The organism is Parasedimentitalea nitratireducens (assembly GCF_057444295.1).
This window is the reverse complement of record NZ_JBYAXC010000006.1, coordinates 55969-111984: the sequence shown is the minus strand read 5'-3', so window position 1 is coordinate 111984 and position 56016 is coordinate 55969. Positions and strand designations below refer to the sequence as shown.

Genomic DNA, 56016 nt, shown 5'->3' with positions numbered 1-56016 from the left:
GCGCAAACTGGGCGCACCTGCTGATGATGACGGCGCACGCGAAATTGCCCGCCGCGCACGGGGCACCCCCCGAATTGCCGGGCGTCTGTTGCGCCGGGTGGTGGACTTTGCCGTGGTCGAAGGCGACGGGACTATCACCCGGGAACTGGCCGACAGTTCATTGACCCGGCTGGGGGTGGATCATCTTGGGCTGGACGGCGCCGACCGACGCTACTTGAAACTGATCGCTGAAAACTACGGCGGCGGCCCTGTGGGGATCGAAACCCTGTCGGCAGCGCTGTCGGAAAGTCGCGACTCGCTAGAGGATGTGATCGAGCCTTACTTGCTGCAGCAGGGATTGATCCAACGAACGCCACGCGGGCGGATGTTGGCGCAAAAGGCCTGGACCCATTTGGGCCTGGATGCGCCCAGAACATCGGACGATCTGTTCTCCTGAGATTGCAGCTGCTTTTGGCAGAGGGATTTAGGCAAGAAGAAGTCGGGGGCTTGTTTGTGTTCTATGGGCACGGCATAGAGCGCAAAGCCTGATATAAGGATGCCGAGATGACGCCGGAACAGATCGAACAGCTATTCACCCGTACCGACGGATCTTATGCCTTTGCCCGTTGGGGTAGGCCGATTGTGCCGGTTGTGTTTGGGGTCGAAGACGAGACGTTGAAGGTGGTCAAAGGCGCGGTCGAGGCGGTGGCGACACTGGCGGGCGCTCAGATGGACGAGCTTGATCCTGAGCTGGGTGCCAATCTGATGTTCTTTTTCTTCCGGGACTGGGATGAATTGCTGGATGTGCCGGATCTGGGGCGTCTGATCCCGGATCTTGAGCCACTGGTTGGTCGGCTAAGGGCGGCGGATGCCAGCCAGTACCGCGCGTTCCGTTTTGATGATCAGGGTGCCATTCAGGCGGCCTTTGTGTTTTTGCGGATGACCGGCGACATGGCGGATGTCCCGGCCGAGACACTGGCTCTGACCCAGTCGGTACAGGTGATGTTGATGTGGGGCGATCGCGCCTTTGCCGAGACCTCGCCACTGGCAGTGCTGCCGGATACCGGAGCCACCATCCTGCGGCCCGAGATTGCCGGGGTGATTGCAGCGGCCTATGACAGGATGATGCCCCCCTCGGCGGATGATACATCCCATGCCTTGCGCCTGTTTGCACGGTTGCAGGGGTAAGCGGTTTTGAACGTTCTTTTTGTCTGCAGCCGCAACCAATGGCGCAGCCCAACCGGGGAACGGATCTGGCGCAAGCATGCCGAGGTGCATACCCGCTCAGCCGGAACCAGCAGCAGCGCGCGTCGTCGTTTGTCCAGGGCCGACCTGAACTGGGCGGATCTTGTCCTGGTTATGGAAGATAAGCATTCGGAGCGTATCCGTTCAGAATTCAGGGCTGAAGCGAGGCACAAGGATATTCGGGTTCTGGATATTCCTGATGAGTATCAGTTTATGGATGGCGAGCTGGTAGAGCTTTTGCAGGCTGGTGCCGGAGCCGCAATTGCCGACAAACTTGTGACCTTTGGGGCCTAGCTGCATTTTTCGCAGCGTTCTGCTTGTCATCTGGCTATGCATGGCGTGAATAGACCTGAGAGAGGAATTTACCGATGACGCATAGATTTCCAATCCGGGTGTATTACGAAGACACCGACATGGGCGGGGTGGTGTATTACGCCAACTACTTGCGGTTCATCGAGCGGGCACGCAGCGATTGGGTGCGCAAGCTGGGCAATGACCAGAACGCCATGCGCGACGGTGGGTTGATCTGGGTGGTGCAGCGGGTTGAGGCGGATTACCGCGTTCCGGCGCGGTTTGATGATGAGCTGTTGATCGAAACCGAAGTGGTCAAAGTCAGCCCGGCGCGGCTGGTGATGGCGCAGCGGGTGATGCGCGGCGAGACAGAAATTTTCCGCGCTAAGGTCACTGTGGCCTGTGTTACGGCAGAGGGCAAACCGCAGCGACTTCCGGCAGAGATCCGCGCATTGTCGTAAGAAATTGGCGCGTAACGCCTGTTTGAATAGATTTTGTCCCTTATCTAAGATAGCTTGCGGCCAGATAAGGTCGGAAAACCGGCTATGAAATGAGCGAGCAGGCTAATGGAAGCAGAAACTCTGGCGATGGCGCAGGAGATTGATTTCTCCATGTGGGGACTCTTTGCGAGGGCCACACTTACCGTGAAATTGGTAATGGTGATGCTGATCGGGGCCTCGATCTGGTCCTGGGCGATTATCATTCAAAAGCACATTGCCTATAAACTGGCACGTGGTGGCGCGGATGAGTTTGATCAGGCGTTCTGGTCAGGTGAACCGCTGGATGGCCTGTTTGAACAAATCGGCCCGCAGCCCGAAGCCGCAGCGCAAAAGATTTTTGCCGCAGGTATGACCGAGTGGCGTCGCAGCCATCGCACTGATGGCGGGTTGATCGCAGGCGCTCAGGCGCGGATTGACCGGTCGATGGATGTGGCGATTGCCAAGGAGACCGAGAGCCTGCAAAAGGGCTTGCCGGTGCTGGCGACAGTCGGATCAACAGCGCCCTTTATTGGCCTGTTCGGGACTGTTTGGGGCATCATGACCGCCTTTATCGAAATTGCCGAACAGCAAAACAGCAACCTGGCCGTGGTTGCACCAGGCATTGCCGAGGCGCTGATGGCGACAGGATTGGGCCTGTTGGCTGCGATCCCGGCGGTGGTGTTCTATAACAAGCTGAGTGCGGACAGTGATCGCATTATCGGTGGCTACGAGGCCTTTGCCGACGAGTTTGCCACCATCCTTAGCCGCCAGTTGGATTCCTGAGCGATGGGTGCCGCGGTACAACAATCCTCGGACGGTGGACGCCGCCGGGGACGTCGTCGGGGCCGCTCGCGCCCTATGGCCGAAATCAATGTGACGCCCTTTGTCGATGTCATGCTGGTATTGTTGATCATCTTTATGGTGGCGGCACCGCTGATGACGGTTGGGGTTCCGGTGGAACTGCCCAAGACGGCCGCAGGTGCATTGCCCGGTGATCAGGAAGAGCCGCTGTCAGTGACGCTAACAATAGATGGCGACGTTCAGATTATGACCACATCGGTCAGCCGTGAAGAACTGGTGCCCAAGCTGCGGGCGATTGCAGCTGAACGAAGCTCGGACCGGGTATTCCTGCGCGCAGATGGCGGGCTGCCTTATGAGCAGGTGATGAAAGTCATGGGCGCGCTGAATGCTGGTGGGTTTTCAAACGTGGGGCTTGTCACCGATATCGGCGGTCCCGAGCTGGAAGATCCGGCCTCGGCCGGACAATAGCGGAGCGGCGTTTTGCAGGTCGGAACCAAAATATCTCTGGCGGCCCATGCCGGGCTGATGGGCTGGGTGGTGTTTGGTGCTTGGTTCCCGTCTGAACCGTTGCCGTTTCAGGTGCAGGAAGTCACCATGATCAGCCCGGCTGAGTTTGCCATGCTGAACCAGCAACATACCGCCCCCCAGATCGCGGAAGAGCCCGCTTCTTTGCCGGTTCCAGATGAGGAACCACAGGCACCCGAGGTGGAGCCGCAAGTGGATGCAGAGCCCGAAATAGTAGAGCCGGAACCGATTGAGCCACCTGCGCCCGACCCCGAGGTCGCGGAGCTGCCTGAATCAGAGCCTGCGCCGCTGCCGGTTCCCCCGGCCCCCGAAGCGCCAGTGCTTCCTGACCTTGCCCCGGAATTTCCACAGACAGTTGAGCCTCAGGTGGCCCAGCCTGCGGATCGGGTGGCGCCTGTGCCAATTGCTCCCCCTGCGCCGGATATCGCCATAGACGAGGTGGTCCAGCCAGAGATCGCTCCGGACGAGGGCGCTGAGACAGAACAAGAAGTGCAAGAGGCAACCGCGCCCGAAGCCGCCAGTGATCGTATCGTGACCGAGGCGGAAGAGCAGGACGATCCGGTGACGGCGGCGCCGACACAATCGTTGCGCCCCAAGACGCGGCCCAGACGACCGACACCAGCAGAGACCCCAGCTGAGACGGTCGAAACCGAGCAGCCTGCTGAAGATATTCCCGACGCTGTTGAAGATGCGTTGAGAACAGCTCTGGAGGGGGGCGCTGACGTGATCACCCCCGAACCTTCGGGGCCGCCGCTGACAGATGTTGAGCTGGCTGCGTTTCGTATCGCGGTGTCGAATTGCTGGAATGTTGGTTCCCTGTCGACTGAAGCACTACGTACAACCGTAGTTGTTGGTTTTTCATTGAGTGAACAAGGTATTCCTGACATTGCATCGGTTCGGATGCTCTCCAGCACGGGCGGGTCAGGAACTGCGGCTAAACAAGCTTATGAAGCGGCGCGGCGGGCAATCATCCGTTGCGGGGCAAAGGGGTTCCAACTTCCCCCTGAAAAATATGGCCAATGGCGCGATATTGAGATGACATTCAATCCAGAAAGGATGCGGATCAAATGAGGACTTTTTTGACAGGCGTTCTGTTGGCGGCAGCAGTGATGGCCCCCGTGAGTGCTGCGGTGGCGCAAAACGGTCCGCTGCGGATTGAGATTACCGATGGTGTGATCGAGCCGCTGCCCTATGCTGTGCCCAGCTTTGTGCCCGAAAACGCCGCAGCCAGCGAAATGGCATCACAGATCGCGCGGGTCATTGCGTCGGATCTGAATGGCACCGGCTTGTTCCGCGAGGTCCCGGCCTCGGCGCATATTTCACAGATCACAGATTTTGGTGCGCCGGTGCAATATGCCGACTGGAAGGCGGTCAATGCTCAAGCCTTGATCACTGGCGAAGTGGGCGTATCCGGCAATCAGCTGACAGTACGGTTTCGTGGCTATGATGTCTTTGCAGACAAAGAGCTGGATGGGGGCGGGCTGCAGTTTTCCGGCACCACCGATGGCTGGCGCCGGATGGCGCATAAGGTATCGGATGCAATTTACAGCCGGATCACCGGCGAAAGCGGTTACTTCGACAGCCGCGTTGTCTATGTCTCGGAAAACGGGCCTAAGAATGACCGGCGCAAGCGGTTGGCAATCATGGATTATGATGGCGCCAATGTGCAGTATTTGACCGATAGCGCGTCGATCGTACTGGCACCTCGGTTCTCACCCACAGGTGATCGGGTATTGTACACCAGCTACGAAAGCGGATTCCCGCAAATCCATGTGATGGACGTGGGCAGGGTGCAGAGAAAGGTTCTGTCTTCGGACGACGGGATCATGAGCTTTGCGCCAAGATTCTCACCCGATGGACGCACAGTGGTCTATTCACAGTCACAGGGCGGAAACACGGATCTGTTCATCATGGACATCGCCACTGGCACACGGACGCGCCTGACCACAGCTCCGTCGATTGAAACAGCACCGTCGTTTTCGCCGGATGGGAGCCAGATCGTTTTTGAAAGTGACCGTTCTGGCAGTCAGCAGCTGTATGTGATGCCCGCGTCAGGAGGCGAGGCCCGTAGGATCAGCCATGGCAAAGGCCGTTATGGTACGCCGGTCTGGTCTCCGCGTGGGGATCTGATGGCCTTTACCAAGCAACACAAGGGGCGGTTCCACATCGGTGTGATGCGCACCGACGGCAGCGAAGAGCGTCTGCTGACCGCCTCGTTCCTGGACGAAGGTCCAACCTGGTCGCCCAACGGCCGGGTGATCATGTTCACCCGCGAAACCCAAGGGGCCACGGGGCGTGCGTTGCTGTATTCAGTGGACATCTCGGGGCGGAACCTGAAACCAGTGAGAACCCCGGATGGCGCGTCGGATCCGGCCTGGTCGCCATTGCAAAAATAAGAAGCTAATCACGCCCGTAGCAAGGCAATTTTGCCTGTGATAGGGTTATCAGAACACAAGGTAACAGCATGAGGCTGACATCATGAGCGGTTTGACAAAAGTAATTCTAGTTGTTTCGGCACTGGGCCTTGCGGCCTGTGACAACCTCACCAGTGGCAGCGGAGGAAATTCGGTTGATCTGAACGCTGGAGGTGTTGGCAGTATCGCCGATCAAACCAGCCCGACTTATTTCCAGCAGGAAATTGGCGACCGGGTGTTGTTTGTCGTGGATCAGTCAACATTGACCACAGAAGCCCAGGGCATCTTGCTTGCGCAGGCCAACTGGCTGCTGGCCAATACGGATTACATCGTGACCATCGAAGGCCATGCGGATGAGCAGGGCACACGGGCATATAACCTTGCACTCGGCGCGCGACGGGCCAATGCCGCGCGAGAATATTTGGTGTCGCGCGGTGTAGCTGGAAACCGAATTAAGGTTGTCAGCTATGGCAAGGAGCGCCCGTTGGAAATCTGCTCAGCTGAAAGCTGCTATTCGCAAAATCGACGGGCTGTGACCGTCCTCGCTGGTGGACTGACAGGATAAATGATGCGCCTTACTGTTCTTGCCGCCATTACCGCTCTTGCCGCCGCTGTTGTTTTTGCCCCTGCAGGTCTGCGGGCGCAGGATCAGCAAACCCTGGCTGATATCCGTCAGGAACTGACTGTTCTGCACGTGGAAATCCAGCGTTTGAAGCGAGAGCTTTCGACCACTGGTGCGCCAGGGACCAATCTGGGCGGCAACACCGTACTGGACCGGGTTGGCGCCATTGAAAATGCGCTTCAGGGGCTAACGGCAAAGACCGAAGGTCTGGAGCATCGGATCAACGGGATTGTGACCGATGGCACCAACCGGATTGGTGATCTTGAGTTCCGTCTGGTTGAGCTCGAAGGTGGCGATATCAGCGTCCTTGGTGAAACTACCACTTTGGGCGGTGAAGCCGAAACAGCTGCCGTGATTGGGCCCGCTCCGGTGGACACTTCGGATGAATTGGCCGTGGGCGAGTTGGCGGACTTTGATGCCGCCAAACGGGACCTTGGCGATGGTAACTATCAGGACGCAGCCGCCAAGTTTGCCAATTTTGATGTCGCTTATCCCGGCAGCCCACTGGCGGCCGAAGCCCATTACAATCGTGGCAAAGCACTGGATGGCTTGGGCGATACCCGCGAGGCAGCACGCGCCTATTTGGCGTCGTTCACTGGAAACTCAACCGGGGTTATAGCGCCAGATGCACTGTTTGAACTGGGGGCCGCACTTGGCCGTCTGGGTCAAACAGATCAGGCTTGTGTGACCCTGTCCGAGGTGAAAGTGCGCTTCCCCGATGCCGCTGCGGTGCAGGTTGCCGAACAGGAAATGGCCACGCTGAGCTGTTCTTGATCGATAGGTCAATGGAAATACTATCAGAGGTCCGTTCGCATTTTGAGACAACGATCCCTGCACGCGTGGGGGTCGCTGTATCGGGCGGCGGTGATTCGATGGCCCTGCTTCACATCCTGACACGGTGTTTTCAGGGGCAGGACGTCGAAATTTTCGCGGCAACAGTTGATCACGGCTTGCGCATAGATTCGGCAGGTGAAGCCCGCGAGGTTGCCTGTTTGGCGGCTCAACTGGGCGTCCCTCACGAAATTTTGCAGTGGCAGGATTGGTCTGGCCAAGGCAATTTGCAGGATCAGGCGCGGCAGGCCAGATATGGGCTGCTGACCGATTGGGCCAAGTGTAATCAAATCCAAACCCTGGCCCTGGGTCACACCGCTGACGATCAGGCAGAAACCGTGTTGATGCGGCTGGTACGTGCCTCAGGTGTTGATGGTTTGGCAGGGATGTCAGTGCGGCGTGAGCGCGATGGTGTAACTCTGCTGCGCCCAATGCTGGCACTGACACGCGAACAGTTGCGGGACTATTTGACGCAGAATCAGCTGAATTGGATTGAGGATCCTTCAAACGAGGATCAGCGGTTCGAGCGGGTGCGCATGCGTCAGGCGCTAGACGTTTTGGAGCCCTTAGGGCTGACTGTGTCGGCTCTATCAGCTGTTGCTCAGAATATGGGGCGGGCCCGCGAAGCGCTTGATCAGCAAGCGTTTAAGGCAGCCAAGGATCTGGCAATTCCAATACTGGGCGCAGTAACGCTAGATCAAGTGCAACTGTTGAAACAACCTGATGAGATCATCCATCGGCTCCTGACACGTGCGCTGCAATGGGTGTCAGGGGCAGTCTATCCACTGCGTCGCCGAGTCATGGCTGAAGCGTTGGAAACCGTGCGGAACAACAGCAGTTTGACGCTTGGCGGCTGCCGTTTGTTATGCCGAAAGGGGCAGGTTTGGATCTGCCGAGAGTATAATGCAGTGCGCGACGAGGTGACAGATCCGGACGGTTTGTGGGACAATCGCTGGCGTTTGACGGGTGGTGCAACCACCGGGAAACAGGTGCGCGCGCTTGGAAAAGAAGGGCTGAAACTATGCCCCGATTGGCGAGAAACAGGGGCTCCAGCAGCTGTGCTGGAAGCCACGCCGGCGCTGTGGAACGCAGGCGAACTGGTGGCCGCACCAACAGCTGGGTTGGCCAATGGCTGGGCGGCTGATATGGCAATTTTAGGTGAAGAGTTCTTTGCAAGCATTTTATCGCATTGAACCTGACCAAATGATCCTTATTTTAGGGTCAAAGCAGGCGTGCCTATCGGCTCGCTTCGAAAACTAGGAGAGCTGCCTTGGGCAACGCACGTAATATCGCTTTCTGGGTTATTCTGTTTGTACTGGTCTTGGCGCTGTTCAATATGTTCAGCGGCTCGGGCAGCAACTTGCAGAGCCAGGAAAGAACCTTTTCCGACTTTGTCACAGCTGTTGAAGGCGGTGGTGTGAGCAACGTCATCCTGGACGGCGAACAGATTCGGTTCTCTGGGTCTGATGGCAATACCTATGTCACCATCAAGCCGGAAGATGCCCAGGTCACAAAGCTGCTGATCGAGAACAACATTCCAGTGCGGGCTGAAAAGCAGGCGCAATCCGGGTTCCAGGCCTTCCTGTTGACCCTGTTGCCCTTTCTGCTGCTGATTGGTGTCTGGGTTTACTTCATGAACCGGATGCAGGGTGGCGGCAAAGGTGGCGCCATGGGCTTTGGCAAATCCAAGGCCAAGATGCTTACCGAGAAGCATGGCCGTGTGACCTTTGACGACGTTGCCGGTATCGACGAAGCCAAAGAAGAGCTGGAAGAGATCGTAGAATTCCTGCGCAACCCGCAAAAATTCAGCCGTCTGGGCGGCAAGATCCCCAAGGGTGCGCTGCTGGTGGGCCCTCCGGGTACCGGTAAAACACTGCTGGCGCGGGCGATTGCCGGCGAAGCAGGCGTGCCGTTCTTCACCATCTCGGGATCCGACTTTGTTGAAATGTTCGTCGGTGTGGGTGCGTCCCGTGTGCGTGACATGTTCGAGCAGGCGAAAAAGAATGCACCTTGTATCGTCTTTATCGATGAAATCGACGCAGTCGGCCGCCACCGTGGTGCCGGTTATGGCGGTGGTAACGACGAGCGTGAGCAGACATTGAACCAGCTGTTGGTTGAGATGGACGGGTTTGAAGCCAATGAGGGTGTGATCATCCTGGCTGCGACCAACCGTAAAGACGTGCTGGACCCAGCGCTGCTGCGTCCGGGCCGTTTTGACCGTAACGTCACCGTCAGCAATCCAGACATCAAAGGCCGCGAGAAAATCCTGGGCGTGCATGCCCGTAAAACACCACTGGGCCCTGATGTGGATCTTCGCATCATTGCACGTGGTACACCTGGCTTCTCGGGTGCGGATCTGGCTAACCTGGTCAACGAATCTGCCCTGATGGCTGCACGTGTTGGCCGTCGCTTTGTCACCATGGAAGATTTTGAATCCGCCAAAGACAAGGTGATGATGGGAGCCGAGCGTCGCTCGATGGTGCTGACCCAGGACCAAAAAGAGAAGACAGCCTATCACGAAGCTGGCCATGCTCTGGTTGGGATCAAGCTGCCCAAATGTGATCCGGTGTATAAGGCAACGATCATTCCACGCGGTGGCGCGTTGGGTATGGTCATGAGCTTGCCGGAAATGGACAAGTTGCAACTGTTCAAGGACGAGGCCCATCAACGGATTGCCATGACCATGGCAGGCAAGGCGGCTGAGATCCTGAAATATGGTGCCGAAAGCGTGTCCTCGGGACCGGTTGGCGACATTCAGCAGGCCAGCCAGATGGCGCGGTCTATGGTGATGCGCTACGGCATGTCCGATAAAGTTGGCAACATCGACTATGCCGAGGCCCACGAAGGCTATTCGGGAAACACCGCTGGGTTTTCGGTGTCTGCCAATACCAAAGAAGATATCGAATCCGAAGTTAAGCGGTTTATCGATGAAGGCTATGATCTTGCCCATAAGATCATCAGCGAAAACAACGATGAATTCGAACGCCTGGCGCAAGGATTGCTTGAGTATGAAACCCTTACCGGCGATGAAATCAAGCGCGTGATGCGGGGCGAGCCTCCGCATGAGAACGATGATGATGACAATTCAGATGAGGGCAATGCCTCGGTCACGGCAATCCCCAAGGCCAAGCCAAAGAAATCCTCGCCCGATGAGGGCATGGAACCAGAACCCACGACCTGATTGATAGGTTGCTAGAATTGGCCCGGATACCTTGATAGGTTCCGGGCCTTTTTGTTTGGCGCTGCCTGTGGTGGGCGCGAGATTTGAGTATTTGGGGCAAAAAGAAGCTGTGGGTTTGTCTTTGTCACAAAGGCTCTTCGGATTTTGGCTGAACCAGAAGTTCGTAGAAACGAGTGATCAGGCCAAGCAGGACAAGGGAACTCAAACCTGCCCAGACACTGTCGGCAAACCCGATTGTAAGTGAAACTGGCAAACTACAGTCATCGCTATAATAGCAGACAGCAGAAATATTGCGTGCAACAAATACAGAAACAGCAATAGCTGGGAAAAGTGCCAGGAAAAGCGTGCCGACGCTTCGTAATCCCTTGCCAGTTGAATGAAGCCAGCGGTCTTTTTGTCCTAGGGCGATGGCTGGAAGGCCCAAGCCAAAAAATGTCCAGAAAAGCGACAGCAACACGTACATTCCATGTTCCTCGAAGATAACGCCAAACCGGTACAAATGCGGATTTTCCAACATCATTTGGAAGGAGAAACTGTGTTCCCCAAAAAAGTGCACGGTTGGAGCATAGAGTGCCCAAACCACTAACATACCGATCACAAACAGAGGCACCGCCCGCGCCAGATAGCGCCATCGCGGTTGATGGGACATTGCAGCCCAAATTGTTGGAAAACGATTGGGCATCAAAACAGTTCGGTGCCACCCAATAGCGGTTGAAGTCAGTAAAAAGACCACCAAAATCGCAGTTGCTGCCAACAGGATTTGAGTTAGAGGAAAACCGAGAGAGTAGCCGTAAGGCGGGGTGAGCAAATGAGCAGAATATATAATAGCGGTAATCGCCAGATGCACCGGCACCACCACAAAAATCAGGAACCTGGGATTGCGATAAATATCGGTGATGACCTGTATCAGAATTTTTAGTGCGGTCATGGCTAGGCCTTTGTGTAAGAATGGCATTTCTGAAATAAAACGCCTGATTGGGCGGTGACGACATAGCATGAAAATGGAGCACATCTGTCAATGCCGACAATGATCGAGACAGAATACAGTGGTGAAATTACCTGGCTGGGGCATGTGCCTGCCTCTGATGGGCTGAGGGCCAATTCGGTAGAGCAGCTGGAACTTGGTTTTGACGGTGACGCGGGCGCGCGTCATGCGGGCCTGAACCGGGAGTCCTGTGTGCGGGTCAAAAATCTCTACCCAACAGGCTCGGAAATTCGCAATGTGCGACAGCTGACTATCTTGTCCGAGGAAGAGTTAGCGTTGATCGCTGCCGACATGGGGATGGAATGGGTCTACCCAGAGCATCTGGGCGTGTCGATTGTTGTGCGCGGCATTCCGGATTTCACTTTTGTACCGCCGTCATCCCGCCTGCAGGGGCCGACCGGCACCACCGTGGTTGTGGACACTGAAAACCGCCCCTGTATTTTCCCAGGCAAGGAGATCGAGAAGGATCACGCAGGCTTTGGTCCCAAGTTCAAACCTGCCGCCAAGAACCGTCGGGGAATCACCGCATGGGTGGAACGGCCCGGAAAATTGACTGTTGGCCAGTCACTGCGACTTTTTATTCCAGATCAGCGTCCTTGGGCGCCATAAATGGAATAGGTGTTTTTGATCGGCATCTAAACTGAAACCTGTCACTGGGCTGACGCCGCATCGCGTCCTGAAAATGTCGGAAATCACGTGCTGGAATGTCGCAGAGCGAGATATGGCTAGAATAGCAACGGCTATTCTGCCGCGACAATTTGCAACACCTAAGATCAAGGGCCAGGGTCATGAGCTACAAAAGCGACATCGAAATCGCGCGCGCTGCGCAGAAGCGTCCAATTCAGGAAATCGGCGAAAAGCTGGGTATCTCGAATAAGGATCTGGTTCCTTATGGCCATGACAAGGCGAAGATCAGCCAGTCGTTCATCAACTCCGTTCAGGACCGCGAAGATGGCCGCCTGATCCTGGTGACAGCGATCAACCCAACCCCTGCGGGCGAAGGTAAGACCACCACAACAGTTGGCTTGGGCGATGGCCTGAACCGCATTGGCAAAAACGCCATGGTCTGTATCCGCGAAGCGTCGCTGGGTCCAAACTTTGGCATGAAGGGTGGCGCTGCTGGTGGCGGCTATGCGCAGGTTGTTCCGATGGAGGACATGAACCTGCACTTCACCGGTGACTTCCACGCCATCACATCTGCCCACTCGCTGCTGTCGGCAATGATCGACAACCACATCTATTGGGGCAACGCGCTGGAAATCGACACGCGCCGTGTGGCTTGGCGTCGTGTAGTCGACATGAACGACCGCGCTCTGCGTCAGATCACCGCCTCTTTGGGTGGCGTATCTAACGGCTTCCCACGCGAAACCGGTTTTGACATCACAGTGGCCTCCGAAGTGATGGCGATCCTGTGCTTGGCGAACAACCTGGAAGACCTGCAGAAACGTCTGGGCGACATCATCGTTGCCTATCGTCGTGACCGCTCCCCAGTATACTGCCGCGACATCGAAGCAGATGGCGCCATGACAGTGTTGCTGAAAGACGCGATGCAGCCAAACCTGGTGCAGACCTTGGAAAACAACCCAGCGTTTGTCCACGGTGGCCCATTCGCCAACATCGCCCATGGCTGTAACTCGGTCATCGCAACCAAGACCGCGCTTAAGGTGTCGGACTATGTTGTCACCGAAGCAGGCTTTGGTGCTGATCTGGGTGCCGAGAAGTTCATGAACATCAAGTGCCGCAAGGCCGGACTGGCCCCATCGGTGGTGGTTCTGGTTGCCACTGTGCGCGCGATGAAGATGAACGGTGGTGTTGCCAAGGCCGATCTGGGCACTGAGAACGTCGGGGCTGTAGAGTCAGGCTGTGCCAACCTGGGCCGTCACATCGAGAACCTCAAATCGTTTGGCGTTCCTGTTGTTGTGGCGATCAACCACTTTGTCACTGATACCGATGCCGAAGTGCAGGCGATCAAAGACTTTGTTGTTGCGCAAGGCTCCGAAGCGATTGTGTCGCGTCACTGGGAGCTGGGTTCGGAAGGGTCCGAAGCGCTGGCAACCCGCGTGGCCGAGATTGCCGATGCGGATGCCTCCAACTTTGCGCCGATCTACCCAGACGACATGCCACTGTTTGAAAAGATCGAAACCATTGCCAAGCGTATCTATCGCGCTGACGAAGTTTTGGCTGATCAGAAAATCCGCAACCAGTTGAAAGACTGGGAAGAGCAGGGCTACGGCAATCTGCCGGTCTGTATGGCCAAGACGCAGTATTCGTTCTCGACCGATCCTACCCTGCGCGGTGCGCCGGTTGGTCACTCAGTTCCGGTGCGCGAAGTGCGCCTGTCGGCCGGTGCTGGCTTCATCGTTGTGGTTTGCGGTGACATCATGACTATGCCGGGCCTGCCACGTAATCCGGCAGCCAAAAGCATCTGCCTGAATGACGCAGGCGAGATCGAAGGCTTGTTCTAAGACGCAAAATACGCTTTCTGCGGCCTAGGGAATCCCTGGGCCGCAGGAGTATTGAGATGACCAAACTGAGACCTCCGCCTGATTGCCAGGATATGGCGATGCTTCGTCAACAAATTGACGCTTTGGATGGGCAGCTTCTCGCGCTTTTGGCGGTTCGGGCTGACTATATCGACCGGGCCATTGCGCTAAAGCAAAGCAACGGCTGGCCAGCGCGGATACCTGAACGGGTAGAGGAAGTGGTGACCAATGTGCGCCTGACATCCGATGCCGTTGGGCTGGATCCTGAACTGGCTGAGACATTGTGGCGCCCGTTGATTGAGTGGTCGATTGCGCGCGAGGCGCAGGTCATACGGGAAACTTGAACGGGCTTGTTTACGGGCTTGGGGAAAAGGAAAAGAATTATGGCAGCAAGTATCATTGACGGTAAGGCCTTTGCCGCGACAGTGCGTGACAAGGTGGCCAGCCACGTCGCGCGCCTGAAAGAGGAAAACGGTATTACGCCCGGTTTGGCTGTGGTGCTAGTGGGCGAAGATCCTGCATCCGAGGTTTACGTGGCCGCCAAGCACAAGAACACGGTGGCGGCTGGTATGGCCTCTTTCGAGCATAAGCTGCCGGCTGATGCGTCCGAAGAAGAACTGTTCGCGCTGATCGACCAACTGAACGCGGATCCGAAGGTGCATGGCATCCTGTGCCAGTTCCCGGTGCCAGACCATTTGAATGAACGCCGCGTTGTGGCCCGCATCGACCCATCCAAGGATGTGGACGGGTTGAGCGTGGTGAATGCGGGTTTGCTGGCAAGCGGAGAGAAGGGCCTTGTGTCCTGCACGCCATTGGGTTGCCTGATGCTGCTGCGCGATCAGTTGGGCAACATGTCGGGCAAGAATGCTGTGGTGATTGGGCGCTCGAACCTGTTTGGTAAGCCGATGGCCCAACTGCTGTTACAGGAAAGCTGCACCGTGACCATCGCCCACTCGCGCACACAGGACTTGGAAGCGGTCTGTCGGCGCGCCGACATTCTGGTTGCTGCTGTTGGCCGGGCCGAGATGGTCAAGGGCGACTGGGTAAAGCCTGGCGCCACGGTCATCGATGTAGGCATCACGCGCATCCCGCATCCAGAAAAGCCAGGCAAGTCTAAGCTGCTGGGTGACGTTGCCTTTGCCGAGGCTGCTGAGGTCGCCAGTGCCATCACACCTGTACCGGGTGGGGTTGGTCCAATGACCATCGCTTGTTTGCTGGCAAATACCGTCACAGCCTGCTGCCGCGCCAATGGACTGGCAGAACCCGAGGGGCTGACAGCCTGATCCTGCGCCTGTTGCGGTGTTGGACTTGAGTATTTAGAGTAAAAAGAAGCAGGGGCGGCTCGTCAGAGCCGCCTTTGTTGTGTTTGGGATCAGGTTTGGATCGGGGCCATGGTGCCCTGTAGAATTGCGACCAGCTTTTCTTGACCACCGGTGATGGCGTGGACCTCGGCGGTGACCACCACCAAACGGCGGCCGGGTTTGATGACTTTGCCAGTGGCGCGCAGGTAGTCGCCCCGACCGGGGGACAGCAGGTTGATTTTGATCTCGGCTGTCATCACCTCTTGGTCACTGGGCAGTTTGGTCAGTGCCGCATAGCCTGCTGCGGTGTCGCCGATGGCAAAGGTTAGCGCCGCATGGGCGACGCCGTGTTGCTGGCGGCTGCCGGGCAGGATCGGGGCGGTGATGATGACCTTACCGTCGCTGACTTGGGCGAGTTCAGCCCCAAGGGTCTGCATCATGTTCTGGCGGGCAAAGCTGGCGCGGATACGGCTGTCGATATCGGTCATGTATGGTTCCCTGTGGTGTTGCCTGGACCGTAGATGAAGTCTTGGGTTTAGGGGAATGACGTTGCGGCTAGCGCGGCATTGGGATGGCCAGGGGGCGAGGGCCTGTCAGGATGGCGATGGCTTTTGATGACATCAGGTTGGCAAGCACAGGGTCGGTACTGCGCAGCCCTCCGGTATAGGTGCCATAGGCGGGCAGGATCAGTCGCTTCTGGTCGAGCAGAAAAGCAGGGCGGGTGGCACCGCGCAATCGTGCCTTGGGATGGTAGTGGCCTGAGACTTCACCAACCGCTCCGCTTTCGGCGATATGGCGAAAGGTCAGGGATGCCAATGTGAAGCTGTTGTGCAATTCGCCGGGCAGGTTTGCCGGTGCCGGGTCATGGTTGCCGGTGATCCAGATCCAACGGAGGCTGCTGGCGAGTTTGGTGATCTGGTCTTTCTCGGCCTGAGGCAAAGCGCGCGCTGCCGTGTCATCGTCAAAACTGTCGCCCAGGCAGATCACAGTGCTGGCCCGGGTCTGGTTCAGGTCAACCTCAAGTCGGGCCAGCGTGTCCTGGGTCTCATAGGGGGGCAGGGTAGTGCCGCCGCGACGGGCGTGACGTTCGGACTTGCCCAGATGCAGATCCGAGACACAGAGTAGGTTCTTCTCGGGCCAATACAGCGCGCCGGAGCCTAGCGCCGTGAGTCGGGCGCCTGATAGGGGGAAGTCATATCCTGTCATTTGCATGAAATTGCTGATCTGATGCAGGCTGGCAAGTGTTATTCCGATAGATCGGCCAGGCCAGATTTCTGCATCAGCTCTGCCGCCTCTTGTTGGAGCAACTTTTCCAACCCTTCGCCTTTGATGGGAATCTTGCCGATTTCCAACAGCAGCGGTGCTGCCAGCGGAGTGATCCGGGGCAGGTGCAACAGGTCGATATTACCGTTGATGCGGGTGATCATATCTTCGATGCGGCCAAAATCGACCAACCCGCGCAGGGCCTCGGTTCGGGTGATTTGCAGCATCAGGTGGTCAGGGTCGTATTTTCGTAAAGTGTCATACAGGATGTCTGATGAGAACGTCGCCTGCCGTCCATTTTTGCGCGCCGAGGGGCTGTTACGCTCGATCAACCCGGCGATGGTGGCGCAGCCGCGAAAGCTGCGTTTCATCACCGCGTTTTCGCCCAGCCAGCTGTCCAGACCGTCGCGCAGCGCGTCGATGTCGAACAGCGGCGCGGGGTCGGTGAGGGTTTCTAAGCCCCAGATCATGGTGGCGTAGTCGGTGGAGACAAAGCCTAGCGGATCCAGCCCCATTTCCTCCATCCGTTTGGTCAGAAGTAGGCCAAGGGTTTGTTGCGCGTTGCGACCAGCAAAGCCGTAGATACACAAGTGTGGGCGATCTTGATGTGGGAAGCTTTCGATCAGCAGGCGACCGGGTTGCGGCAGCTGTGATACCTCGCGCTGTAGCATCAGCCAGTCGCCGGTGTGAGCGGGCAGGTTGGGCCAACTGTCCTGTTGCAGCAGGTCCATGATCCGGTTGCTCAGCTGGGTTGAGGTGGCAAATTTGGTGCCTGAAAAGGTGGCGATCTTGGGCTTTCTGCCACTGCGCCGCGTCACCTCTACCGTCATTTCGCGCAGGCCCTCGTATCGGACGGTTTGGCCGCCAATCAGGAACGTGTCACCTTGGGTGAGAGTAGCGGCAAAAGCTTCCTCAATCTCGCCCAGTGGTTTGCCGCCGCGACTGCGTTTCAGGCGAACCTTGAGTGTGTCGGTGTCCTGAATGGTGCCCAGATTCATGCGGATACGTTGGGTGGCACGCGGGTCGCGAAGTTGCCAGCGCCCATCGGGGCGTTGCAAAAGGCGCTGCCATTTGTCGTAGGCTTTCAGCGCGTAGCCGCCGGTGGCGCAGAACTCGAGACAGGCGTCAAATTCAGCTCGGGGCAGGGTGGCATAGGCCCCGGCCGAGGTCATTTCGGCGAATAAGTCATCGGCGTGGAATGCTCCGGTGCAGGCGGTAATTAAGATGTGTTGGCACAGCACGTCGCGGGGGCCGGGACCACGAATGTCGCCGTCCAGATCACCCTCGCGCACGGCCTCAAGCGCGGCGCGGCATTCGACCACCTCGAACCGGTTGGCAGGCACCAACAACGCCTTGGACGGGGTGTTATAGCTGTGATTGGCGCGGCCGATGCGTTGGACCAGACGTTTGACATTTTTGGGCGCCCCAATCTGGATCACCAGGTCCACATCGCCCCAGTCCAGCCCCAGATCCAGGGATCCGGTGCAGACAATCGCCCGAAGATCGCCGCGTACCATTGCCGCCTCGACCCGGTCGCGCTGCTCGCGGTCCAGGGATCCGTGATGGATGCCGATGGGTAGGGCGTCATCATTGGCAAGCCACAGATTGTGAAAAAAAATCTCGGCCTGCGCGCGAGTGTTGTGAAAGATCAATGTGGTGTTGTGGGCCTTGATCTGCTGCATCACCGCGGGAATGGAATAGGCGGCACCTCCACCAGCCCAAGGTGGGGCCTCGGCTGTTTCAAGCATCTGAATGTCGGGTGTGGGGCCGGGGTCAGCCTGCAAGATCTCGCAGGGGTCCGGGTGGCGGGCCAGGAACTGCGCGATGGCCTGGGGGTCGTCAACTGTGGCCGACAGACCCACGCGCCGCAGATCGTGGCAGAGTGTTTGTAGACGGGCCAGCGCCAGCATCAGCTGATCGCCGCGCTTGCTTTCGGCCAGGGCGTGGATCTCATCCACCACCACTCGTTGCAACCCGGCAAAGGTGCGGGCCGCGTCGTCATAGCTGGTGAGCAGGGCAAGGCTCTCGGGGGTGGTCAGCAAGATATGCGGCGGGTCGGCGCGCTGGCGTTTTTTGCGCGACTGCGGTGTGTCGCCGGTGCGATCATCAATTCGGATGGATAGGCCCATTTCATCAACCGGGGTGCGCAGGTTGCGCTTTATGTCGGCTGCCAAAGCCTTGAGCGGCGAGATATAGAGGGTGTGTAGCCCTTGGTGCTGGCCATCCGCTAGTTCTGCCAATGTTGGGAGAAACCCAGCCATGGTTTTGCCGCCGCCAGTTGGGGCGATGAGCAGGGTTGCAGGATCATCCGCACGATCCAGCATCGCCTGCTGGTGCGGGTGTATGGTCCAGTTTCGGTTGGTGAACCAGGACGTGATAGGGGCGGGTAACTTGCACATAGGTTGCTACAGTTACCCGGCTTTTTCGAAAAATCCGATCAAAATTCTTCGAAGAATTTTGGCACGCCTCGACCCTGTGGTTACTTCACAATCACTTCGTCCTTGACGAACATGTTGGCCCAGGCGCGGTCGATCAGGTCGGGGGACATCTGGTAGGGGATGCCTTCAAACTCACAAATCGCGATCATCTGGTCGATGAGGAACACTGGCTGGTAGTTGGCGTAGATGTTGTCGATGGTCGGATATTTGTGCTTGAGCAGGTGCACGAGTGTGGCCTCGTCCAGCGCCATGCCCTTTTTGCGAGCCACCAGGGCAAAGATCTTTAGGAAGTTTTCCTGGCTTGGGCCGTCGATCTTGATCTTAAAGAAGATCCGGCGCAGGGCGGCGGTATCAAAAATCTCGTTTGGGTGAAAGTTGGTGGAGAAGATCACGAGGGTATCAAACGGAACCTCAAATTTCTCACCCGATTGCAGCGCCAGGATGTCTTTGCTTTCTTCCAGCGGAACAATCCAACGGTTGATCAGCGCCTGCGGTGATTCAGCCTGACGGCCAAGGTCATCTACGATGAAGATACCACCGGTGGATTTTAGCTGTAGCGGTGCCTGATAGGTGCGGGCGGTTGGATTATAGACCAAGTCCAGCATGTCCAGTGACAGCTCACCGCCGGTGACAACGGTTGGGCGCTGGCAGCAGACATATCGGCTGTCAAAGCGGCGTGCGCGACGCAGCGAATTTGGGTCGTCTTCCACCTGTTCGATGGCGGTGTGCACAATCGGGTCATAGACCGTGATCACCTGACCAGCATATTCGATGGCGCGTGGCACGTAGACCTGATCGCCAAGGGCGTCGCGAATACCGTTTGAAATGGACGACTTACCATTGCCGGGAGGGCCATACATCAGGATCGATCGGCCAGCACTGACCGCTGGGCCAAGGTGATCGAGCAGGCTGTCGGGCAATACCAGGTGGCCCATGGCATTGGTCAACTGTTCACGGGTGACTTGAATGTTGCGGATCGACTGGCGCTTGACCTGTTCGCGGTAAACATCCAGCGGCACTGGCATGGCGCCAAAATACTCAGACTGGGCCAAGGCATCCAGTGCGCGCGCCTTGCCTGCGTCGGTCAGCTGATAGCCCATTTCGTTGCCGCTGTTGGCATTTAGCGTCCCGGTGGCCTCTAACAGCTTCTGTTCGCGGGCAATGTCCACCAGTTCCTGCGTGACCGACAGTGGCAGGCAGATGGCCTCGGAAATCTCGCTGACCATATTGGCGTTCTTGCGAAAGATGGTCTTTAGCAGGATGTCGCGCATCATCACGGGAGGTAGCAGCATTTGCTCCAGCCCTTTTGGGGGAGGAGGGGCCATCACGTGAGAAGTCTGCATATTCATGGGCTAGGGCCTGTCGCTGGAAACTGGATCGCGGCACCCCAAGGAGGTCATGGAGCGCGGTTCGACATCAGTTTATTCAGCAGTGTGGCAATACAGGGGCAAAGCTGTAGCATTTCGGGGATGGCAGCAGATCAAGTGGCTAAACTATTGGCCAGAAAATGAGCTAGCTGCCATAAAATGCGCCCAAGATCAGATAGATCGCCAAGGTGCTGCCCAGAACCAAGCCCATGGGAAATTTGTTGCCGACGCTCCAGCTTTTCCAGTCAGGTGCCAGTTTGCGCAACGGGGTATGTTTGGCAATGCGATGGGTGACAAAACCAGCCAGTAGATTGGCGGTAAAAATCAGCACAATGGCCCGCATATCCGCAAGGGCCACAAGCGGGGCCGCAGCACCGACAAACTTGGCATCTCCCGCCCCAACCAAACCGGCACTATAGAACAGAAATCCCAGCCCGACCCCGATCGGCAAGTGCAAGAGCTGCCAGCCATAGTCGGTCCAGGACATCAGGAACGGGCCTACGACGATGAAGATCACCGCCGTCAGGTCCACCGCCCAATTGGGGATCCGCATGCCACGCAGATCGGTCAGCATGATCGTATAGCAAATCGGCAGCATGAATGGCAGGAACCAAGCTGCGACATGTGCCGGAATCGCCAGCATGGTTTAGGCGCTTTCCAGCGCACGCAGGCTGCGGACGGCTTCTTCGAAATGCTGCGGGTGGGTGCTGATTGCTTCACGCAGCAAGCCTTCGCCAGTCTTGATATCACCCTGCTTGATAGCCGTCAGGGCCATTGTATGGAGCAGTTGCGCCCGCTCGATCTGACCCATGGGAATGACCGGCAGATTGTAATTCCGCTGGGCACCTCGGGCGAGAACCAGATTGTTTTTGGCTGTGAACAGGGCCTGATCCTGGCGAATGGCCTCGCCAAACAGCCGCTCCGCTTCGGCATAGTCGCCGCGGGTTAGCTTGGAATAGCCCCAGTTGTTCATCACACTGGCAGGGCGGGTGGTCAGCGAGACAGCAATTTCATAGAAACTGTCGGCTTTTTTCCATTCCTGGTTGGCGTCGGCAACCATGGCTTCAAGCCGGTAGCGTTTGAAAGTCTCGTGGGTTGGCGGAACGGCATCCAGCGCGGCCTTGGCTGCGCCCCAATCGCCACTGCGGATCAGGGCATCTGCCAGATCCACTTGATCATCATTGGTTGCCCCTTCCAGAGAGGTGACTTTTTTCCAGGTGGTGACCGCTTCGGTGTTGCGTTTGGCTCGGATCAGAGACTTGGCCAGCCCCCGCTGCAGGTCAATGCGGTCTGTGTTGCCCTCGAGCGCGCGCATGTAATAGCTCACCGCTTCGTTGGGATCGGCGGCGGTTAGCATAACATCGTTGAGATCAGTTTCATCAACCACGTTCACTTCCTGAAACGCACGTTCAACGGATGAGTCTTCTTTTTCCGCACAAGCCGAAAGGAATAGGCCCCCAATCAGGCATGTTGATACTAGAATAGTTTGGCGCATTTTCGCGTCCTTTACTGCTCTGCCTTATTTATGGCGTTTGGCGGATCAGGAAACTGCCTCCTCCGCGCTGCACCAATTCATAATCTTGGTTTTGTCCAGCAGTATTAGCAGAATTTTCCATTTTTGCGAGGGCCAGGCGCAAATTCTCACGGATTGGGTCACTTTCGCCATTATCCAGGGCAAAAGCGCGGCGTAAAACCTGTTCTGCCTCGGAATATTTGCCTTGTTCCATCAGAACAACGCCCAAATTGTTCATGGCCTCGGGCCAGTCCGGCTCTGTTTCGACGGCGCGACGCAACAAAGTTTCGGCTTGGCCCAGCCGTCCAAGTCCCAAATTTGCTGTTCCGAGGCTAGATAGCACCTCGCCGGTCATGCCGTGATCCAGGGCCGCACGGGTAAAGGCATCAAGAGCCAGTTCATACTCACCAGCGACCATCAACCGGTGGCCAACTTCCAAACCGTCTTCGGCTTGTTTTCGATGATCCACGCCTGGTGCCCAGGGATCGGTTGGATCCGGTGTCTGGGAACCGCAAGAAGCCACCACCACACATGTGGTGATGGCTAAAAATACGACGCGAAACGGTGTGGGCAAAGCCTCACCTATTAGTGACATGATTAGTTGCCCGTATTACCCAAGTTGCCAATGACCTTCGCCGAGGGGCCAACCAGAATGATCAGCAATGGCGGAAGTGTTAGGCCCATAGTGGCAAGCGTCATTTTGGTTGGCAACTTGTTTGCGGCTTCTTCGGCTCGCATCACCCGTTTATCTCGCATTTCACCCGCATAGACACGCAGAGCATCGGCGATAGAGGTACCAAAGGTAGCGGATTGGATCATGACGGTCACAAAAGAGGACAGATCCTGGACGTCGCAGCGGGTGGCCATGTCGCGCAGTACTTTGTCTTTGTCCTTACCGGCTTTCATTTCCTGGGCGACGATTTCGAACTCGTCTGCAAGTTCGGGGTAGGACGAATGCAGTTCGCTGGCGACGCGAACAATGGATTGATCCAAGGACTGACCGGCTTCGACACAAACCAGCATAAGATCCAAGGCATCTGGGAAACCTGCTGTGATGCTTTCTTTTCGGGTTTCGATGCGACGGGTGATCCAATACTTGGGCAACATGTATCCCGCAGCACCTGGACCGATAATGCGGATCAACATCTGTTGGCTGTCGAATTCAATGTCTGCCTTGATGACATAGACAAAAACCAACCCCAAAACCAAACCCATGATGCCAAGAGCAAATTGGGCAAAATGGAAGAAACGGACCGAGTCTTTGGATTGATATCCAGCTTGCCGCAGTTTTAGCTCCATGGCTGACAATTGGTCAGCGTCTTGTGGTTCCAGGAAACTGGCAAACTTTTTCAGCTGCTCATTTCGGCTGCCCTGGCGCAGGCGTTCCTTTTGCGGCTTGTCCTTACTTTCAGGTGCATTGTTTTTCTTGAGCTTTTTCAGCGGGTCTTCGCGCTGGTTCAAGAGCAACGGAATTGTCATCAGGATCATGAACAGGCCAAGAAGGCCAACCACCAGAAGGGGGCCAAAGTCACCCAACTGATCCTTCAGGAACATGTTGATATTCGACAGGAAATCCATGGTGATTGTCCCTTATACCTTGATGTTGGTCAGCATGCGCATGACGAAAAGGTTCACAGTCAGCAGGATGCCCACAATAAAACAGCATGGAATGAAGTAGGGGTGATCCATAACGTCGTCATAGTAATGGGGATCCTTGGCCAGCGTGCCTGCAAGAGCCAGCAACGGAAACGCAGACAGGAATTTGCCCGACCATTGTGCCTCGGCTGTAATCGCTTTAACGCGCCGGAACAGTCGGAACCGAGCCCGGATCACCTTGGACAGGCCTGCCAGAACCTCGGCCAGGTTACCGCCCGATTGCGCCTGGATCGCCACGGCCACTGCCAAGAAACGCATATCTTGCAGATCTAGCCGTTCAGCCATTTCTTTGAGCGCTTCACCCACATCGCGGCCATATGCGCTTTCGTCTGCAATCATGCCAAACTCGGTGGCAAGGGGATCGTCAACTTCCTTGGAGACAATCTGGATGGCGGAGGAAAACGGATGGCCAACACGCAGGCTACGCACGATCAGCTCAATCGCATCTGGCAGTTGTTCTTCGATCAAGCCCATGCGTTTTTTGGCTTTGTTGTTGACCCAGAAGAACACAGCCCCAACGCCCATGATAACCGAGGCCATAATGCGCAATGGCAGCTGGGTGTCTGTGCCGATGGTCAGACCGGTAAAGGCGAGTGCGGCCAATCCAGCCATGATCATGACCAGTTGTTTTGGGGTAAAGGCAATCGCCGCTTTCTGTGCTTTTTCGGCCAAAAGCGAGTACAGCGGGATTGTCTGCGATTTCATGTGCTGCTGCATTTCCTTGCGCAGCTGTTCGAGCACCTGTTCGCGGTTGCCGCCCTTGTCGAGCATCTCGAGGCGGCGATTGACGCGGCTGTTCAGGCTGATGGATTTGCCAAAGGCCACCAGATACAGGCCTTCGACCAGCACCAGGACGCCGACAAATATCAGACCATAGATAATTGGTTCTGCACTCAGTTGCATCAGTTGGCCTCCATCTTGGTGGGCTCATAAATCGAAGCGGGCAGGTCATAACCCCACATGCGGAACCGCTCCGAGAAGTGGCTGCGCACGCCGGTGGCGGTGAAATGGCCTATGATCTTGTTTTCGGGGGTCAGGCCAACACGCTGATACCTGAAGATTTCCTGCATCGAGATAACGTCGCCCTCCATCCCGGTGATCTCGGTGATCGAGGTCATGCGGCGCGAGCCATCCTGCAGACGGGAGGCCTGCACAATCAGGTTTACCGCCGAGGAAATCTGGCTGCGAACCGCCTTGAGCGGCATTTCGATACCGGCCATCGCGATCATGTTTTCCAGACGGCTGACGCCATCGCGGGCCGAGTTGGCGTGGATCGTGGTCATCGATCCATCGTGGCCAGTGTTCATCGCCTGCAACATGTCGATGACTTCTTCGCCACGGGTCTCGCCCACGATGATACGATCGGGACGCATACGAAGGGCGTTTTTCAGACAGTCGCGGGGCGAGACTTCGCCTTTGCCTTCGACGTTGGGTGGGCGGCTTTCCATCCGGCCCACATGGGTCTGTTGCAGCTGAAGTTCCGCAGTATCCTCGATTGTTAGGATACGTTCGGCATTGTCGATGAAGCTGGACAGTGCGTTCAGCGTAGTTGTTTTACCGGAACCTGTACCGCCAGACACGATAACATTCAGTCGTGTGGCAACGGCGGCTTGCAGATATGCAGCCATTTCCTCGTTGAAGGCACCAAAATTCACCAGGTCATCGATGCCCAGCTTGTCTTTTTTGAACTTACGGATCGAAACCAGTGAACCATCTACCGCAACCGGCGGGACCATGGCGTTGAAACGGGAGCCATCCGCCAGTCGTGCATCGACATAGGGGTTGGATTCATCAACCCGGCGGCCAACTGCGGATACGATTTTATCAATGATCCTAAGAAGATGCTTCTCGTCTTTGAAGGTCACATCGCTGAGTTGCAGCTTACCTGCGCGTTCGACAAAGACCTGCTGAGGGCCGTTGACCAGAATATCGTTTACAGATTCATCCTGAAGCAGGGTTTCCAAAGGACCCAAGCCGGTAACTTCGTCATAGAGTTCTTTGGTCAGCGTCTGGCGGTCATCGCGATTAAGCACGATGCCTTTTTCTTCCAAAATCTCAGTGGCAATTGTGGAGATTTCAGCGCGCAGCTCGTTTTCGCTGGCGTTTTCCAGGGCCGCGAGGTTCAGCTGCTCCAGCAATTCACGGTGGAGCTGGATCTTAATTTCACCCAACCGCTCTTTGCGTTTGCGTTCTTTATCTTGGGGCGCAGCCTTGGCATCTGTTGTTGGCATAGGCCGACGCAACGAGGGGCTGACATTGGCAGCTGGTGTCGGAGCTGCCGGTGCCTCAGCCTTGGCGGGCTTGAGCTTGGCAACCGCACCGTTTGGTGCAGTTTTTCCAGCCTGTTTTTTGTACTTCGAAAACATCTATTACCCTCCCCAAAGGGATCATATTGAGTTACGCGGCAGCTGCGTCTTGCTGACCAAGTTCATGCAGTGAAAGTGCCAGCTTGGCGATTTCTTTGCGCAGTGGGTTTTTGGGTGCCGAGATCGCCAGAGGAAGCCCATGGTCGCAGCATTGAGCAACCGGTTTGCCGCCATCTGGCAGCTGCAGGTCGATGGAAATGCCAAGCGATTCAGCCATACGCTTTACCCGGCTCTTACCGCTAAGATCGGTGAACTTTGGCGCGCGGTTCAGTGTGAAACGCAGCTTTTCAAACGGCAGGTCTTCGGACTGCAACGCACGTTTCATCCGCAGTGCATTTTGTGCCGACCGCATGTCGAGTTCGATCATGGCGAAATAGACATGCGCTATGTTGAGAACGCATTCGGACCACTGCACCAAGGTGCGCGGCAGATCGATTACCACAAAGTCAAAGTGGCTGCGTGCCATGGCAACAATGCGCTCGATGTCTTCGGACGTGAAGAATTCAAGCGGAACCATTTCTGACGGCGCTGTCAGGACCTGTAGCTTGTCTTGGAAAGAGAGCAGAGCCTGGCCGAACATCTCGGCGTCCATTTCATCAATCTGACCCAGCATTTCCATAACGATCTCACGGCGCGGCAGATCCAGATAGGTCGCCACCGAACCGTGCTGCATGTCGAAATCCAGCAGGCAGACACTTGGCTTTTCTTGTTCACTTAGCGCCGCCAGTTCCCAGGCAAGGTTCACAGCCAGAGTTGTAGAGCCTGATCCACCTGCAATGCCCTGACACACAATCACGGCGCCTTCGCGGGCGCTGCCAGACTGAAGCTGGTGTGGATTTTGCTGAACAGGCTCTGGTTGCGGTTCTGGGGTGGTCACCCGCTCAATCGCGGCTTGCAACTCTTGTTCCGGAAGAGGGTAGGGGACAAATTCGTCAGCGCCCTGACGCAAAAGCTGGTGCAGCGATGCCGGGGTTACGTCTTCGGCAATGAGAATGACTTTGATTTGGCGGGCTTTGGCCTGGGTGATAATTTCACCCATAAGCACCAGATTGTCTTCGTCATGGCCATCAATCGCCAGAGCCACAAATTCGAGGGCTTCGGCTTCGGGTTGATTAAAGAAGGCAAGAGCCTCGGCAAAACCCAGGTCTCCCCAGCTTTCGCCCATCGAGGCTTCCATGTCTTCGATCAGCAGGTCGAAGTTCTGCACGTCGCGGCTGACGGTGCAGGCGACAATTGCGTTGTTTTCTGGTTGCGGCGTTACACTGCTCATTGCCATTATCCTCATTGCGGAGAGCGGCAGGTTTGACCTGTCCGTTCTGACGTGCGACTCAGTTGGCGCACGTCATCTCTTGAGGATAGTTATCGTTCGTAAATTTGGCGATAATTGGGCCAAAATGCCCCAATAGTTGGGAAAGTCTGAACAGCTGACGCTTGGCCGGCCTATTCTATCGAGGAAGCCAGCGATTGTTCAGCGGTTAGCGTCGTGGCTGGAACTGCACTGGCAATGTAATCGCGATAAACGATTTGCGCGTATTTCCCATCCAACAATGCGGGATGGTTTTTCAGGAAACCGGAGACTTCGGTTACCGTACGTCTATTTTGACGTTCGCGATCCTGACTAACGATGAGTGGCTGGGTTTCGCCATGCGAAACAACCGCTTCCAGTCTGGACCTGCTGATGCCACGTGACACCAGATAGTTTACAGCAGCACGTGCCCGACGCATACCAAGCGACTTGTTGTAGCTTGACGAACCAACGGCGTCGGTGTGTCCAAAGACGCGAAAGCGAACTTCGGGGAATTGTTTGATCCAATGCGCTTGTTGATCCAGAACCGCACGTGCGCTGGCATCAAGATGGGCGCTATCAAATTCAAAGTTGATTGTGGGAGGTACCTCCTTGGCAAACCGGCTCGCCAATTGGATCGCATAGTCACGCTCTCCACTCATCACCAAAGCGTTGTTTAGTGTTGAATTGCCAAAGTTGCCTCTGTCAAGTTCGTGTCCAGCTTCATAGCCACAGGCGCTGACTGTTAAGCCGAGACCCAGAAACGCTGCATGTTTGATCATCTGCGTCATCCTTTGGTTAGTCCATCACATAGCCATAGGAGCCACTGAAGTCTTGCTTGGCAACTTCACTGGCTGGGCCTGTCTGTTCACGGGCAACACGACCGTACAGGAAAAGTTCATTTTCGCTCGGCGGCTTAATCCGGTCAGTAGGGAGGCTTAGGGCTTCACCACGGGTTGGGGTAACGAGATGTGCGCTGATGATGACCACAAGTTCGGTCTGGCTGCGCTGGTAATCAGCGCTGCGGAACAGGGCGCCGAGAACCGGTACATCGCCTAACCAAGGCAGTTGAGATGAATTGTCGAGAAAATCATCCTGGATTAACCCTGCAATCGCAAAGCTCTCTCCATCGCGCATTTCAACTGTGGTTGATGTTTCCCGGCGCGAGAAGGCCGCGACGGACAATCCATCAATGTTGATAGAGTTGGTTGGATCAATTGCAGAGACAGAGGTATTGAGTTCAAGGTTGATCAGATCGCTATCAACAACCCTTGGAATAAAGTTCATCTCAATACCAAAGGGTTTGAACTCGATGGTGGTGACGCCATCTTCCTGTGAAACGGGGATGGGGTATTCACCACCAGCAAGGAATTTCGCTTCCTGCCCAGACAAAGCCGAAAGGTTGGGCTCGGCTAGCGTTCGAACCATACCTTTTTGCTCAAGTGCTTCGAGCAATAGGGCCACCTGTACTGATCCAACATCAAAGCCAAAAACCACCGCACCCGTATTGGTGTTGGACACCGGGATATTGTTGTTGAGCGCATTGGTCAAAGAAAGTTGGTTGTTCAGTGTATTTACGCCGCCGTTTATGCCGGTGCCATTGAAACCCAGTGATGCGCTGAGAGATTTCGAAACGGAACGCTGCATTTCCGCAAAGCGAACCTTGAGCATCACCTGTTGAACGCCACCAACGGACATAAGATTTGATACGCGCTCGGGGGCATATCGTTCGGCGAGATCCAAAGCGCGTTGCAGTCGTGCTGCACTGGATACTGTACCGGAAAGGACAATGCCGTCATTGGCAGTGCGCACTTCAATTTTTTCTGTTGGTAGGATCTGACGCAGTCGTTCTTTGAATTCACTCACATCAGCAGCAACGCGTACATCGACATTGGTGATCAGTCGGCCGCTTGCATCCAATAGAGTCAGCGTCGTCAACCCTGGTGATTTACCCAAGACATAAATGGTGCGGTCGGATAGGGACGAAATGTCGGCAATACCAGGATTGGCAATGCTGAGTTCTGAAAACGGAACTTCGCTTTCAACGACAACAGCCCGGTTCATCGGCACGCTGAGCTGAGCTTCTGTGCCTTTTTTGACGACACGCACGCTTTGTGCAAACGCAGCGTCAGTCATGGGACTGCCGATCAAAGCAAACCCGGTAAGGGCTGCTGTTACTATAGTTTTAATTTTCATGTGACCTGCCTCTCCGATCACGCCTCGTTGTCGGGTCTTTTTGCCCGTTTTTTTATACTGTGGGCTAACTTGTGAATTATTGCAAGAATCATTGGGTGTTGTGGCCGGATCAATGTGGGGTCATGGCAACATATACTAATGAGGGCCACCCAACCGGGCGGCCCTTGCAACATTTGACTTTTCGCTTTTCCAGAGCTGAAACCAGCCACTGTTCAGTGCATTAATTGGTACAAGGTATTGGAATTTCCACAACCTCGGCACCGCGCCGTGTGCGGATGGTGCAGACCTTTTCAACCTCGCGTTCTGGGGCTGCGGTACGTTCACCCAGTCCAAGCAGAGAGCGTTGGTCAACCTCAACAAACGAGGCAATGGTGTCATCTTCGGCACCAACAAGAGACAGCGACAAGCGACCCGTCGTTTGAGCCTGTGCCAGTGCAGCAACCTGTTCAGGCAGGGCTGAGACAGTTACAGTGCGTGCGATGATTGTGCTATCGATGTCGCCACCTGCGCTTTGGTCCACAGCAATCAACTCGATATTGGCCTGTATCAATCGGGTCAATTCGCCCCGGCGGCGCTCATCTGCGTCGCCCAAATTTCCTGTCCAGTACACATCGACGCGATCACCGGGTCGCAAGAAGCCGGATACACCTGAAGAAACATCAACTTTGATAGCAAAAGCCCGCATGCCGCGTTTCAGGCGGGATGTAATGCCTGCATCTTCTCCAGGCTTGGTGACTTTTACAGTCAGAATTGCTTCGTTTGGCTCAATAGTGCGCAGTACAACACGGGATTCGCCAGCAAACTCTGGCGGAAAGAGCGCTTCCATGGTGCTATAGGTGCCCTCGGGAAGGCTGTTCTGAGGCCACTTGACCACCCGAACCGCATCTTGCGTGAGGCGTTCACCATATTTCATGGCTGTGTTGGCAACCAAAACATCAACGGTGGCGATGTTTTCTACTTTCTGAGAATTCGCGTGAGCCAGCGCATTCTGATATTCAGCGATATAGTTTTTGGCCATCATGACAGCACCGCCAGCCAGGGCGACACCGACAATCAATACCAGTCCGAAAACTGCGCGCATTGTGTTACCTCTCTTTGGTTCCGCCGTAAAAGATTGACGAAACCGGATTTTTGCATTGCCCGAACCAAATGGTGATCAGGGCGTGGGCTGACTATGGCGGGGGCGTGCGGTTGTGTTAGCTAAATGTCCAATTGGACATAAAGTCAGCCATGGCATCTGCCAGGCCAAGCGCACCGTCTTGCATTGCCGAGGCAATCAAAACACAGAGACCAACTATGGCGGCTGTTAGAACCACCCAATCAACAGTCACTGCACCGTCATCATCGGTATAAAAGGATTTTAGTCTATTCATGACGAACCTCACTTAGGAGAGTTCCTGGGCAAAGGGCCGCGCCTTTGGATCAAAGACGCGGCCCCCAAACTTAAACCACTAGAACCAGAGGCTTAGGAAGGTGCCTGGCTAGTCAGGTAAGTGCCTGTAGCGCTAGTCAGGTCAGATGCACCGCTTTGGATCGAAGTGAAAACAACGCCAGCCAGAGCAGCAACAGCGGCTGTCAGAACAACCCAGTCAACAGTCACGGCGCCAGCTTCGTCTTTGCGGAAGTTTTTGAAGAATTTGATCATTGTGTGTCCCTCCAAAGGATCTGATATGTGTTTCGACCTTGCCGTCCTGTGTGAGCCTGCTCTCTCCTGCGAAGCTCTGTCCGACTTGGTATGAACACTTATACCCCCCGGAGCGTGGCAGCATTTGGGCCAAAAATCGGAAATCACCGCCTTAGTTTAACTTTTTGGCAGGAATTTGGGTAACTGGCTGAAAACAAAGATATAAACGTTTTATTAATTCTTTTTTTCCGTGACAAACCGGTGGCGCCGCGTGGCAAATGTGGCGAAACCGTCAGATTTCAGCCCTAAGCTCTGGTTTTTCTGCCCAAAGGGTTGGTATTTTATTAAAAACTGTATCGAGCTGACCCATGTTTCATCGTGTTTTATCGCTGTTTGTGTTTGCTGTTCTGATTCCAACTTTGGGAGCGGCGCAGACACCCACCCCCTTTCCGGAATTTGAGGCTAAGAGAGTGCGCCCTCCGCAGCCGGGGGCGCGTCAGCGTATCACCATTCAGGTCGAAGAGCCTCAGGCTCCAGCTGCGGCACAGGTTGACCCGTTGGAACCTACAGGTGGCAGTGCTGCGCTATATGGAGGGTTCTGGGAACAAGTCTCTCCAGACCTGACCGCATCAGGTCCGGGGCGGTTAGGGAACGCGTTGGAGGTGCTGGCTGGGGATCTCAGTGTTGCGGCGCCACGGTTGCAACTGCTTCAGGACATTGCCCAGGAACATGGAATCGCAATTTTGACCGAGAGCATCGGTACGGATGTATCGCCTGCGTTGATATTGGCGATAATCGCTGTCGAGTCGGCCGGGAGGGCTGATGCGCTTAGTTCTGCGGGCGCACAGGGGTTGATGCAGCTGGTGCCCGACACCGCCCAGAGGTTCGGAGTAGACGATCCGTTGGATGCACAGCAGAATATTCAAGGAGGCGTCAAATACCTGAACTGGCTGATGGAGCACTTTGACGAGGACCCGGTTCTGGTTCTAGCGGGTTACAACGCCGGAGAAGGGTCCATTCGCGAACACCAGGGGGTGCCGCCGTTTGCTGAAACCCGGGACTATGTGCCCAAAGTGCTGGCCGCGTTTCAGGTGGCCAGGGGACTTTGCCTGACACCGCCTGAACTGGTTACAGACGGATGTGTGTTCCGGACTATGCAATAGGACGCGCTCTGCGCTCTGGCTGATACGCCGTCAAATCTGCTTTTCACATGACTGGGACAAGATCCCAAGTAGCGGCTTGCGTTGCTGTAGGTTGTGTGAAATTTAAGCCTATATTTCTTAAAGTTGTTTCTGTCGGAGAGTTTGGTGGAAATTGGGTTTGATCTGTATGCCATTGTAAGTGACCCACAGTTTTGGTCGGGGCAGTGGGTGATTATTGCCGGCATTGCAGTGGCTGGGTACTTTGGACGTCTTATCGCTGTGTCGTTTGGGCTATCACTTGCGAGCGGTCTTCCCGGCCGAAATGTTTCGGGGTTTAAACTGATCGGTCTGAGCGCGGCGCTGTTTGTGGGGGTGATATTTGTTGCCGATAAACAGGACAGGGCACTACATCTGCTTCAGCAGACCATATTCGATCCCGTTACCGCTTGGGTTCTGTAGAGCCATGTAAGCGAGACAGGGGGGCTGGGTCAGTCAGTCATAGAAGGGTTCAACAAACAAAGCCCGCCCCAATCAGGGCGGGCTTGTATTACAGGCTTGGTGAACTGTGGCAGTTCACTTAGTCAATGATGGTTGCCTCGGTTGCTGCACGTAGATCAGCCTCGGTGACATCTTCGGCGGTTTCAACGATCTTCAGGCCGCCTTCGACAACATCAAGAACGCCTAGGTTGGTAATGATGCGGTCCACTACAGCCTTGCCGGTCAGCGGCAGGGTGCAGTCTTTGAGCACCTTTGAGGCCCCATGTTTGTTGGTGTGATCCATCACCACAACAACGCGGCCAACACCGGCGACCAGATCCATAGCGCCGCCCATGCCTTTGACCAGCTTGCCAGGAATCATCCAGTTTGCCAGATCGCCGTTCTCAGCCACTTCCATCGCGCCAAGGATGGCCATGGCGATCTTGCCACCGCGGATCATGGCAAATGACTGTGCACTATCGAAGTAAGCGGTTTGGGGCAGTTCGGTGATGGTTTGCTTACCTGCATTGATCAGGTCGGCGTCCTCGGTGCCCTCAACAGGGAAGGGGCCCATGCCCAGCATGCCGTTTTCCGACTGTAGGGTCACTTCGACACCTTCAGGGATATAGTTGGACACCAGCGTTGGAATACCGATGCCGAGGTTCACATACCAACCATCTTGCAGTTCCTGAGCGGCCCGCGCCGCCATTTGGTTACGATCCCACATGTTCGCTCTCCTTATGCCGCTGGCCGGGTGGTGCGCTGTTCGATGCGCTTTTCGTGGGTGCCCTGAATAATGCGGTGCACATAGATTCCGGGCAGGTGGATTGAATCTGGGTCCAGTGAGCCGGTTGGTACAATCTCTTCGACCTCGACCACGCAGACCTTGCCGCAGGTGGCAGCAGGGGCGTTGAAGTTGCGAGCGGTTTTGCGGAACACAAGATTGCCGGTCTCATCGGCTTTCCAGGCTTTCACGATGGCCAGATCGGCAACAATGCCTTCTTCCATGATGTAGGTTTCGCCGTTGAAGTCGCGGTGGTCCTTGCCCTCGGCGATGACGGTGCCCACACCGGTTTTGGTGTAGAAGCCCGGGATGCCAGCGCCGCCGGCGCGCATACGTTCAGCCAGGGTGCCCTGGGGGTTGAACTCCAGTTCCAGTTCCTCGCTTAGATACTGGCGCATGAATTCAGCGTTTTCGCCCACATAGGACGAGATCATTTTCTTGACCTGCTTGGTCTGCAACAGGATGCCGATGCCAAAGTCATCAACGCCCGCGTTGTTGGAGGCAAAAGTCAGATCCTTGGTGCCGGCGTCTTTGATCGCGTCCAGCAGCAATTCCGGAATGCCGCAGAGGCCAAAGCCACCCGCCGCGATGAACATGCCGTCATGAAGCAGCCCGTCGAGCGCTTCTGCGGCGTTTGCATACACTTTTTTCATGGAAAACTCCCAGCAACATACCTTTGAGACAGGTTCTGACGCTGGGGAGGGGGCAAGTCAACAATACTGAGAGATTCGAGTATTTCTACCGAGCGACTTGCCCCGGTAATCTGCGATCACGCTGGAAGAGCATCAGCGCTGTATTGTTCCACATAGCTGCCAGACGGCGCGATTGGCGTGATGACGTCGATTAGAACTCCATTGGGATCGGCAGTAATGAAGTGACGTTGGCCAAAGTCCTCGTCACACAGGTCTTTGAGAACCGGAAGACCCTTGGAGGTCAGGCGCTGATAATCGGCTTTGGCGTCCGGCACCTCAAAATTGAGAATGACGCCCTTGGACAGCCCGCGCCCAGATGGGGGGATGGTTTCGTGGTATCCGTCCAAAACTGCGATATTCACCGCTGGGTCGGCGTTTGATTGCAGGTGGATGTACCAGTCTGACGTGAACACGGCGCGAAAACCAAAGTGGTCTTGGTAAAAACTGGCGGTGCCGTTCACGTCGTTGGTTTGGATGACCGGATAGAATTGTGTTGGTTTCATCTTGTATCTCCAGAATAGAACATACAGTGTGTATGTATGTGAATCAATAAACATACAGGCTGCATGTATGCAAGATAAATCTAAACCAACCCCCAATGCGGATCGTCGTGCTGCGATGCGTAAGAAACTGATCGAGGCCGCGCGGGCCTTGTTTGTGGAAAAGGGCTTTGCCGCGACATCGACGCCGGAGATTGTCAAAGCGGCAGCGGTGACTCGGGGGGCGCTGTATCACCATTTTGCCGACAAGGAGGATTTGTTTCGCACGGTTGTTATGGCCGAGGCGGAAAATCTGAAGTTGGCGATTGAAGAGGCATCTGCGGGTGAGGCTGACCCAATGGACGCCGGGAGCCGGGCCTATTTTGAAGCGATGGCGAAAGCCGGGCGGTCGCAGCTGTTGTTGGTGGATGGGCCTGCGGTTCTGGGGGCGCAGGAGATGGACGAGATAGATGCCGGCGGCGGACGTGCGGCGCTGCGGGATGGGCTGGCGCAGGCAAAGCCGGACTTATCGCAAGCAGACTTGCAGACGCTGACCCAGGTTCTATCGGCGGCCTATGACCGAGCGGCTTTGGCGATTGCTGCTGGTGAAGATAGTCTTCCTTATGAGCGGGCGATGGCTGGGCTGTTGAACGCTGTAATGAGCTGAGGGGGAACGCTGCGCAGAACTTTGGTGTGAACTGCGTGCGTTGAGGTGAGAGGCGAGGGGCCAGCCCCTCGCGCTCCCCGGGATATTTATAGCCAGATGAAAAGGATGAGCTTTGCCCTGTCCTGTTGCGTCTAATTGGCTGCGATCACGCCACAGGCCACCCGCGCACCGGCGCCGCCAATGGGTTGGGTGATGTGGTCATCCGGGCCTTCGTGGATCACAAAGGAGGAACCATCTTCGTCAATCAACGGATGGTCGCCGCCATCCAGAGTTACCAGGTTGGTGAAGGTTTCCATCTCTCCGGTGCCGTCGGCTGCAACATAGATATTGGGTAGGTCACCGGGCTCGGGACCGTCTGGGTTCATCATACCATGGGCGCCTTCGACCTTGCCCACATGGCCTTTGGCGGATTTGAATCCATCTCCGGTGTCGCACATGCCGTGGCTGTGCAGGTGCAACCCATGGGCGCCGGGTGTCAGGCCGGAAACCTTGACGTGGATGCGAACGCCGTGTGGGCCCTTGCTCAGAGTGGCCTGGCCAATGACGGTGCCGTCATTGCCGATCAAATCGGCTGAGGCACCGGTGATATGGCCGCCAGCAGAGGCTGACAGGGCGGTGCTGGTGGCCAAAATGGTGCCGAGGGTGAGAGACTTAAAATTAGACATTAGAAACATCGCGCGAACTCCCGCTAACTGGTGAACAACGAGAGCAGGTTAAAACAAAACCCGACACCGCCCAAGAGGTGCCGGGTTTATATCCGCGATTTCACGATGCTTTGGTCAGCTGTCTTCTGAGGAAGCCTTTTTCGCCGGAGCCTTCTTCTTGGCTGGCGCCTTTTTGGCGGCGGGCTTCTTCTTGGCTGCCGGTTTCTTTTTTGGAGCGGCTTTCTTCTTGGTGCCCTTCTTGCCAGCCTTTTCGACCAGCAACTGCACCGCTATTTCCATGGTGACGTCTTTGACTTCGACATCCTTGGGCAGGGTGGCGTTCACCTTCTCCCATTTGACGTAGGCACCATATTTACCGTCCATGATGTTGACCGCACCGCCACCATCTGGATGCTCACCGAGCTCTTTAAGCGCCTTGGCCGCCGCACGACGACCACGACCAGGGTTGGCGCGTTTTTCAGCCAGCATCTCCATTGCATGGTTCATGCCAATCTCGAACACATCCAGGGTGTTCTTGAGGTTTACGTAGACTGGTTTTTCTTCATCCGCCAGTTGGTGCATGATATAGGGGCCAAAACGGCCGAGGTTGGACGCAACGGCGCCGCCTTCGGGGTGCTGGCCGATTTCGCGCGGCAGGGTCAGCAGGGTGACGGCCTGTTCCAGTGTTACCTCGTTTGGGCCCCAGCCAGGGAGGAATTCTCGGCCCTGTTTGGGCAGCGAGGAGCGTGGTGGTTTCTTGTTTTCAGGTGTTGGCTCGCCGCGCTGCACATAGGGGCCAAAGCGGCCGGATTTCAGGTGGATCTCGTCGCCGGCATCCTCGCCCAGAATCTTTTCATAACCTTCGGCACCTTCGCCCGAGATGGGGCGGGTGTAGTTACATTCGGGATAATTGCCGCAGCCGACAAAGCCGCCGGTGCGAGAGGACTTCAAGTGTAGCTGCCCGGCGCCGCATTTGGGGCAGGCGCGTGGGTCGGTGCCATCTTCGCGTGGCGGATAGAGCTGTGGGGCCAAGGCGTCATCGAGCACGTCCAACACTTCGGAAATCCGCAGGTCCGAGGTTTCGGAGATTGCAGCCGAGAAATCGCGCCAGAAGCCGCCAAGCAGCTCTTTGTAGTCGCGATCGCCAGCGCTGACGTCATCGAGCTGCCCTTCGAGGTTGGCGGTGAACTCATAGCCAACGTAGTTGCGGAAGAAATTCAGCAGGAAGATGGTAACGATCCGCCCCTTGTCTTCGGGGTGCAGGCGGTTTTGGTCTTTGCGAACGTATTCACGATCCTGGATCGTGGTGATGACGCTGGCATAGGTGGACGGGCGGCCAATGCCCAGCTCTTCCATCTTTTTGACCAGGGTTGCTTCGGTATAGCGCGGCGGCGGCGAGGTGTGGTGCTGTACGGCCAGCACTGATTCATTCTGCGACAGCAGCGCAGAGCCATTGCTGTGCAGGTCACCACTGAGTTCGCGTTTGGCACCATCTTTGCCGACCTTGTCGAACTGACCAACCAGCGAGCCATCTGCGAATTTTGCGGGCTCACCCTGCATGATCTGGGGCAGGCGCTTGTCATCGTCGCTTTGCACGACGTCATCGCGGCCTTCCTCGTAGACGCGCATAAAGCCGTCAAACAGCACAACCTGACCAGTGGCACGCAGCACGACTTGTTTGTCATCCGAGCCGATATCAACCGTGGTGCGCTCCATCTTGGCGCTGGCCATTTGGCAGGCCAGGGTGCGCTTCCAGATCAGGTCATAGAGCTTGCGCTGGTCCTGTTCGGTCACTTTCAGGCTGGCGGCATCGCGGCTCATGTCGGTGGGGCGAATACATTCGTGCGCCTCTTGGGCGTTCTTGGCCTTGTTTTTGTAGACCCGCGGTTTGTCTGGGACATACATGCCGCCATAACGCTTGTCGATTTCGGCGCGCGCCTCGGACACCGCTTCGGGGGCCATGTCGATGCCGTCGGTCCGCATATAGGTAATGTATCCGGCCTCGTACAGACGCTGGGCAGTGCTCATGCATTGCTTGGCACCCATGCCAAATTTGCGGCTGGCCTCTTGCTGCAGGGTCGAGGTCATAAATGGGGCGGATGGGTTGCGGGCGGCGGGCTTGGCCTCGACCGACTGCACCGACAGATCGCGGCTGGCAACGGCTTGAACCGCCATTTCAGCAGCGGTAGAGTTGGCGAGGCTGAATTTGTCGAGCTTATCGCCAGCCAGCACTGTCAGGCGGGCCTCAAATTCTTGACCGCGCGGGGTGGTGAGCAAGGCGCGCACCGACCAGTATTCCTGCGGATTGAAGGCTTCGATTTCCAGCTCACGTTCAACGATCAAGCGCAGGCAAACGGATTGTACGCGACCAGCAGAACGGGCACCGGGCAGTTTGCGCCACAGAACCGGCGACAGGTTGAAACCCACCAAATAGTCCAGCGCGCGGCGGGCCAGATAGGCCTCGACGAGCGGCATGTCGACCTCGCGCGGGTTAGCCATCGCCTCGAGCACGGCATCCTTGGTGATGGCGTTGAATGTCACGCGGCTGACAGGCGTGCTCTTTTTAATAGAGCGCCGTTTGGTCAGTGCTTCTTGCAGGTGCCAGCTGATTGCCTCTCCCTCGCGGTCGGGGTCGGTCGCGAGGATCAGTGCGTTGTCTTCTTTGAGCGCGTCGGCGATGGCCTTCATATGCTTGCGGCTGTCGTTCCCGACCTCCCAAGTCATCTCGAAATCATTGTCTGTATCGACCGATCCATTCTTGGCCGGAAGGTCACGCACGTGGCCGTAAGATGCCAGAACGGTGTAGTCAGAGCCAAGATACTTATTGATCGTCTTGGCTTTGGCTGGCGATTCTACAACAACTACGGGCATTTAGGTCAAACCTCATGGGACGGATACGGCACGTTCTATGGCCGGGCAAGATGTGGGGCGCAAGAGGGGATTGTCAATCCTTCAGTTTTGTTGGCAGGTTTGGGCCGAAGTTTGACGTTAGAATTTGAGGACTAGAATGAAACTGGGACTAATTTTGGCTGCTGTTTTGGCGGCGGCTCCGTTGGCAGCGCAAGAGATGACGAAGTCTAAAGCCGGAAACCGAATCCTGAAGAAAAACCAGGTTGCACCAGCGTGGTACGAACCGGAGCGTGGTACCGCAGAGCGCAAGGCATTGATGAATGCGCTGCGCCCGCTGGCTGAGGCAGATTTGGGCGCGCCAGTAGAGTTTGTCGTTTATGAATTGCGGGTATCCGGTGATCGTGCCTTTGCTTCGGTTCAACCGCAACGCCCGGGCGGCAAAGAGATCGACCTGCGGTCAACGCCGGGCTATGTGCGCGGAGATTTCAGCTATGACATGATGGATGGCACCCACATGCAGGCGCTCTATGTGCGGTCTGGGGGCAGTTGGGTCGTAATGGAACATGCAATCGGTGCCATGGATGTCTGGTACGCAGGCGAGCCGTTTTGTAGCAGCTGGGGCCCGGTGATCGCCGAATTCTGTTACTGACGTGACCCTCGGGAGATCATACCGCCGGGTTGGCGGATGATCTCTTCTTCCAACTCCAGATCCGTCAGGGCTGATGAGACCTCTTGTACCGGGGCTGCGAGATCACGGATCAGCTGATCTTCGGCGGTGGGCGAGGGGCCAAGCCGAGACAGGATTTGCTGATGCAGGGCGGCGGTTTCTTGCAGGTTACGCCGCTGCGCAGGTTTGGGCAGGTCTTTGAGTTGTCGTTCTTGCTGTTGGGGTGCGGGCCTGGGTTTCAATGTAGACAGAGCAGCAATGACATCATCGGCGTTGCGCACCAGCTGGGCCCCGTCGCGGATCAACATATTGCAACCACCGGCGCGGGCGTCGAATGGATGACCGGGTACCGCCAGAACCTCGCGCCCCTGATCCAGCGCATCACGGGCAGTGATCAGGCTGCCAGATTTTGCGGCGGCTTCTACCACGACCACAGCGCTGGCCAGCCCCGAGATAATGCGGTTGCGGCGCGGAAAGTGGCGGGCTTGGGGTGTCAGGCCCATGGGCTGTTCCGATAGCAATAGGCCCTGTTGTGAAATGTCTTGGGCTAGTGATGTGTTTTCGGAGGGATAGATGACATCTACTCCGCCAGCCATAACGGCTATGGTGCCACTGTTGAGCGCTGACAGATGAGCCGCGGTGTCGATGCCGCGAGCCAGACCCGAGACCACGATGAAGCCCTGTTCGCCAAGCTCATGGGCCAAAGCGCGGGCCATGCGTGTGCCGAGCGAAGATGCATTCCGGGCGCCGACCAAAGCAACCACAGGTGAGTGAAGCATCTTGGTGTCGCCAATCGCCCACAGGATCGGTGGCGCGTCTTTTAAGTCTGCAAGTTGTTTGGGGTAGTCAGCGCCGCCAAGGCACAAAAGTCGCGCTTTGGCGACTTTTGCGGCCTTGATTTCGGCGTCTATCACAGAGGCAGGGCACGTTTTATACCCTTTTACTCCTGCGTCGCGTGCCAATTTAGGCAACGCAGCTAGCGCGTTCTGCGCTGAGCCATACTCGTCGATTAGTCGGTGAAATGTCACCGGGCCAACCCTGCGAGAGCGCAACAGACGGAGCCAAGGAAAACCGGTATCTTCCGTGGTGGGTGGGAGTGGGGGGTGAGTGGAAGAAGTGTATTCTTCGGTCATCCGTTGCTCCGCCTGTTTACAGTTACAGGTTTAACGTCAGTTAGGTTAACAGGGAGTGAACAAGGGTAAATTTTCAGAAGATTTTCTGATAATTCAATAACCGTCTGAAAGGGCAGGAAAATCCTAATATCGCGGCGCTACAGGGAGACGCCGCGATGGATTTTTTGCGCTGGAATGTTGATTAATATTATGGCCGTTGGTTAAGCCGCAGCGCCGCCTACTGTTAACCCGTCCATCAGTACCGTCGGCTGCCCTACACCAACAGGAACCCACTGTCCGGCTTTGCCGCAGTTGCCCATTCCGGGGTCCAGAGCCATGTCATTGCCCAAAGCGCGAATCCGATTCAGGGCAGTGGCACCATCTCCGATCAGGGTGGCTCCTTTTACGGGGGCGCCTACTTTCCCATTCTCGACCCGGTAGGCTTCGGTACAGGAAAAGACAAATTTACCATTGGTAATGTCGACTTGCCCACCTCCAAAGCCCACAGCCCAGATGCCATCTTTGATATCCGCGACCAAATCTGCCGGGTCTGCTTCACCACCCAGCATATAGGTGTTGGTCATCCGTGGCATTGGCGCGTGGGCGTAGCTTTGGCGGCGGCCATTGCCGGTTGGATCAACCCCCATCAAGCGGGCGTTTTGGCGGTCCTGCATATAGCCGACCAGTATACCGTCTTCGATCAGGGTGGTGGCTTGTGATGGGGTGCCTTCGTCATCGATGGTAATTGAGCCGCGACGATCAGGAATGGTGCCATCGTCCAGAACGGTCACACCTTTGGAGGCAACCTGCTTGCCCATCAGCCCGGCAAAGGCCGAGCTGCCCTTGCGGTTAAAGTCACCTTCAAGCCCGTGTCCGATAGCCTCGTGTAGCAGAATGCCGGGCCAGCCTGGCCCCAGGGCAACTTCCATCACCCCAGCCGGGGCGGGGACTGCATCAAGATTGACCACCGCAATACGCAGGGCTTCGCGGGCCTTACCCTGCCAATCGGCGGGATCAACCAGGCCATCGAGGCCGATCCGACCGCCGCCACCAGCCGTGCCACTTTCGCGGCGACCGTCCTGATCGACGATCACCGATACATTAAGACGTGTCATGGGGCGAACATCGCGTACCAGAACGCCATCGGCGCGCAGAATCTCTACCTCTTGCAGTGAAGCCGCCAGAACGGCTGAAACCTGTACAACGCGTGGATCGAGATCGCGGGCAAAGGCATCGATCTCGCGCAGGGTCTCGATTTTGACCGCAAATGGCATGGCGCTAATCGGATCCGCATCGGTATAGAGTTTGCGATTGGTGGCGCTGGGCGCATCGGCCAAGGTGCCGCCGCCATCGCCGACTGCCAGCCGTGCCGTCTCGGAGGCGCGGATCAGAGACGCCATGGAAACATCGGTGGAATGGGCATACCCAGCAACTTCGCCGTTCACTGCGCGCAGGCCGAAACCCTCGGAGGCATCGTAGCTGGCACTGCGCAACCGACCATCATCAAAGACCAATGACTCGGATTTTCGGCGTTCGGCGAAAATCTCGCCATCGTCGGCACCCGCTAGTGCGGATTTCAAAACATTCAAGGCCTCGTCCGCGGGCAGAGCGTCCTCGAAGGGCCGAAAGGCTGCATTATCCATGGTGTGACCTCATTTTTTTTGATCTAAATCAAGAAAGCGCCCATTTGACGCAAGCATAGCTCTTTATCTGATCCCTAGAATATGATTTCTACCGTCAGCAAAGACAACGGGGTCGAAGCATTTTGTGGAATCACTGATTCCTGACCAAATGCAACGGCGCGACGAACAACGCGATCAAGAGATCAGGACATAAAATGAAGAATGCTTTGAAGCTTTCGGGCCTTTTTGCAGGCCTGTCGAGCCTGCCTGCCATGGCTCAGGATGGACTTGAAACCATCGGCAAGCCTATTCCAGGTGGACTTAATTTCCAGCCCGCAGCAACTGGACTTGCCAAGCAAGCGCAGGATCTGGACTTTGGGATCCTAGTGGTAATTACCGCTGTATGTATTTTTGTCGCTGGCCTGTTGCTGTACGCAATCTTGCGCTTCAACCGTAAGGCAAACCCAACACCATCCAACTTTACCCACCACACACCAATTGAAATCGCCTGGACCCTGATCCCGATTGTGATTCTGGTGGGCATTGGGTCGTTCTCGCTGCCAGCTCTGTTTAACCAGCAGGAAATCCCAGAAGCAGACATCACTATCAAGGTCACTGGCTATCAGTGGTACTGGGGTTACGAGTATGTTGACCACGAGTTTGGCTTTGAAAGCTTCTTGTTGGCCAAAGACGAGCTGGAAGAAAACGGTTACGCAGCAGATGAGTATCTGCTGGCGACAGACACGGCCGTTGTTGTTCCCGTTGGCAAAACCATCGTGATGCAAGTGACTGCGGCTGATGTGATCCACTCGTGGGCGATGCCAGCCTTTGCTGTTAAGCAGGATGGCGTACCTGGTCGTCTGGCGGAACTGTGGTTCAACGCTACTAAAGAAGGCGTTTACTTTGGTCAGTGTTCCGAGCTGTGTGGCAAGGACCACGCTTATATGCCGATCACTGTGAAGGTTGTGAGCCAAGAGGTTTATGACGCCTGGCTGAAGGGCGCGATCGAAGAATATGCCGGTCTGCCTCAGAGCTTCCAGGTTGCTTCGAACTGATCTGATGTAGCGGCCCTGGTGGCCACATCCCTAGTCTTAGGCAAGGCGCGATATAATACGCGCCTTGTCTGAATTCTAAACTGCCCTAGGCTACGTGTATGATGCGCAGCCAGAAAACCAATGGACCAAAGATGAGCGACGCAAGCATCAATGCCAGCACTCTCCGCGAGGATGAGGCCAGCTTTGGCGATTACTTTGCCCTGCTTAAACCGCGGGTAATGTCGCTGGTGGTGTTCACCGCATTGGTGGGCCTGTTGGCTGCGCCCGTGTCCGTGCACCCGGTGATTGGCTTTTGTGCCATCCTGTTTATTGCTATCGGTGGCGGCGCATCTGGTGCGCTGAACATGTGGTGGGACGCGGACATCGATAAGGTGATGAAGCGCACCAAGGGACGTCCGATCCCTGCGGGCAAGGTTGAGGCCGGTGAAGCGTTGAGCCTTGGCTTGGCGCTGTCGGGGATGTCAGTGATCATGCTGGCTTTGTCGACCAATGTGTTGGCGGGTGCGTTCCTGGCCTTCACCATCTTCTTTTACGTTGTTGTCTACACCATGTGGCTGAAGCGGGCGACACCGCAGAACATCGTTATCGGCGGCGCGGCTGGTGCTTTCCCGCCCGTTATCGGCTGGATTGCCGCAACCGGGACTATGTCGGTTGAGCCATGGTTGATGTTTGCCCTGACGTTTATGTGGACGCCGCCGCATTTCTGGGCACTAGCGCTGTTTATGCGCTCAGACTATGACGACGCTGGCGTGCCGATGCTAACCGTGACCCACGGTCGCCGTGCCACCCGTGTGCATATCCTTATCTATACAATCCTGCTGGCCATCCTTGCTGTTGGCACTGCCTTTTCAGGAATTGGTGGGCCGGTTTATCTGGCCGTGGCGCTGGTCCTGAATGCGCTGTTCCTGCATGGCGCATGGAAAATCTGGCAGCGGGATGAGGATGACTCTGAGACTGACAACTTCAAGGCCGAGCGCAGCTTCTTTAAGCTGTCGCTGCTGTATCTGTTCCTGCACTTTGGCGCGATCCTGGTCGAAGCCATCCTGAAACCTTTTGGACTGGGAGGCTGGTAAGATGAGCCTTAATCAGCAGCACGAAATCCACAAACGTCGCTTTGGTCGTAATGTCGGGGTGGGCCTGTGCCTGGGGGCATTTGTTGTGCTCGTTTTGGCGCTGACCCTGGTCAAAGTCACCTCGACTGACTTCGAGATGCCGAAAATCGAAACGGAGCAGAACTGATGGCTCTGAACGCTCCTCAGAAAACGGCGGCCCAACTGGTCGGGGTTGTTGTGCTTATGGGCGGTCTCGCCTGGGCCTCGGTTCCGTTTTACGATTGGTTCTGCCGGGTAACGGGATTTGGCGGCACCACAGGTATTGCTGCTGCGGGCTCGGATGAGATCCTGGAGAAAACCATCAAGGTTCGCTTTGATGGCTCCAAAGAGCGCGACATGCCCTGGGAGTTCAAACCCGTGGTGCGTGAAATGGAAATCAAGATCGGTGAGACGGGTCTGGCGTTCTATGAAGCCTACAATCCAACAGATAGACCCATTGCAGGTCAGGCGTCCTACAACGTGACGCCTTATTCTGCCGGGGCCTTCTTTGAGAAAATCGCATGTTTCTGCTTTGAAGAGCAGGTCTTGCAACCAGGTGAACGGGTGCAGATGCCCGTGACCTTCTTTGTCGACCCGGAAATCGTAGACGACCGGGACGGAAAGTTTGTGCATACGATCACGCTGTCGTACACATTCTACGAAATCGATCTGCCCGAGGGCTATGCCGCCCTTGAATCCGGTGAAAACACCGGGGCAGAAGCAACATTGAACTAGGCCGGCAGGTGAGGGACACTTAAATGGCGCACGCTAAAAATCACGACTATCATATTCTACCACCGTCGATCCTCCCGTTCCTGGGCGCGTTGTTCGGCTTTGTCATGCTGTTTGGGGCTGTGCTCTGGATGCACGGCATCACCGCTTGGATGTTCTGGGGCGGCCTGTTGGGTGTGCTTTACACCAGTTTTGCCTGGTGGTCCGAAATGACCGTAGAAAGCAACGTTGGCGACCACACTACAGTTGTTCGCATCGGCCTGCGCTATGGCTTCATTCTGTTTGTGATGTCCGAAGTGATGTTCTTCTTTGCTTGGTTCTGGTCGTTCTTCAAACATGCGATCTATCCAATGCAGGACTATATCGGCACGGAGTATGTGCAGCCTGCGATCCACATCGTTGACCCACTGCACTTGCCGCTGATCAACACGTTGATCCTGCTGCTGTCGGGCTGTGCCGTGACATGGGCTCACCATGCGCTGGTACACGGCAACGATCGCAAAGCTCTGGTACAGGGCCTGGCCATTGGTATCGCCTTTGGTGTTGCGTTCACCGGCCTGCAGGCCTTTGAATACTACGAAGTTCTGGCCCACGAAGGCTGGGAGTTCGGTGGCGACATCTTCTACTCCAACTTCTTCATGGCGACCGGTTTCCACGGCTTCCACGTGCTGTTGGGGACTATCTTCCTGATCGTTTGCCTGATCCGTGCAATGAAAGGTGCTTTCACTCCTGAGCAGCACGTCGGTTTTGAAACCGCTGCTTGGTACTGGCACTTTGTTGACGTTGTTTGGCTGTTCCTGTTCTTCGCTGTGTACCTCTGGGGCACCGCTGGAATGTAATGGGTACATGTTTGCAGTTGAAAAACTGCAGACACAAAGTATCAAACACAGCGCGCGGGGGATGCTCCGCGCGCTTTTCTGTTGGCAAGGGCCTGTGATGCGGCGTCTGATTTTCGTTTTGGTGGTGGGTATAGCTGGACTTGCAGTTCTGCTGAGCCTTGGCACGTGGCAGATGCAGCGGATGGCCTGGAAACAGCAGATATTGGACACCATAGATGCCCGCGTTGACGCCGACCCATTGGCGCTGCCTGTGAACCCAGATCCGGTTGCAGATAAGTACATGCCAGTTCGTCTGGCTGGAGAACTGGTTGAGGGGGAACTGCACGTCCTGGTCTCGACACGCAATCTGGGACCGGGCTTTCGGGTTATTGTTCCATTTGTCACCGAAGATGGCCGCCGGATACTGGTGGACCGTGGCTTTATTCGAACCGCCGCTAAGGACTCGGCTCGCAACACTGGCAAGGTTGAGGTGTTTGGAAACCTGCACTGGCCGGATGAAGCCGACAGTTACACCCCACAACCAGATATCGCGGCGAATATCTGGTATGCCCGTGATGCCGATACGATGTCAGCGGCACTGGACACCCTTCCGATCATGGTGGTGCTGAATGATCACCCCATGAACGGCAGCTTTGTTATACCTATGCCGGTCGATACCGCATCGATCCCTAACAACCACTTGCAATATGCGATCACCTGGTTTTCGCTGGCCTTTATCTGGGCCGCGATGACTGCTTACTTCCTGTGGCGTTCGCGCCAAAATCGAGAGCTAACGTGATGAAATACATCTCTACCCGTGGCCAAGCGCCTGAGCTGAGTTTTGAAGATGCCATGCTAAGCGGGCTGGCACGCGATGGCGGGCTGTATGTCCCAGCCGAGATCCCGCAGATGAGCCAGGATGACATCGCTGCGCTGTCTGGTCTCAGCTACGAGGAAACAACGTTCCGGGTGATGCGCCCGTTTGTGGGCGATAGCTTCACCGACGAGGAGTTCCGCGAGATCATCGCCAAGGCCTATGCCAATTTTGACCATGCAGCCCATGCGCCGCTAAAACAGCTGGCGCCGAACCACTTTTTGCTGGAGCTGTTCCACGGCCCAACCCTGGCGTTCAAAGATTTTGCCATGCAGTTGATTGGTCAACTGTTCCAAGCGGCCCTGGCCAAACGTGGCGAGCGGGTAACGATTGTTGGTGCGACCTCGGGTGATACCGGATCCGCTGCTATCGAAGCTTTCAAAGGTTTGAGTAATGTTGATGTGTTCATCCTGTACCCACATGGCCGGGTGTCCGAAGTGCAGCGTCGTCAGATGAGCACGCCGCAGGACGCCAACGTCCATGCATTGGCGCTGGATGGCGACTTTGACGACTGTCAGGCCCGTGTCAAAGACATGTTCAACGATTTTGACTTCCGAGACGGTGTAAAACTGGCCGGGGTCAACTCGATCAACATCGCCCGCGTATTGGCGCAGGTAGTCTATTACTTCTCGTCCGCCGTGTCTCTGGGGGCACCGCAATGCAAGGTGAGTTTTACCGTGCCAACTGGCAATTTTGGCGACATCTTTGCGGGCTACATCGCCCAGCAGATGGGCCTGCCGATCGAGGATCTGGTTGTAGCAACAAACCAGAACGACATCCTGCATCGCTGTTTGGACGGGCAGGGGTACTACAAGGGTGAGACTATCCCGTCGATCTCGCCTTCGATGGATATTCAGGTGTCGTCGAATTTTGAGCGCGCGCTGTATTTTGCCTACGACCGGGACGCTGGCGCTGTGTCGCAGCTGATGGACGAGCTGAAATCTGGCGGCTTTGATGTATCGCAGGGAGCGATGCAAGCGCTGGCTGAAACCTACAAGTCTGGCCGCTGTTCCGAAGACGAAACCCTGGCAACCATCAAGAGCGAACTGGCCGCCAGTGGCGAGTTGTTGTGCCCGCATGGGGCGGTTGGTGTAAAGGTCGCCAATGAACACCGCGAGACCGCTGTGCCAATGATCACACTGGCCACGGCGCACCCCGCCAAGTTCCCGGCTGCGGTAGAAGATGCAAGTGGTATACATCCACCTCTTCCCACACACATGGCAGATCTGTATGAAAGATCAGAACGGGTGACACGGGTCGCCAATGACCTCAACGCTCTCGAAGATCTTATCAGAAAGAACATCCAGAATTGACTGTCCAACAAGACCAGCTGGCTAACGGCTTTCGTATCGTTTCTGAAAATATGCCGGGGCTGCAATCAGCCTCCATCGGCATCTGGGTAACCGCTGGTGGTCGTCATGAGCGGCTTGAGCAAAATGGTATTGCGCATTTCCTTGAACACATGGCGTTCAAGGGCACTGCAACTCGATCAGCTTTGCAGATTGCCGAGGCGATTGAGGACGTTGGGGGCTACATCAACGCCTATACCAGCCGCGAGGTGACAGCCTATTACGCGCGGGTGCTCAAGGATGATGTGCCGCTGGCGTTAGATGTGATTGGCGATATCGTTCTGAACCCGGTGTTCGATCCCAAAGAGATCGAGATTGAGCGCGGGGTGATTCTGCAGGAAATCGGTCAGTCCTTGGACACGCCTGATGATGTGATCTTTGATTGGTTGCAGGAAGAGAGCTATCACAATCAGCCGCTGGGTCGCACCATTTTGGGGCCTGCCGAGCGTGTGAGCGCGTTTAGCCGTGACGATCTGGCGGGTTTTGTGGGTGAACACTATGGCCCTGGTCAGATGATTCTGTCGGCGGCTGGTGCTGTGGACCATGATCTGCTGGTCAAGACAGCGGAGAAACTGTTTGGTCACATGCAACCCCGTGAAAGCAAGCTGATTGAACCTGCGCGCTTTACCGGTGGTGAGGCGCGGCACGAAAAGTCACTTGAACAGGCGCATTTTGCACTGGCTCTGGAAAGTCCCGGCTACCGCGATGATGCGATCTACACCGCGCAGATCTATTCCAGCGCTTTGGGGGGCGGCATGTCGAGCCGCCTGTTCCAGGAAGTGCGTGAAAAGCGTGGACTGTGTTATTCCATATTTGCCCAGACCGGTGCCTATGCGGATACCGGATCGACCACCATTTATGCTGGTACCTCTGCCAGCCAATTGGGGGAACTGGCCGAGATCACCATCGACGAGATGAAACGCGCAGCTGATGATATGGGCCCCGAAGAAGTGGCGCGAGCGCGGGCACAGATGAAGGCTGGGATGCTGATGGGGCTGGAAAGCCCATCAACCCGTGCCGAACGACTGGCCCGACTGGTACAAATCTGGGACAAGGTGCCACCGCTGGAAGACACCGTGGCCCGCATTGATGCGGTGACAACGGGCGATGTGCGCGAGTTTGCTGAGACCATGGCAGCCAAGTCGCCTGCAGCGCTGGCACTGTATGGGCCGGTTGCTCAGGCACCAACTCTGGCGCGTCTGCAGGAGAGGCGCGCTGCCTGATGCTGCTGTCTCGACGCAAAGTCCGGATTGAAACCGAGCGGCTGACCCTGCGGCCGCCGGTGCATTCTGACTTTCACGCCTGGTCCCGGTTACGGCAGGACAGCCAGGCCTATCTGACCCCATGGGAGCCAAGCTGGGCTGCGGATCATTTGACCCGCAAGGCCTTTACCAACCGGGTGTACTGGGCGCAGAGGTCGGTTAGTGGTGGCACAGCGCTGCCGTTGTTTCTGTGTCGTCGGGAAGATCAGGTTTTGCTTGGGGCTATAACCCTGGACAACATTCGCCGGGGCCCGGCGCAGGATGGCACTTTGGGCTATTGGACCGGTATGCCTTTTGCCCGAAATGGCTACATGCGCGAAGCGATTGGCGCTGTGGTGCATTACGCCTTTACCAAGCTGGACTTGAGCCGCATTCAGGCCGCCTGTTTGCCGGAAAACACGCCGTCGCGTGGGCTGCTGGAAAGCTCGGGCTTTAAATACGAGGGTGTGGCGCAGTCCTATCTTCAGATCAACGGCCGCTGGCGCACCCATGTGCTTTATGCTGCGTTGCGCAGTGATCGTCGCGGACGCACCGAGGCGGGCTGATCACGCTGGGGCTCTGCCCCAGACCCCGGGATGTTTTAGGCCAGATGAAAAGCGGATCCTTTGGCTTTTGCCGTTGCCAAGTACCTTAGGGTGACACGCTGGGCAGATGAGCTAATTCTACTGTATGCGCTGGTCTGTTGTTGGTTTGCTTGTGTCCATGTTGGTGTCGCCCGCTTTTGGGCAAGAGCGGCGCCCGAGCCATTGTATCGCATTGGCGGATGCAACGCCGGGGATGGCTTATGTGCAGTACGCAAGTTGGCGTGATGAGGTGCAGAAAGATCAAGTACGCATCCGCTATATCGCTCACTCTAGTTTTCTGTTGCAAAGCGCAGGCGGGCTGAATGTGATTACCGATTTCACTGGGTTTATTGGCACAGCGCCACTGATCCCTGATGTGGTCACCATGAACCATGCCCATGAGTCCCATTTCACTGAGTTCCCGGATCCAGCGATCCCACATGTGTTGCAGGGGTGGGGCGCGTTGGGCGGCGGTATTGATCATCATCTAGATTTGGGCGAGATGTTGGTCCGCAATGTCTCGACTGACATTCGATCCCCTTATGTCGGATCAGAGGCCGAAGGGAATTCCATTTTTGTATTCGAGGTTGCGGGGCTGTGCATTGGCCATCTAGGGCATTTGCATCATATCCCAACGCCTGCTCAGTACGCGGCGCTGGGGCGGTTGGATGTAGTGATGGCTCCGGTGGATGGTGGCCTGACTTTGCCACTGCCCGAGATGATCACGGTACTGCGCCGGTTGCGGTCACTGGTTGTGCTGCCAATGCATTGGTTCTCAGACGCTTCGCTGCAACAATTTCTGACGGGAATTGGACCTGGCTTTGATGTGAGGGACACGGGCGAGTCGTCGCTTATGATGTCGCTGCGGGAGCTCCCGGCGCGTCCAACTGTATGGGTTTTGCGACCGCAATATCTAAGTGCCGAAGAGTGACAGGGCTTGCACCCTGGGTCGGGATTGGACATGGATGAGGGATGACATTGAACCCCGCCGATCCCGCCTTTGTTGCCCGCCTGAGCCGTGTTGTGCCCGAGGGCGTATTGCGCCCCGCCGAGCCACGCTATCTGGAAGAGCCTAGGCGACGATTTCAAGGGCAGGCCGGTGTATTAGCGCTACCGCAGAACACCGAACAGGTTTCAGCACTGGTGCGCGAAGCATATGCGGCACGAGTCCCTGTGGTCCCTTATGGTGGCGGAACCGGGTTGGTTGGCGGTCAGGTCAAGCCGGATGGCGTGGCCCCCCTGGTGATCTCGATGGAGCGAATGAAGGCCATCCGGGGTGTCTATCCGCAAGAGAACGTGTTGGTCGCCGAGGCCGGAGCTATTCTGGCCGATGTGCAGGCGGCGGCGACAGAGGCGGGGCGGTTGTTTCCTTTGTCTCTGGCGTCCGAAGGGACCGCGCAGATTGGTGGCAATCTGTCCACCAATGCGGGTGGGGTGAATGTGTTGCGCTATGGCAATACGCGCGAGCTGTGCCTAGGGCTGGAGGCGGTGCTGCCAACTGGCGAAATCTGGAATGGGTTGAGCCGGTTGCGCAAGGATAACACCGGCTATGATCTGCGAGGGTTGATGATTGGCGCTGAAGGGACGCTTGGTTTGATTACCGCTGCGGCGCTGAAGCTGTCGCCGATACCAGCAACGCGCGGGACTGCGGTGTTTGTTGTGCCCTCGGCGCAGGCGGCATTGGATCTGTTGTCGTTGGTGGGGGATCTAGTGGGGGAGGCCGTCAGCGCTTTTGAGCTGCTTCACCAGCAAGGGCTTGAGTTCCTGGCTGAGACATTGCCTCAGGTTCGCCAGCCCTTTGAGACAGCGCCCGAGTGGTGTGTTCTGATCGAGCTTGGGCTGGCCCGAGGGCAGAATCCTGAGCAGGCGCTGACTGACCTGTTTGAGGCGGCGATGGAGCAGGGCTGTGCGTTGGACGGGGTGATTGCCCAGTCTGAGGCGCAGCGGCAAGAGCTGTGGAATGTGCGCGAACATATTCCCGAGGCAAACCGGCTGATTGGGGCGGTATCGAGCCACGATATTTCGATCCCTCTGTCCGCCATCCCTGAGTTTGTAGCTCGTGGAGGCGAGGTGATTGCAGCACTGGGGGATTTCCGGATCAACTGCTTTGGCCATTTGGGCGACGGCAACCTGCACTACAATGTGTTTCCGGCGTCAGGTAAAAGCCGTGAAGACTATGATGCGCAGCGAGATGAGGTAAAGCGGGCGGTGCATGATCTGGTACATGAGATGGGCGGCTCGATCAGTGCTGAGCACGGTGTTGGGCGGCTGAAAGTCGAAGACGTCGAGCGTTATGGAGATCCGGTGCGACTGGCGGCAATGCGGGCGATCAAACTGGCGCTGGACCCCAACGGGATCATGAACCCCGGTGCTGTGCTGGAGGTGTAGCGTGCGTGCTGGCACGCACCACGTGTCACGATAGGGCTGCGGCCTGTGCTCGGCTGCGGAGCAATAGCATCAGGATGATTGCAATGTTGAGCCCGTTCCACAGGATACCGTTGATAAAGGCCAGTTGGTAGCTGCCGGTCACGTCATAGATCCAACCCGACATCCAACCGCCCAGGGCCATACCAAGGATCGTCATCATCATCACAAATCCAACCCGTGCCCCGGCTTCGCGCGGGGGCATATATTCACGCACCACCAGCGCATAGCTTGGCACAATGCCGCCTTGGGCCAGGCCAAACACCAAGCTGACCAAATACAGTGAGATCATGCCGTCATAGGGCAGGTAGAAAAACAGTGCGATGCATTGCAGAACCGAACCTGCCAGCAAGATGGTCACGCCGCCCAATCTGTCGGCCAGCAGACCCGATATGATCCGGCTGACCACACCGCCCAGCAGCATCAAGGACAGCATCTCGGCCCCGACGGCAGGGCCAAAGCCCAGGCCAACGCAATAGGCGACGATATGGACCTGGGGCATCGACATGGCGACACAGCAGGCTATGCCAGCAAGCCCCAGCAGCCATTGTAGTTGTCGTGGAGTGAGGCCAGAGGACCGCGCGTTGAGCGAGGATGCTGTAGCCGAGGCCTCAAAGGCTTCCGCTGGGACCCGACGGCGCAGCAATAGCGAGAGCGGGACTAAAGTAACCAAAGTGACGGCTGCCAGTGTCATGTAAACAGAGCGCCACCCGCTGTCGGCCAGGATGTTGGCAAGGGCCGTGGGCCAGATTGCACCGGACAGATAATTGCCGCTGGCCACCAGCGCCACGGCAATGCCGCGTCGTTTTATAAACCAGTGGGAAATGTCGGCGATCAATGGACCGAACCCGACAGCGGTCCCCAATCCCAACAACAGATGTGTCAGTGACAACATTGCTATACTGGGGGCGAGAGTGGATAGGGCATATCCGGTTGCGATGATCAGCGCTGCTCCGTTTAGCGCCAGGGTCACGCCCAGCCGATCCACCAGCCGTCCGATGATTAGGTTGCCAAAGGCAAAACCAATCATGGTGAGCGTATAGGGCATCGAGGCTTCGGCGCGGCCAGCACCAAACTCGGCCTCGACCGCGGGCATGACAATAATCACTGCCCACATACCCACATTGGCCACCATCGCAATCGCCAGGGTAACAAGCAGGCGGAGCCAGGAATAGCGACTGTCGAGGATTTGGGGCGTGGTCATGCGCGCAGGCTAGGGCAGACGCGAAACGGCACGCAAGCAGTTTCGCGTCACTCTCGTGGCGTTATTCGCCTTCGAACTCACAAAGTACATGTACGTCCATGCCCATGTCTTCGAGTACCTTGCCACCGCCCAGTTCCGGCAGGTCGATGATAAAGGAACACGAAATGATCTCGCCGCCAAGCCGCTCGATCAGCTTGATGCCAGCCGCCGCGGTGCCGCCGGTTGCCAGCAGGTCATCGACCAGCAGGATCTTTTCGCCAGCTTGAATGGCATCGTCGTGGATTTCGACCGTCGCTTCGCCATATTCCAGTTTGTAGTCCTGGCTCAGCGTGGCACCGGGGAGCTTCCCTGCCTTGCGGATTGGTACAAAACCGGTACCCAGCTGGTGGGCAATGGCGCCGCCCAGGATAAATCCGCGAGCCTCGAGTCCGACCACTTTGTCGATCTGCATTCCGGCATAGGGGTGCAACATCTGATCGACGGCCATCCGGAACCCGCGTGGATCGGCAAACAGGGTGGTCACATCGCGAAACATGATCCCCTCGTGAGGGAAATCGGGGATGGTGCGGATGTAGTCTTTGACGTCGGGACGTTTCGACATGGCGGGGCCTCTTTGATGATCGGCTCAGATTGGGTGAGGTTTGACCTTGTGGTCAAACCTCAAACGGTGTGGCTGATGCGACAGCCCGTTGCAAGTCACAACCTTAAGCGAGCTGCAATTACAGCAGATATTATTGCCGAGGGACTTAGGCCGGACGGCGCAGAAATGCGGTTGTCAGGCCCATGCCGATGAGAGCGACCCCGCCGCCGCGGGTCAGTTTTGCCACCACAGAAGGGCGCGCGATCCAGCCACGCAGGCGATCCGCCAGCACAGCGTAGGCCAGCGCATTCAAACCGGCGAGGATCACAAAGGTAGCGATCAGTATGGCAAACTGTGGTGCCAGATTGCCCTCGGGGCGGATGAACTGCGGTACAAAGGCGATGAAAAAGCCGATCGACTTAGGGTTCAGCGCTGTCACGGTCGCGGTATGACCCAAGATACCTTTGGCTTGCACATCGCGGGTGTTGGCCAGTTCAGTTACGCCCTCTGCCGACGCACTGCGCCACAACTTTATGCCCAGCCAGACCAGATAGACAGCGCCAGCCCATTTCAACACTGTAAACAAAGTGGCCGAGGCCATCACCAAAGCGCCCAACCCGACGAGCGAGGCGGTCATTGCGATCAAATCCCCTAGCGCCACGCCCAGTGCTGCGGCCACGGCTACTTGTCGGCCTTTGGACAGCGCATAGCTGAGAACCAAAAGAACCGTAGGTCCGGGGATCAAGAGCAGTGCAATCGAAGCCGCAACAAAGGTCAGCCAGAGGTTTATATCCATGAGAGATTCGTCCTGCTATAATTTTCCAAAACAGCAAAGACAGCACATTGTATTTGCGTCAACGTCCAATTTTGGTCGTCCACCGCATCAGGGCTTCCAGCGGCCCATGCCTGAATTTCTTCCTCCACAGCCAAGTGTAGGCCATGCATGCGGCGCAAAAGGACAGGCTTATTGCAAGTATTTGTATTGGGGTAAGTGAGCCATCCAATCGCCCCAGCTCGTCGAGGATTCCAATGCCCAGATAAATATGAGCAACATAGAGGGTCAGAGCCTGTCGGCCAGGCGCAGCCAGCCACGGCGTTAGGCCCCATTTAGAAAGGGTTGGCTCAATTTTAAGTACCAATCCAATCACTGCAACGGCGCTGCCACTGCTTGCGATCATATAGAACGGACCCGGAGGGACTGAGCTGGTGTTGGCCAAGTAGAGCAGCTCTGGGTCATCGACGAACCAGCCCGGTATCAAGGCCACCGCGGCAAGAACCGAACCCCAAAACATCATTCGAGTTTGAACCGCAGAGGTCGATAAATCATGTCGCCCGATCCACATGCCGAACAGTAGAAACGAAACCCAAGGGAAGACAGGATGCCAGCCATTGTAGAAGGAATGGCGTAAGAAGCCAGTAAAGGTCCAGAACTCTGAATATTGATATGTGCTCCAGTTCCAGCCAGCGTCGTAATTCATGGTGATTTGGGCCACTAGGCTAACAGCCATAGCCGCCACAATCCCCCACCACAGCCAACGATTTTCTGTCGTGACAAAGGGGATCGCGGCGATGAAATACAGAGCATAGAAATGCAGGATGTCGGCGTCAAAGACGATCGTGTTGGCAAGACCAATGACAAATAAGAACGCAGCCCGGAGCAGCATTAGTTCGGATTGGGGCTTGGCCAGCGCAATTCCTATACCTGCAAGCACCACAAACAGCGCGGCAGAGCGACCCTCGAGCCCATTGGTCAGTACCGAGGACCAGTCGTTGCCGGGGGTAACGTGGGCTGCGAGCCGGAAGTTGACCAGTACCATTCCGCAGAAAGCCAGAAAACGGGCAATGTCGAGAGCTTGCAGGCGCATGAAAATCCTTTTTGTTGATGCGCTCGGTGGTGAAGCGCTTTCTATTACAAAGGAAAGCGATCGGCCCATGTAAAGTGGGCCGATGGGAAATCCATGTAGTCTGGATCAGGGCTTCACAAAACCTGGATTACTTGAGTACCCGACCTGCCACCGCGTCCAGTTTGGCCAGCATCGCTGGGTTGCGTTTTTCAGGCGCTGTCATAATGGCGTACTCCAGT

General features: G+C 56.4%; 60 protein-coding genes (2 of these 60 cut by a window edge). 31 read left to right on the top strand and 29 right to left on the bottom strand.

Going from position 1 to position 56016, the window contains the following annotated elements:
- The 12 genes from ruvB to ftsH all read left to right on the top strand — a co-directional run.
- On the top strand, positions 1-436 hold the 3' end of the coding sequence (ruvB, locus tag AC2T28_RS17285) for a Holliday junction branch migration DNA helicase RuvB (protein ID WP_486749890.1). The gene continues 584 nt to the left of window position 1, outside the view; the window shows 436 of its 1020 coding nt (coding positions 585-1020); its start codon lies off the left edge, out of view; its stop codon occupies positions 434-436.
- Positions 437-543: 107 nt separating this feature from the next.
- Entirely contained in the window at positions 544-1167 is a 624-nt protein-coding gene (locus tag AC2T28_RS17280; protein WP_486749889.1) for a hypothetical protein, read from the top strand.
- 6 nt (positions 1168-1173) lie between these two features.
- Positions 1174-1518: a low molecular weight protein tyrosine phosphatase family protein gene (locus tag AC2T28_RS17275; protein ID WP_486749888.1), complete on the top strand. Its 345-nt coding sequence runs from the start codon at positions 1174-1176 to the stop codon at positions 1516-1518.
- A 74-nt stretch (positions 1519-1592) separates the two neighbouring features.
- On the top strand, positions 1593-1976 hold the full coding sequence (gene ybgC, locus AC2T28_RS17270; RefSeq protein WP_486749887.1) for a tol-pal system-associated acyl-CoA thioesterase: 384 nt from the start codon (positions 1593-1595) through the stop codon (positions 1974-1976).
- Between the two features lie 105 nt (positions 1977-2081).
- Positions 2082-2777, top strand: a complete 696-nt coding sequence (gene tolQ / locus AC2T28_RS17265) for a protein TolQ (protein ID WP_486749886.1) — start codon at positions 2082-2084, stop codon at positions 2775-2777.
- A gap of 3 nt (positions 2778-2780) precedes the next feature.
- Positions 2781-3263: a protein TolR gene (gene tolR, locus AC2T28_RS17260; protein ID WP_486749885.1), complete on the top strand. Its 483-nt coding sequence runs from the start codon at positions 2781-2783 to the stop codon at positions 3261-3263.
- 12 nt (positions 3264-3275) lie between these two features.
- Positions 3276-4391, top strand: a complete 1116-nt coding sequence (locus AC2T28_RS17255; protein ID WP_486749884.1) for an energy transducer TonB — start codon at positions 3276-3278, stop codon at positions 4389-4391.
- Complete coding sequence (gene tolB, locus AC2T28_RS17250) at positions 4388-5716, top strand: Tol-Pal system beta propeller repeat protein TolB (protein WP_486749883.1); 1329 nt, start codon at positions 4388-4390, stop codon at positions 5714-5716. The genes AC2T28_RS17255 and tolB overlap by 4 nt, the downstream gene beginning before the upstream one ends.
- A gap of 82 nt (positions 5717-5798) precedes the next feature.
- Positions 5799-6299, top strand: a complete 501-nt coding sequence (gene pal / locus AC2T28_RS17245) for a peptidoglycan-associated lipoprotein Pal (RefSeq protein ID WP_486749882.1) — start codon at positions 5799-5801, stop codon at positions 6297-6299.
- A gap of 3 nt (positions 6300-6302) precedes the next feature.
- Positions 6303-7130, top strand: a complete 828-nt coding sequence (gene ybgF / locus AC2T28_RS17240) for a tol-pal system protein YbgF (protein ID WP_486749881.1) — start codon at positions 6303-6305, stop codon at positions 7128-7130.
- A gap of 65 nt (positions 7131-7195) precedes the next feature.
- The gene (gene tilS / locus AC2T28_RS17235) at positions 7196-8380 is read left to right on the top strand and encodes a tRNA lysidine(34) synthetase TilS (protein WP_486749880.1); all 1185 of its coding nucleotides are present in this window, start codon (positions 7196-7198) and stop codon (positions 8378-8380) included.
- A 77-nt stretch (positions 8381-8457) separates the two neighbouring features.
- Positions 8458-10368, top strand: coding sequence for an ATP-dependent zinc metalloprotease FtsH (ftsH, locus tag AC2T28_RS17230; RefSeq protein ID WP_486749879.1), 1911 nt, complete (start codon positions 8458-8460; stop codon positions 10366-10368).
- A gap of 124 nt (positions 10369-10492) precedes the next feature.
- Here ftsH and AC2T28_RS17225 read toward each other — a convergent pair whose 3' ends face one another.
- A complete protein-coding gene (locus tag AC2T28_RS17225) occupies positions 10493-11296 on the bottom strand; it encodes a hypothetical protein (RefSeq protein ID WP_486749878.1) in 804 nt (267 codons plus the stop codon).
- A gap of 90 nt (positions 11297-11386) precedes the next feature.
- On the opposite strand from AC2T28_RS17225, the gene AC2T28_RS17220 reads away from it, so the two are divergent.
- From AC2T28_RS17220 to folD, 4 genes are all read left to right on the top strand, one after another.
- The gene (locus tag AC2T28_RS17220; protein WP_486749877.1) at positions 11387-11962 is read left to right on the top strand and encodes an MOSC domain-containing protein; all 576 of its coding nucleotides are present in this window, start codon (positions 11387-11389) and stop codon (positions 11960-11962) included.
- 179 nt (positions 11963-12141) lie between these two features.
- The gene (locus AC2T28_RS17215; protein ID WP_486749876.1) at positions 12142-13818 is read left to right on the top strand and encodes a formate--tetrahydrofolate ligase; all 1677 of its coding nucleotides are present in this window, start codon (positions 12142-12144) and stop codon (positions 13816-13818) included.
- A gap of 56 nt (positions 13819-13874) precedes the next feature.
- Positions 13875-14180, top strand: coding sequence for a chorismate mutase (locus AC2T28_RS17210; RefSeq protein ID WP_486749875.1), 306 nt, complete (start codon positions 13875-13877; stop codon positions 14178-14180).
- 39 nt (positions 14181-14219) lie between these two features.
- Positions 14220-15119 carry a bifunctional methylenetetrahydrofolate dehydrogenase/methenyltetrahydrofolate cyclohydrolase FolD gene (gene folD, locus AC2T28_RS17205; RefSeq protein WP_486749874.1) on the top strand — a complete coding sequence of 300 codons (900 nt, stop codon included), beginning with the start codon at positions 14220-14222 and terminating at the stop codon, positions 15117-15119.
- A gap of 89 nt (positions 15120-15208) precedes the next feature.
- On the opposite strand, the gene AC2T28_RS17200 is transcribed toward folD, so the two are convergent.
- The 16 genes from AC2T28_RS17200 to AC2T28_RS17125 all read right to left on the bottom strand — a co-directional run bounded on the left by AC2T28_RS17200 (position 15209) and on the right by AC2T28_RS17125 (position 30866).
- Positions 15209-15625, bottom strand: coding sequence for a PaaI family thioesterase (locus AC2T28_RS17200; protein WP_486749873.1), 417 nt, complete (start codon positions 15623-15625; stop codon positions 15209-15211).
- 67 nt (positions 15626-15692) lie between these two features.
- Positions 15693-16343 carry a ligase-associated DNA damage response endonuclease PdeM gene (gene pdeM, locus AC2T28_RS17195; RefSeq protein WP_486749872.1) on the bottom strand — a complete coding sequence of 217 codons (651 nt, stop codon included), beginning with the start codon at positions 16341-16343 and terminating at the stop codon, positions 15693-15695.
- A gap of 38 nt (positions 16344-16381) precedes the next feature.
- Positions 16382-18799 (bottom strand): ligase-associated DNA damage response DEXH box helicase, encoded by a 2418-nt coding sequence (locus AC2T28_RS17190; protein WP_486749871.1) that lies wholly within the window; start codon positions 18797-18799, stop codon positions 16382-16384.
- Between the two features lie 80 nt (positions 18800-18879).
- Positions 18880-20187, bottom strand: a complete 1308-nt coding sequence (locus AC2T28_RS17185) for a P-loop NTPase family protein (RefSeq protein WP_486749870.1) — start codon at positions 20185-20187, stop codon at positions 18880-18882.
- A gap of 163 nt (positions 20188-20350) precedes the next feature.
- Positions 20351-20845: a prepilin peptidase gene (locus AC2T28_RS17180; RefSeq protein ID WP_486750006.1), complete on the bottom strand. Its 495-nt coding sequence runs from the start codon at positions 20843-20845 to the stop codon at positions 20351-20353.
- A gap of 6 nt (positions 20846-20851) precedes the next feature.
- The gene (locus AC2T28_RS17175; protein ID WP_486749869.1) at positions 20852-21700 is read right to left on the bottom strand and encodes a tetratricopeptide repeat protein; all 849 of its coding nucleotides are present in this window, start codon (positions 21698-21700) and stop codon (positions 20852-20854) included.
- Positions 21701-21728: 28 nt separating this feature from the next.
- Entirely contained in the window at positions 21729-22313 is a 585-nt protein-coding gene (locus tag AC2T28_RS17170) for a tetratricopeptide repeat protein (RefSeq protein WP_486749868.1), read from the bottom strand.
- Positions 22314-22315: 2 nt separating this feature from the next.
- A complete protein-coding gene (locus AC2T28_RS17165; RefSeq protein WP_486749867.1) occupies positions 22316-23296 on the bottom strand; it encodes a type II secretion system F family protein in 981 nt (326 codons plus the stop codon).
- Between the two features lie 12 nt (positions 23297-23308).
- A complete protein-coding gene (locus tag AC2T28_RS17160; RefSeq protein WP_486749866.1) occupies positions 23309-24277 on the bottom strand; it encodes a type II secretion system F family protein in 969 nt (322 codons plus the stop codon).
- A complete protein-coding gene (locus AC2T28_RS17155; protein ID WP_486749865.1) occupies positions 24277-25740 on the bottom strand; it encodes a TadA family conjugal transfer-associated ATPase in 1464 nt (487 codons plus the stop codon). Before AC2T28_RS17155 ends, AC2T28_RS17160 begins: the two co-directional genes overlap by 1 nt.
- A 31-nt stretch (positions 25741-25771) precedes the next feature.
- The gene (locus AC2T28_RS17150; protein ID WP_486749864.1) at positions 25772-27010 is read right to left on the bottom strand and encodes a CpaE/TadZ family protein; all 1239 of its coding nucleotides are present in this window, start codon (positions 27008-27010) and stop codon (positions 25772-25774) included.
- 170 nt (positions 27011-27180) lie between these two features.
- Positions 27181-27807, bottom strand: coding sequence for an OmpA family protein (locus AC2T28_RS17145; RefSeq protein WP_486749863.1), 627 nt, complete (start codon positions 27805-27807; stop codon positions 27181-27183).
- A gap of 16 nt (positions 27808-27823) precedes the next feature.
- Complete coding sequence (locus tag AC2T28_RS17140; protein ID WP_486749862.1) at positions 27824-29221, bottom strand: type II and III secretion system protein family protein; 1398 nt, start codon at positions 29219-29221, stop codon at positions 27824-27826.
- Positions 29222-29441: 220 nt separating this feature from the next.
- Positions 29442-30302 carry a Flp pilus assembly protein CpaB gene (cpaB, locus tag AC2T28_RS17135; RefSeq protein ID WP_486749861.1) on the bottom strand — a complete coding sequence of 287 codons (861 nt, stop codon included), beginning with the start codon at positions 30300-30302 and terminating at the stop codon, positions 29442-29444.
- A gap of 115 nt (positions 30303-30417) precedes the next feature.
- Positions 30418-30594, bottom strand: coding sequence for a hypothetical protein (locus AC2T28_RS17130; RefSeq protein WP_486749860.1), 177 nt, complete (start codon positions 30592-30594; stop codon positions 30418-30420).
- A 92-nt stretch (positions 30595-30686) separates the two neighbouring features.
- A complete protein-coding gene (locus AC2T28_RS17125; protein WP_486749859.1) occupies positions 30687-30866 on the bottom strand; it encodes a hypothetical protein in 180 nt (59 codons plus the stop codon).
- A gap of 347 nt (positions 30867-31213) precedes the next feature.
- Between AC2T28_RS17125 and AC2T28_RS17120 the strand changes: the two genes are divergently transcribed.
- Together AC2T28_RS17120 and AC2T28_RS17115 are read left to right on the top strand one after the other, a co-directional pair.
- Complete coding sequence (locus AC2T28_RS17120; RefSeq protein ID WP_486749858.1) at positions 31214-32008, top strand: lytic transglycosylase domain-containing protein; 795 nt, start codon at positions 31214-31216, stop codon at positions 32006-32008.
- 144 nt (positions 32009-32152) lie between these two features.
- Positions 32153-32446 carry a hypothetical protein gene (locus tag AC2T28_RS17115; protein WP_486749857.1) on the top strand — a complete coding sequence of 98 codons (294 nt, stop codon included), beginning with the start codon at positions 32153-32155 and terminating at the stop codon, positions 32444-32446.
- A gap of 118 nt (positions 32447-32564) precedes the next feature.
- On the opposite strand, the gene AC2T28_RS17110 is transcribed toward AC2T28_RS17115, so the two are convergent.
- From AC2T28_RS17110 to AC2T28_RS17100, 3 genes are all read right to left on the bottom strand, one after another.
- Positions 32565-33191 (bottom strand): 3-oxoacid CoA-transferase subunit B, encoded by a 627-nt coding sequence (locus tag AC2T28_RS17110; protein WP_486749856.1) that lies wholly within the window; start codon positions 33189-33191, stop codon positions 32565-32567.
- A gap of 11 nt (positions 33192-33202) precedes the next feature.
- A complete protein-coding gene (locus AC2T28_RS17105) occupies positions 33203-33901 on the bottom strand; it encodes a CoA transferase subunit A (protein WP_486749855.1) in 699 nt (232 codons plus the stop codon).
- A 116-nt stretch (positions 33902-34017) separates the two neighbouring features.
- Entirely contained in the window at positions 34018-34443 is a 426-nt protein-coding gene (locus tag AC2T28_RS17100; protein ID WP_486749854.1) for a VOC family protein, read from the bottom strand.
- A gap of 67 nt (positions 34444-34510) precedes the next feature.
- Here AC2T28_RS17100 and AC2T28_RS17095 point away from each other — a divergent pair, with 67 nt between their 5' ends.
- Complete coding sequence (locus AC2T28_RS17095; RefSeq protein ID WP_486749853.1) at positions 34511-35086, top strand: TetR/AcrR family transcriptional regulator; 576 nt, start codon at positions 34511-34513, stop codon at positions 35084-35086.
- Positions 35087-35217: 131 nt separating this feature from the next.
- Here the strand turns inward: AC2T28_RS17095 and AC2T28_RS17090 are convergent, their stop codons facing one another.
- Positions 35218-35751, bottom strand: coding sequence for a superoxide dismutase family protein (locus tag AC2T28_RS17090; protein ID WP_486749852.1), 534 nt, complete (start codon positions 35749-35751; stop codon positions 35218-35220).
- 114 nt (positions 35752-35865) lie between these two features.
- On the bottom strand, positions 35866-38601 hold the full coding sequence (topA, locus tag AC2T28_RS17085; RefSeq protein WP_486749851.1) for a type I DNA topoisomerase: 2736 nt from the start codon (positions 38599-38601) through the stop codon (positions 35866-35868).
- Positions 38602-38737: 136 nt separating this feature from the next.
- On the opposite strand from topA, the gene AC2T28_RS17080 reads away from it, so the two are divergent.
- Complete coding sequence (locus AC2T28_RS17080) at positions 38738-39229, top strand: hypothetical protein (protein WP_486749850.1); 492 nt, start codon at positions 38738-38740, stop codon at positions 39227-39229.
- On the opposite strand, the gene dprA is transcribed toward AC2T28_RS17080, so the two are convergent.
- Both dprA and tldD read right to left on the bottom strand, forming a co-directional pair.
- On the bottom strand, positions 39223-40380 hold the full coding sequence (gene dprA / locus AC2T28_RS17075; protein WP_486749849.1) for a DNA-processing protein DprA: 1158 nt from the start codon (positions 40378-40380) through the stop codon (positions 39223-39225). The genes AC2T28_RS17080 and dprA overlap by 7 nt on opposite strands.
- Before the next feature lie 200 nt (positions 40381-40580).
- A complete protein-coding gene (gene tldD / locus AC2T28_RS17070; RefSeq protein WP_486749848.1) occupies positions 40581-42002 on the bottom strand; it encodes a metalloprotease TldD in 1422 nt (473 codons plus the stop codon).
- A gap of 194 nt (positions 42003-42196) precedes the next feature.
- Between tldD and coxB the strand changes: the two genes are divergently transcribed.
- The 11 genes from coxB (at position 42197) to AC2T28_RS17015 (ending at position 52113) form a co-directional block, all read left to right on the top strand.
- Positions 42197-43036 (top strand): cytochrome c oxidase subunit II, encoded by an 840-nt coding sequence (coxB, locus tag AC2T28_RS17065; RefSeq protein ID WP_486749847.1) that lies wholly within the window; start codon positions 42197-42199, stop codon positions 43034-43036.
- A 131-nt stretch (positions 43037-43167) separates the two neighbouring features.
- The gene (gene cyoE / locus AC2T28_RS17060; RefSeq protein ID WP_486749846.1) at positions 43168-44109 is read left to right on the top strand and encodes a heme o synthase; all 942 of its coding nucleotides are present in this window, start codon (positions 43168-43170) and stop codon (positions 44107-44109) included.
- A 1-nt stretch (position 44110) separates the two neighbouring features.
- The gene (locus tag AC2T28_RS17055; RefSeq protein ID WP_486749845.1) at positions 44111-44275 is read left to right on the top strand and encodes a cytochrome C oxidase assembly protein; all 165 of its coding nucleotides are present in this window, start codon (positions 44111-44113) and stop codon (positions 44273-44275) included.
- Positions 44275-44862, top strand: coding sequence for a cytochrome c oxidase assembly protein (locus AC2T28_RS17050; RefSeq protein WP_486749844.1), 588 nt, complete (start codon positions 44275-44277; stop codon positions 44860-44862). The genes AC2T28_RS17055 and AC2T28_RS17050 overlap by 1 nt, the downstream gene beginning before the upstream one ends.
- A 23-nt stretch (positions 44863-44885) precedes the next feature.
- Positions 44886-45698: a cytochrome c oxidase subunit 3 gene (locus tag AC2T28_RS17045; RefSeq protein WP_486749843.1), complete on the top strand. Its 813-nt coding sequence runs from the start codon at positions 44886-44888 to the stop codon at positions 45696-45698.
- 97 nt (positions 45699-45795) lie between these two features.
- Positions 45796-46476 (top strand): SURF1 family protein, encoded by a 681-nt coding sequence (locus AC2T28_RS17040; protein WP_486749842.1) that lies wholly within the window; start codon positions 45796-45798, stop codon positions 46474-46476.
- The gene (thrC, locus tag AC2T28_RS17035; protein WP_486749841.1) at positions 46476-47864 is read left to right on the top strand and encodes a threonine synthase; all 1389 of its coding nucleotides are present in this window, start codon (positions 46476-46478) and stop codon (positions 47862-47864) included. The genes AC2T28_RS17040 and thrC overlap by 1 nt, the downstream gene beginning before the upstream one ends.
- On the top strand, positions 47861-49123 hold the full coding sequence (locus AC2T28_RS17030) for a M16 family metallopeptidase (RefSeq protein WP_486749840.1): 1263 nt from the start codon (positions 47861-47863) through the stop codon (positions 49121-49123). Before thrC ends, AC2T28_RS17030 begins: the two co-directional genes overlap by 4 nt.
- Positions 49123-49707, top strand: coding sequence for a GNAT family N-acetyltransferase (locus tag AC2T28_RS17025; protein WP_486749839.1), 585 nt, complete (start codon positions 49123-49125; stop codon positions 49705-49707). The genes AC2T28_RS17030 and AC2T28_RS17025 overlap by 1 nt, the downstream gene beginning before the upstream one ends.
- 124 nt (positions 49708-49831) lie before the next feature.
- Positions 49832-50656, top strand: a complete 825-nt coding sequence (locus AC2T28_RS17020) for an MBL fold metallo-hydrolase (RefSeq protein ID WP_486749838.1) — start codon at positions 49832-49834, stop codon at positions 50654-50656.
- Positions 50657-50697: 41 nt separating this feature from the next.
- Entirely contained in the window at positions 50698-52113 is a 1416-nt protein-coding gene (locus AC2T28_RS17015; protein WP_486749837.1) for an FAD-binding oxidoreductase, read from the top strand.
- A gap of 25 nt (positions 52114-52138) precedes the next feature.
- Here the strand turns inward: AC2T28_RS17015 and AC2T28_RS17010 are convergent, their stop codons facing one another.
- From AC2T28_RS17010 to AC2T28_RS16990, 5 genes are all read right to left on the bottom strand, one after another.
- Positions 52139-53353 (bottom strand): MFS transporter, encoded by a 1215-nt coding sequence (locus AC2T28_RS17010; protein WP_486749836.1) that lies wholly within the window; start codon positions 53351-53353, stop codon positions 52139-52141.
- 61 nt (positions 53354-53414) lie between these two features.
- Positions 53415-53954 carry an adenine phosphoribosyltransferase gene (locus tag AC2T28_RS17005; RefSeq protein ID WP_486749835.1) on the bottom strand — a complete coding sequence of 180 codons (540 nt, stop codon included), beginning with the start codon at positions 53952-53954 and terminating at the stop codon, positions 53415-53417.
- Between the two features lie 145 nt (positions 53955-54099).
- Complete coding sequence (locus tag AC2T28_RS17000) at positions 54100-54729, bottom strand: LysE family translocator (protein ID WP_486749834.1); 630 nt, start codon at positions 54727-54729, stop codon at positions 54100-54102.
- 58 nt (positions 54730-54787) lie between these two features.
- Positions 54788-55798 (bottom strand): DUF418 domain-containing protein, encoded by a 1011-nt coding sequence (locus tag AC2T28_RS16995; RefSeq protein WP_486749833.1) that lies wholly within the window; start codon positions 55796-55798, stop codon positions 54788-54790.
- A gap of 127 nt (positions 55799-55925) precedes the next feature.
- Positions 55926-56016, bottom strand: the 3' portion of a protein-coding gene (locus tag AC2T28_RS16990) for an S-methyl-5'-thioadenosine phosphorylase (protein ID WP_486750005.1). The gene runs 773 nt beyond the window's last position; the window shows 91 of its 864 coding nt (coding positions 774-864); its start codon lies off the right edge, out of view — the gene reads right to left on this strand; it ends in the stop codon at positions 55926-55928.

Excerpts from the sequence above, each read along its gene's own strand:
- AC2T28_RS17280 (WP_486749889.1), top strand. The coding sequence starts at position 544 with ATGACGCCGGAACAGATCGAACAGCTATTCACCCGTACCGACGGATCT.
- ybgC (WP_486749887.1), top strand. The coding sequence starts at position 1,593 with ATGACGCATAGATTTCCAATCCGGGTGTATTACGAAGACACCGACATG.
- tolQ (WP_486749886.1), top strand. The coding sequence starts at position 2,082 with ATGGAAGCAGAAACTCTGGCGATGGCGCAGGAGATTGATTTCTCCATG.
- tolR (WP_486749885.1), top strand. The coding sequence starts at position 2,781 with ATGGGTGCCGCGGTACAACAATCCTCGGACGGTGGACGCCGCCGGGGA.
- tolB (WP_486749883.1), top strand. The coding sequence starts at position 4,388 with ATGAGGACTTTTTTGACAGGCGTTCTGTTGGCGGCAGCAGTGATGGCC.
- pal (WP_486749882.1), top strand. The coding sequence starts at position 5,799 with ATGAGCGGTTTGACAAAAGTAATTCTAGTTGTTTCGGCACTGGGCCTT.
- ybgF (WP_486749881.1), top strand. The coding sequence starts at position 6,303 with ATGCGCCTTACTGTTCTTGCCGCCATTACCGCTCTTGCCGCCGCTGTT.
- AC2T28_RS17225 (WP_486749878.1), bottom strand. The coding sequence starts at position 11,296 with ATGACCGCACTAAAAATTCTGATACAGGTCATCACCGATATTTATCGC.
- AC2T28_RS17220 (WP_486749877.1), top strand. The coding sequence starts at position 11,387 with ATGCCGACAATGATCGAGACAGAATACAGTGGTGAAATTACCTGGCTG.
- AC2T28_RS17215 (WP_486749876.1), top strand. The coding sequence starts at position 12,142 with ATGAGCTACAAAAGCGACATCGAAATCGCGCGCGCTGCGCAGAAGCGT.
- AC2T28_RS17210 (WP_486749875.1), top strand. The coding sequence starts at position 13,875 with ATGACCAAACTGAGACCTCCGCCTGATTGCCAGGATATGGCGATGCTT.
- folD (WP_486749874.1), top strand. The coding sequence starts at position 14,220 with ATGGCAGCAAGTATCATTGACGGTAAGGCCTTTGCCGCGACAGTGCGT.
- AC2T28_RS17200 (WP_486749873.1), bottom strand. The coding sequence starts at position 15,625 with ATGACCGATATCGACAGCCGTATCCGCGCCAGCTTTGCCCGCCAGAAC.
- pdeM (WP_486749872.1), bottom strand. The coding sequence starts at position 16,343 with ATGACAGGATATGACTTCCCCCTATCAGGCGCCCGACTCACGGCGCTA.
- AC2T28_RS17190 (WP_486749871.1), bottom strand. The coding sequence starts at position 18,799 with ATGTGCAAGTTACCCGCCCCTATCACGTCCTGGTTCACCAACCGAAAC.
- AC2T28_RS17185 (WP_486749870.1), bottom strand. The coding sequence starts at position 20,187 with ATGAATATGCAGACTTCTCACGTGATGGCCCCTCCTCCCCCAAAAGGG.
- AC2T28_RS17175 (WP_486749869.1), bottom strand. The coding sequence starts at position 21,700 with ATGCGCCAAACTATTCTAGTATCAACATGCCTGATTGGGGGCCTATTC.
- AC2T28_RS17170 (WP_486749868.1), bottom strand. The coding sequence starts at position 22,313 with ATGTCACTAATAGGTGAGGCTTTGCCCACACCGTTTCGCGTCGTATTT.
- AC2T28_RS17165 (WP_486749867.1), bottom strand. The coding sequence starts at position 23,296 with ATGGATTTCCTGTCGAATATCAACATGTTCCTGAAGGATCAGTTGGGT.
- AC2T28_RS17160 (WP_486749866.1), bottom strand. The coding sequence starts at position 24,277 with ATGCAACTGAGTGCAGAACCAATTATCTATGGTCTGATATTTGTCGGC.
- AC2T28_RS17155 (WP_486749865.1), bottom strand. The coding sequence starts at position 25,740 with ATGTTTTCGAAGTACAAAAAACAGGCTGGAAAAACTGCACCAAACGGT.
- AC2T28_RS17150 (WP_486749864.1), bottom strand. The coding sequence starts at position 27,010 with ATGAGCAGTGTAACGCCGCAACCAGAAAACAACGCAATTGTCGCCTGC.
- AC2T28_RS17145 (WP_486749863.1), bottom strand. The coding sequence starts at position 27,807 with ATGATCAAACATGCAGCGTTTCTGGGTCTCGGCTTAACAGTCAGCGCC.
- AC2T28_RS17140 (WP_486749862.1), bottom strand. The coding sequence starts at position 29,221 with ATGAAAATTAAAACTATAGTAACAGCAGCCCTTACCGGGTTTGCTTTG.
- cpaB (WP_486749861.1), bottom strand. The coding sequence starts at position 30,302 with ATGCGCGCAGTTTTCGGACTGGTATTGATTGTCGGTGTCGCCCTGGCT.
- AC2T28_RS17130 (WP_486749860.1), bottom strand. The coding sequence starts at position 30,594 with ATGAATAGACTAAAATCCTTTTATACCGATGATGACGGTGCAGTGACT.
- AC2T28_RS17125 (WP_486749859.1), bottom strand. The coding sequence starts at position 30,866 with ATGATCAAATTCTTCAAAAACTTCCGCAAAGACGAAGCTGGCGCCGTG.
- AC2T28_RS17120 (WP_486749858.1), top strand. The coding sequence starts at position 31,214 with ATGTTTCATCGTGTTTTATCGCTGTTTGTGTTTGCTGTTCTGATTCCA.
- AC2T28_RS17110 (WP_486749856.1), bottom strand. The coding sequence starts at position 33,191 with ATGTGGGATCGTAACCAAATGGCGGCGCGGGCCGCTCAGGAACTGCAA.
- AC2T28_RS17105 (WP_486749855.1), bottom strand. The coding sequence starts at position 33,901 with ATGAAAAAAGTGTATGCAAACGCCGCAGAAGCGCTCGACGGGCTGCTT.
- AC2T28_RS17100 (WP_486749854.1), bottom strand. The coding sequence starts at position 34,443 with ATGAAACCAACACAATTCTATCCGGTCATCCAAACCAACGACGTGAAC.
- AC2T28_RS17095 (WP_486749853.1), top strand. The coding sequence starts at position 34,511 with ATGCAAGATAAATCTAAACCAACCCCCAATGCGGATCGTCGTGCTGCG.
- AC2T28_RS17090 (WP_486749852.1), bottom strand. The coding sequence starts at position 35,751 with ATGTCTAATTTTAAGTCTCTCACCCTCGGCACCATTTTGGCCACCAGC.
- topA (WP_486749851.1), bottom strand. The coding sequence starts at position 38,601 with ATGCCCGTAGTTGTTGTAGAATCGCCAGCCAAAGCCAAGACGATCAAT.
- AC2T28_RS17080 (WP_486749850.1), top strand. The coding sequence starts at position 38,738 with ATGAAACTGGGACTAATTTTGGCTGCTGTTTTGGCGGCGGCTCCGTTG.
- dprA (WP_486749849.1), bottom strand. The coding sequence starts at position 40,380 with ATGACCGAAGAATACACTTCTTCCACTCACCCCCCACTCCCACCCACC.
- tldD (WP_486749848.1), bottom strand. The coding sequence starts at position 42,002 with ATGGATAATGCAGCCTTTCGGCCCTTCGAGGACGCTCTGCCCGCGGAC.
- coxB (WP_486749847.1), top strand. The coding sequence starts at position 42,197 with ATGAAGAATGCTTTGAAGCTTTCGGGCCTTTTTGCAGGCCTGTCGAGC.
- cyoE (WP_486749846.1), top strand. The coding sequence starts at position 43,168 with ATGAGCGACGCAAGCATCAATGCCAGCACTCTCCGCGAGGATGAGGCC.
- AC2T28_RS17055 (WP_486749845.1), top strand. The coding sequence starts at position 44,111 with ATGAGCCTTAATCAGCAGCACGAAATCCACAAACGTCGCTTTGGTCGT.
- AC2T28_RS17050 (WP_486749844.1), top strand. The coding sequence starts at position 44,275 with ATGGCTCTGAACGCTCCTCAGAAAACGGCGGCCCAACTGGTCGGGGTT.
- AC2T28_RS17045 (WP_486749843.1), top strand. The coding sequence starts at position 44,886 with ATGGCGCACGCTAAAAATCACGACTATCATATTCTACCACCGTCGATC.
- AC2T28_RS17040 (WP_486749842.1), top strand. The coding sequence starts at position 45,796 with ATGCGGCGTCTGATTTTCGTTTTGGTGGTGGGTATAGCTGGACTTGCA.
- thrC (WP_486749841.1), top strand. The coding sequence starts at position 46,476 with ATGAAATACATCTCTACCCGTGGCCAAGCGCCTGAGCTGAGTTTTGAA.
- AC2T28_RS17025 (WP_486749839.1), top strand. The coding sequence starts at position 49,123 with ATGCTGCTGTCTCGACGCAAAGTCCGGATTGAAACCGAGCGGCTGACC.
- AC2T28_RS17020 (WP_486749838.1), top strand. The coding sequence starts at position 49,832 with ATGCGCTGGTCTGTTGTTGGTTTGCTTGTGTCCATGTTGGTGTCGCCC.
- AC2T28_RS17015 (WP_486749837.1), top strand. The coding sequence starts at position 50,698 with ATGACATTGAACCCCGCCGATCCCGCCTTTGTTGCCCGCCTGAGCCGT.
- AC2T28_RS17010 (WP_486749836.1), bottom strand. The coding sequence starts at position 53,353 with ATGACCACGCCCCAAATCCTCGACAGTCGCTATTCCTGGCTCCGCCTG.
- AC2T28_RS17005 (WP_486749835.1), bottom strand. The coding sequence starts at position 53,954 with ATGTCGAAACGTCCCGACGTCAAAGACTACATCCGCACCATCCCCGAT.
- AC2T28_RS17000 (WP_486749834.1), bottom strand. The coding sequence starts at position 54,729 with ATGGATATAAACCTCTGGCTGACCTTTGTTGCGGCTTCGATTGCACTG.
- AC2T28_RS16995 (WP_486749833.1), bottom strand. The coding sequence starts at position 55,798 with ATGCGCCTGCAAGCTCTCGACATTGCCCGTTTTCTGGCTTTCTGCGGA.